This is a genomic window from Aeribacillus sp. FSL M8-0235 (assembly GCF_038000355.1).
Classification (GTDB): Bacteria; Bacillota; Bacilli; order Bacillales; family Aeribacillaceae; genus Aeribacillus; species Aeribacillus composti.
Genome location: NZ_JBBOBW010000001.1, coordinates 2,172,817 through 2,230,487, shown reverse-complemented (window position 1 = coordinate 2,230,487; position 57,671 = coordinate 2,172,817). Strand labels below are relative to the sequence as shown.

Here is a 57,671-nt window from a genome sequence, read left to right as displayed (position 1 = left end):
TCATCAAATATTTCTTGATTTGAAGCTGCATGATATACCAAATACCGTGAAACAAACGATGAAAGGACTTGCCAAGCTCGGAGTCGATTTGATCACTATTCACGCTGCGGGAGGTAGAGACATGATGGAAGCAGCGATAGAAGGGCTGGAGGCGGGAGCTCAGAGCGGAAATAAGCGTCCAGATGTTGTCGCTGTCACCCAGCTGACAAGCACTTCCAGCGAGATGCTAAAACATGAACTTCTCATTGAAAAGCCGTTGCTTGAGACGGTTTTACATTATGCGGAAAATGCAAAAAAAAGCGGGATGAGCGGTGTTGTTTGTTCTGTCCATGAAGTAAGCGAAATAAGAAAAACGTGCGGTCCATCTTTTCTGACTGTTACGCCTGGAATTCGTTTAGCAAAAGATAGAGCACAGGATCAAGTCCGCATTGCGACGCCAAAATTTGCAAAGGAACAAGGCGCATCAGCCATTGTTGTCGGCAGGACAATTACAAAGGCAGAGGATCCTGTTGCAGCCTACAATGAAGTAAAAAAAGAATGGGAGGGTAAGGTGGAATGAAAAAGGAAATCGCCAAACATTTGCTAGAAATTGAAGCAGTTACTCTCAGACCAAATGAACCGTTTACGTGGGCAAGCGGAATAAAATCGCCCATTTATTGCGACAATCGTTTGACTCTATCGTATCCGAAGCTCCGCAAAATCATTTACAAAGGACTAGTTCAACTAATCAGTGAGCATTTTTCCGATGCTGAATTAATTGCTGGAACTGCGACAGCCGGTATTCCCCATGCGGCATTAGTTGCTGAAGAGTTGGGATTGCCGATGTGTTATGTGCGCAGCACACCGAAAAAGCATGGGAAGGGAAACCAAATAGAAGGAAAAGTGAGGGAAGGACAAAAAGCGGTTGTAATCGAAGACTTGATTTCAACAGGGGCAAGCTCCTTAAAAGCTGTTGAAGCACTAAGAAATGCTGGCTGTCAAGTACTAGGTGTCGCCGCCATTTTCACCTACGGTCTTCCTCAAGGAAAGCAAAATTTTGCCAATGCTGGCATTCCTGCGATCGCATTAAGCGATTATGACACTTTAATCCAAGTGGCTTTGGAAGAACAAATGATTTCGAAAGAAGATCTCGACCGCTTGTCATTATGGCGAAAAAATCCTGAAAACGACAGTTGGCTCGAAAAAGTTTAACCTCCCTTTCATAAAATATTTAATTCCAATCAAAAAACTCGGGTTGACTTTTAGGAAAATTATGATAAAATTTGAAAGCATATAGCACGTTCTTGAAAGGAACACTGTGAATCTGCTAACCTAGTTTTTAAGTACAAAATATCATTTGTACAAATGAAAGAAATAAAAAGCTGTCTCAATAAACCGCTGACTAGACGACTAGAGGCGGTTTTCAATCCTTTTATTGAACGAGCTCTATTCCTTTTCTAATAAGGGGGAAAGGCGAATGCTTACGTACGAAACCTGGGCGGAACCTGATCTCGTGTTTGATGAGACATCGGACACAAAAGGTGCCCTAGAGGTGTTGGAATGGGCATATTCAACATATAAAGATGATATTGTGTATTCGTGCAGCTTTGGGATTGAAGGGATTGTACTCATTGATTTAATATCAAAGGTCAATCCGACCGCACGGATTGTCTTTTTGGATACAGGGCTGCATTTTAAAGAAACCTATGATTGCATAGAAAAAGTAAAAAATCGATACCCAGATTTAAATATAGAATTGAAAAAACCAGAGATCACATTAGAAGAGCAAAAAGAGCAATATGGGGATAAGCTTTGGGAGAGAGATCCGAATCTTTGCTGCCACATCCGGAAAGTGATTCCTTTAAGGGAGACACTTGAACCTGTAAAAGCATGGATTTCAGGATTGAGAAGAGAACAATCGCCGACAAGAAAACATATAAACTATATTAATAAAGATGAGAAATTCCAAAAGGTAAAAATTTGCCCTCTCATCCACTGGACATGGAAGGAAGTTTGGCGATATGTTTATAAACATGATTTGCCTTATATCGTCTTACATGATCAAGGTTATCCTTCCATTGGCTGCCAGCCTTGCACTCAGCCAGCCATTAACATGGATGATCTGCGTTCTGGAAGATGGGTCGGCCATCAAAAGCTTGAATGCGGATTACATGAGAGTGTGACAAAATAATGGAAGCCTATAACCATTAGAGGAAGCGGTGCGGCGGCAGCGGGTGCTGCCTGTCGTACAGGAGCGGTAAAAACATATCGCTTTTTCCTCCATTCGGACTGCTGGAAATGTTCTCTGTTCAATGGTCGGTGGAGGTGAAGGTGCCTAAACCGTCTGCTTCGGCTTCATCGATAGTTGATTCAATCATTTTATCTTTGGTGTTTGTTCAATCAAAATATGAATATCACTTACAAGTGAAGTGATAGTTTGATCTACAGCAGGCCTTTTTCCGCATATAATGCTTTATAAAAACTCGTCATAAAAAATAAAGTTTTGAAGACTCGTTTCATGAAATGATTCTTTTTACTCGTTTTTGATGATGGCGTATCGCAACGATTTAGATTTATTTAGCGGCTAAGGCTAAAAATTTTTTCAACAAAAGCCTAGTAAATAAATATGAATATAGGAATATATGGCGTAGCAAGGAGGAGATCAAATGGGGATTGCACCGCACGGAGGAACATTAATCAATCGCTATAATCCAGAATACAATTATTCTCATATTCAAGAAGCAATTGAATTGGATAATATCGGGCTCTCTGACTTAGAGTTAATCGGTATTGGAGCATTTAGTCCATTAACGGGTTTTTTAACTAAAAAAGATTATGATAGTGTTGTCGAAAACATGCGTCTTGCCAATGGTATAGTTTGGAGCATTCCAATTACACTTCCTGTTGAAGAAGAACAAGCTGATCGCATCGACATTGGAGATGAAGTTAAGCTGACATTTAACGGAGAAGTATACGGTGTGATCAAAGTGGAAGATAAATATAAGCCGGATAAACAAAAAGAAGCGGAATATGTTTATCGGACAAAAGATGAAGAGCACCCAGGAGTTGCTAAATTGTATGAGCGTCCTCCTGTCTATCTTGGCGGGGATGTCGTGTTAGTAAAGAAAACGGAAAAGCCGTTTCCAAATGAAACATTTGAGCCAGCAGAATCTCGAGCCGCTTTTGAACGTTTTGGCTGGAATACAGTCGTAGGGTTTCAAACGAGAAATCCTGTTCACCGTGCGCATGAATACATTCAAAAAACAGCTCTTGAAACCGTAGACGGATTATTTCTGCAGCCGCTGGTCGGCGAAACAAAAAAGGATGATATTCCTGCAGATATTCGCATGGAAAGCTATCGAGTCCTGTTAGAAAATTACTATCCAAAAGATCGTGTTCTGTTAGGAATTTTTCCAGCCGCCATGCGCTATGCCGGACCGAGGGAAGCGATATTCCATGCTATCGTCCGAAAAAATTATGGGTGTACGCATTTCATCGTTGGAAGAGACCATGCAGGGGTTGGAAATTACTATGGAACATATGATGCGCAAAAAATCTTTTCCAACTTTACAAAAGAGGAATTAGATATTACGCCGCTGTTTTTTGAACACAGCTTTTATTGCAAAAAATGCGACGGCATGGCCTCCCATAAAACATGTCCGCATTCCGATGACGACCGTGTCATTTTATCAGGCACAAAAGTAAGGGAAAAACTGCGAAACGGCGAGCCGCTGCCAAACACTTTCAGCCGTCCGGAAGTTGTTGAAGTGCTCGTAAAAGGACTGCGCCAAGAAGAATTGCAAAAATGAGGTGGAATAAACGTGACAAGTAAAAATATTGTTTGGCATCACCATTCCGTCACAAAAGAAGAGCGGAGGAAAAAGTTGGGGCATCACAGCTTTGTTCTATGGTTTACCGGATTGTCTGGTTCCGGCAAATCAACGTTAGCCAATGCATTAAACCAAAAACTGTTCAATGAAAATATTTCGTCTTACGTATTAGATGGGGACAACGTTCGCCATGGGTTGAACAAAGATTTAGGCTTTTCGGAATTGGACCGAAAAGAAAACATTCGGCGCATTGGAGAAGTAGCAAAATTATTTGTGGACAGCGGCCAAGTTGTTTTGACAGCCTTTATTTCACCATATAGAGAAGATCGGGAGTTAGTAAGAAATTTGCTCGAGCATGATGAGTTCATTGAAATATATGTTAAATGCTCATTATCAGAATGTGAAAAACGAGATCCGAAAGGGCTGTACAAAAAAGCGAGAAACGGTGAAATTAAACATTTTACAGGCATCGACGATCCATATGAAGAGCCGGAAAATCCTGAAATCATTGTTCATACTGAGGAATGGTCAGTAGAAGAAAGTGTTGAACATATTTTTCAATATTTAAAAAATCGAAAGTTCCTATAATTTTAAACATTGGGGGAGTTGCAATGGCACAAGAAAAAGTATGGGCAAACAATGAGAATTTAAATAAGTTTGAATTAAAAAAGCTTGAAAAAGACGGATTGGACATTTTGGAAGAAATCGACACCTTTGCGAAAAACGGCTTTGCTTCCATTCCGGAAGAAGATTGGGATTTGCTCAAATGGGCCGGGCTGTATCTTCAACGTCCAAAAAAAGACGGTTATTTCATGATGCGGGTGAAAGTGCCGACGGGAATATTAACCTATGATCAAGTCGTTGCGCTCGCAGGGATTTGCAGAGATTTTGGCCGGGATCTATTTGATATTACAACTCGTCAGGCCATTCAGTTCCATTGGCTGGAAATCGAGAACATTCCGGAAATATTTAGACGCTTGGATGAAGTCGGCCTAACAACGGTAGGCGCCTGCGGCGACATCGCCCGCAACGTGATTGGAAATCCTCTTGCTGGCATTGACCCGGAAGAGCTTTTGGACACAGAGCCGATTGTGCGAGAAATTCATCAATTTTTCTATAAAAATAGAGATTTTTCCAATTTGCCAAGAAAATATAAAATTTCGATTAGTGCAAGCTACTACAATTCCGGACATGCAGAAATCAATGATTTAGCTTTCACACCAGCTACAAAAGAGATTGACGGAAAGCTTGTGAAAGGCTTTCATGTAAAGGTCGGCGGCGGACTATCATCAAAACCGCATTTGGCCCAACCATTGAACATTTTCGTAACCCCGGATAAAGTGAAGGATGTTGCCATTGCGGTGACAACCATCTTCCGCGATTACGGCTATCGTGAGAAAAGACACCGCGCCCGTTTAAAATTTTTAGTTGCCGATTGGGGTGTAGAAAAATTCCAAGAAAAACTGCTTGAACTGACAGGTCCGCTTCCGGAAAGAGGAAACGATGAAACAAAAGGCTGGAACGCAGGATATTTTTACGGCGTTCATCCGCAAAAGCAAGAAGGCTTGAATTACATTGGCTTTAATGTTCCGCTCGGAAGACTTTATTCCGAGGAAGTGCTGGAGATCGCCAGAATTTCCAAAAAATATGGAAATGGACAAATCCGGACTTGCAATACACAAAATATTGTGATTCCGAACATTCCGGATGATCAAGTCGAAGCTTTGCTGGCAGAAGAAATTTTTCAAAAAGGCAGAATTACCATCAAGCCGAAATCATTCATTGGTTATGCCGTTTCCTGCACTGGAACGGAATTTTGCAACCTTGCGCTTGTTGAAACGAAACAGCGGATGAAGACAATTGTGGAATATTTGGATCAACAATTAGAATTGGATGTACCTGTTCGGATGCACATTACAGGCTGCCCGAATTCTTGCGGTCAGCGGCAAATCGCGGACATCGGTCTGCAAGGCGTTATGATGAGAACAAAAGATAAAAAAATGGTCGATGCCTACGAAATTCATGTTGGCGGAACGCTTCTTGATGGCGGCCGATTTAATAAAAAATTGAATGGAAAAATTGAGGCAGAGAAGCTTCATTTCGTATTGAAAGATTTTCTGCAATATTTCAAAGAAACGAAGCTGGCCGGTGAAACCTTTTTAGAATATTATGATCGAGTCGGCATTGAACCTTTGCAGGCGAAGCTCGATGAGATTTTGGAACCTCTCGGAGCTTAAATGGGGTGTCAGCATGTATTTATATCGCTTTCTTGTTAAAACGAAGGAGAAGGAAATTCCAGTTATCATCGCGGCCGAAAATGATTTGAAAGCATTCGAGCAAGTAGATGTGGAGCTTGAAAAATTTTATTTAAAGGTTCTTGACATTGAAGATATTACGTTGTACGAAAAGAAAAAAATACGAAAAAGTGCAGGGTTTGTGATTGATGAAAGCGACGTGACGCTCTGTACGTAGTGGGGGAGATCAGCGTGGGAAAAGTTTATATTGTCGGAGCAGGCCCAGGGGATCCAGAGTTAATCACAATAAAAGCGATGAAGGCGATTCAGAAGGCGGATGTGATTTTATATGACAGGCTTGTCAACAAAGAGCTCCTTGCTTATGCAAAAAAAGAAGCGGATCTCATTTATTGCGGCAAATTGCCAAATTACCATACGATGCGCCAAGAGACGATCAATAAGTTTTTAGTGAAGTATGCCCAAGCAGGCAAAATCGTAACTCGGCTTAAAGGAGGCGACCCCTATCTGTTTGGCAGAGGGGGAGAGGAAGCGGAAGTATTGGTTCAAAAACGAATTCCTTTTGAAGTGATCCCCGGGGTTACGGCTGCTTCCGCCGCTTCCGCTTATGCTGGCATCCCGCTTACGCATCGCAGCATCAGCGCTTCTTGTGCGTTTATTACCGGGCATAGAGCAGGGGACCGGAAAACAAAAGAGGAAACGATTCATTTGATGAAGGCGGCGGACACCGTTGCCGTCTATATGGGTGTGAAAAATATTCCGGAAATCCAAGACATGATGGTCCGAAGCGGGAAGGATCCCAATACACCTGTTGCCTTTATTGAATGGGCAACTACGGAAGAACAGCGCACAGTAACGACAAACGTGAAGGAAATGGCGAAATCGGCAAAAGAAAATTGTATTTCTAATCCATGCATGATCATTATCGGCGAAGTCGTTCGTTTTCATGACCAGTTGAACTGGTTTGAGAAGCAGATGAGCAACATCGATTTTACAACAGGTGTTTCGTTATGAAAAAAGGGGTTCTGTATATCTTTCACGGCAGTCGGTTGCGAGATTCTAGAGAAGAGGCGATTCATTTTTTCAATGACGTGAAGGCGAGCCTGCCATACGAGATTCAAGAAATCTCTTTCCTTGAGCTTGCAAAGCCTACCATTGAGGAAGGATTTGCATCCTGTTTCGCAAAAGGAGCTGCTCATATTGCGGTAATCCCAGTGCTGTTATTAGCTGCCGGCCATGCCAAACAAGATATACCAGCTATTCTTTCGACATTGCAGACAAAGTATCCGGAAGCAATGATCTCCTATGGCATGCCTTTTGGCGTTGATGAATTGATGCTACAGGCGGTGGAAGACCGAATTAAACGCGTTTTGAATAGACCGAAAAAGTCTAGAATGATTTTGATCGGTCGAGGAAGCCGCGATGTGGAAATGCAGCAAGATTTTTTAAGGATTGGCCGCATGCTTGAAGAGCGATTGGAAGTACCGGTGACGTGCTGCTTTTTAACCGCAGCTTCTCCTCTTTTTCAAGATGTTGTTCAATCCGTTCCAAAAATGACGGAAGAAGAAATAATTTTTGTGCCTTATTTATTGTTTACAGGTCTATTGTTAAAAGGAGTTCAAAAGGAAATCGAGCAATTGAAAAAGGTAACGAATAAAAATATTATGTTAACTGATCATATCGGAAACCATTCGGCTGTAAAAGAACTGCTTCGCTTCAGAGTTGAAGAAGCGTTTGCAACAAGAGAAGAGAATAAATATTTGAAAAAGGAAACCGTGTTATGAATGGTTTCCTTTTTCTCTGTACTGAAATGAGGCGTACATAATTTTTCAAGATTAGAGCTAGTGAAGGCGACATTCCCGATGATCAACGTTGTTAATGGAGTAAGAGTTTCATAAAAGAAGCTTATAAAAGCAGAAGGAGAAGCAGAAAAAACGTCTATTGTTTTTTCAACTTCAGCACGAGCTCTTCATCAGGCGTCACATAGACCGTTTGCTGATTTTCATATATGACAAACCCAGGCTTGGCGCCATTCGGTTTTTTTACATAGCGCACTTTTGTATAATCGACAGGTACGGAGCTTGACTGACGCGCCTTGCTGAAATAAGCTGCAAGATTCGCTGCTTCTAAAATGGTCTGTTCAGATGGATCCTTTTTTCGGATCACAACATGGGAGCCGGGTATGTCCTTTGTATGAAGCCAAATATCGTCTCTAGCAGCAACCCGGTTTGTCAAGTATTCGTTTTGCTTGTTGTTTTTGCCGACTAATATTTCAACTCCGTCGCTGGACAGATAAGTTTCCAATACTGGTTTTACGTTTTTCTTCTTCGGGTGGTTCGCTCTTTTTTTCAAATATCCCCCTTCGATCAATTCTTCTCGAATTTCCTCTAAGTCTTTAGGGGAAGCCGTTTCAAGCTGTTGGAGAAGCCGGTCAAAATATTCGATTTCTTGTTCTGCTTTTTCGATTTGTGATTTGACAACTAAAACGGAATTTTTGGCTTTTTGATATTTTTGGAAATAACTTTGCGCATTTTCGGAAGGAGTTTTCAAAGGATCAAGCGGAATTTTGATCTTTTGTCCATCCTCGTCATAATAGTTGATCACTTCGACTTCTTTATCCCCTTTTTTCACAGCATGCATGTTCGCTGTCAATAGTTCGCCGTAAAGCTGCAGCGTATTTGCTTTTTCAGCCTCTTTGAGCGTGTGTTTTAACTTTTGGATTTTCGTTTCATTCTTTTTTCGCTCGTTGATGATGAAGCGTTCTAAATCCTGCCCTTGCTGCTTCACTCGATCGCGTTCCGCTTTCGAGTAAAAATATCGGTCTAGCAATTCGCTTATGGTAGAAAATGTTTTCCTTTCTCCTTTTACGTGCTCTAAAGGCAAAATATAAAAATATTCTTTATTTAAAGTTTTTGTCATTTGCGGAACAATGCTTCCGCTTTTTATTTGATTTAAAACGGACATAAGCGTTCTGGCAACCGATTCCTTATTGGCGATTCCAGAGCGGTAGACGATTTCTTTTGCCAACAGAGGCGAGATGCCAGCAAATTGGTCGACAATTTGTTTTTCAAATTTTCCTGAAAACAGATCAATTTTTTTCAAAACCGTTTCTTCTGAAGCATGAAAAGGATTCAATTTGCCTTGGTCTGGAGGAAAAACATATGCGTGTCCGGGCAAAACAGAGCGATGGCGATTGACTGCAGCTGATACATGTTTGATGCTGTCAATGATCATCTTCTTTTCTTGATCGACTAAGATGATGTTGCTATGTTTTCCCATGATCTCGACAAATAATTGTTTCCTGGTGATATCCCCTAATTCATTGCGGGATCTCATTTGCAGCATGACGATTCGATCAAGTCCGACCTGGCTGATTTCCTCAATGATGCTTCCTTCCAAATGCTTTCTTAAAACCATACAGAACATCGGCGGTTCTTGCGGATTATCATAGTTGGAGGCTGTAAGATGAATGCGCGCAAAATTGGGATGATTGGATATAAGCAGACGATAATTTTTACCTTTCTGACGAATTTGCAAGATAAGATCGTGCTTAGAAGGCTGATGAATTTTTGTGATTTTTCCGCCTTCAAGCTCTTGTTTCAATTCTCTTTGAACACAATATGTAAAAATGCCGTCAAAAGACATATTTGCTCACCCTTTTTCCATGAAGTCCAAGAAAAAACTTACTAAATTATAACATGTTTTAGGACAAGGCTGAATATGTTGTTCTTAGAGCGTGTATCAAAAGGTGAAAAGGGGTGAAACAGAAATTCATGAAATGGCATGAATTGACAGAACAAGAAGCAATTCAATCATTGAATGTCGATATAAAAAAAGGATTATCAGAAAAAGAAGCAGAAAACCGCAGAAAAAAATTAGGATACAATGAGCTTGCAGAAGGAAAACGGCAATCAAATCTTTTGTTATTTTTCGGCCAGTTTAAAGATTTCATGGTTCTTGTTTTAATTGCGGCAACCGTCATTTCCGGCCTTTTAGGAGAGTATATTGATGCAGTTGCCATTATTGCGATTGTGATTTTGAACGGAGTTCTTGGATTTATTCAAGAGAAAAAGGCAGAGAAGTCTCTTGCTGCATTAAAAGAACTGTCAAGCCCGCAGACAACTGTATTGCGCAGCGGGAAGTGGGTGAAGATCCCTTCAAGAGAAATTGTCGTAGGGGACTGCATTAAATTTAAAAGCGGCGATCGAATCGGAGCTGATGTGCGTCTCATTCAGGTATCAAGCCTTGAAGTCGAGGAGTCGGCACTAACTGGCGAATCCGTCCCTGTTGGAAAACATACACGCCCATTAAAAGGGAATCAAGGATCCGTTGGCGATATGCAAAATATGGCCTTTATGGGCACGCTTGTAACAAGAGGAAGCGGAGTCGGCGTTGTCGTGGCTACAGGCATGAAAACGGCAATGGGGCAAATTGCAGATTTGCTGCAAACCCAGGAGCAGCAATTGACACCGATGCAGAGAAAATTAGAAGAGCTGGGCAAAGTTTTAATTGTTGTAGCTCTTCTCTTGACGGTATTAGTAGCAGGAATCGGAGTCATGCAAGGACATGCTGTTTATGAAATGTTTTTGGCGGGGGTCTCGCTGGCAGTGGCGGCGATTCCTGAAGGCTTGCCGGCGATTGTTACGGTTGCATTGGCATTGGGCGTCCAGCGGATGATCAAGAAAAATTCAATTGTCCGAAAGCTTCCAGCTGTTGAAACGCTCGGATGTGCAACCGTCATTTGTTCAGATAAAACAGGAACAATGACTCAAAACCAAATGACTGTGACAGACATTTGGATAAGCAATAAATCATGGAAGGTAACAGGTGCGGGCTATCAGCCTGCTGGGGAGTTTTTTGAAAACGGAAAAAAAATTGATCCGGCTGCTCATAAACCGTTGAAGCAAATGTTAATGTTTGGAATGCTTGCTTCAACATCTGATATTATTGAAACAAATGGAGAATATTCCCTTGATGGCGACCCGACGGAAGGTGCGTTGATCGTGGCTGGCATGAAAGCGGGGCTGGCAAAATCAAAATTATTGAAGCAATTTCATATTATGCGAGAATTTCCTTTTGACTCCGACCGAAAAATGATGTCCGTCATTGTTCAAGATAAAGACGGAAAATGCTTTGCAGTTGCAAAAGGAGCTCCAGATGTTATATTAGAACGTTCGACACATGTTCTTTGGCACGATAGAAAAGAACGTTTAACGGAACAGCGAAAAAATGACATTCAAAAGGCGATTTTTCATCAGGCAAACGAAGCATTAAGAACGATAGCAGTTGCATACAAACCGCTTCATACAGGATCTCTACCCCAAGCTGAAGCGGAATCTTCTCTTATTTTCATTGGCATACAAGGAATGATTGACCCGCCAAGACCAGAAGTGAAACAAGCGGTGAAGGAATGCGGTGAAGCAGGCATTAAAACTGTCATGATAACAGGCGATCATGTTATTACCGCACAAGCTATCGCAAAAGAACTAGAAATATTGCCGCCTAACGGTAAAGTAATGGACGGATCATCTTTGTCCAAGCTCACGATTGAAGAATTGGAAGAAGTAGTTGATGATATTTACGTATTTGCCAGAGTTTCTCCGGAGCATAAATTGAAAATTGTGAAAGCATTGCAAAACAAAGGACATATCGTTGCAATGACTGGAGACGGCGTAAATGATGCCCCGGCAATCAAAGCGGCAGACATAGGCATTTCGATGGGAATGAGCGGCACCGATGTGGCAAAAGAAGCTTCCTCTCTTATTCTCGTTGATGATAACTTTGCCACCATTAAAGCAGCGATTCAAGAAGGGCGCAATATTTATGACAATATCAGGAAATTTATTCGCTATTTATTAGCATCAAATGTAGGAGAGATACTAGTTATGTTATTTGCCATGATTTTAGCATTGCCACTGCCGCTTGTTCCGATTCAAATTTTGTGGGTGAATCTTGTAACAGATGGCCTGCCGGCTATGGCGCTTGGCCTTGATCCTGCAGAAGAAGATGTGTTAAAAAGAAAGCCTCGCGATCCGAAAGAAGGGATTTTTTCGAGAGGGCTTGGCTGGAAAATTTTATCTCGCGGGTTTTTAATCGGGCTGTCCACACTACTTGTCTTTTACTTCATTTATGAACGGAATACAGAACAGCTTGCCTACGCGCAAACAGCTGCTTTTGCAACACTTGTTTTGTCCCAATTGATTTTAGTGTTTGATTCAAGAACGGAAAAAACGATTTTTGACCGGAATCCTTTTAGCAACATTTATTTGCTGCTGGCAGTCTTTTCATCCATAATCTTAATGCTTGTTGTCATTTATTATGAGCCGCTTCAACCGATTTTCCATACAACGCCTATCATGGCTCGAGATTGGCTGTTTATTTTCGTCATGTCCGCTCTGCCGACATTTTTGCTGGCAGGATCAATTTTAACAAGAAAAAAACGATAAGTTATGTTATAATTTTTTCAGGTGATAGATGCTATTCTATGACCTTTCTTTTTTTCTTTTGTTTTGAAGGCGACGAAAGAACGGATGTGGTACAATGGTATTAAGCATGACGGGATTTGGCCGCTCGGTAAAAACGGTGCAGCAGATGCAAATAACAGTTGAGATGAGATCGGTCAATCACCGGTTTTGTGAAATCAGCGTGCGGATGCCTAAAAATTTTTTTTCGCTTGAAGAAAAAATAAAGAAAGCCGTACAATCTTATATAAATCGAGGACGTGTGGAATTGTACATCACGGTCAGCGGAGAGGGTCTTTTTTCCAGAACCCTAAACGTTGACTGGTCCCTTGCCGCTCAATACATAGACGCTTTGAACGAAATGAAACGCCGTTTTCATATAGATGATTCCATTCGTTTCATGCACCTTTTGCATGATGAACATATTTTTGAAATTCAAGAGGTTGCGAATGAAAATGAAGAGCTTGAATGTATGATGTTAGAAGCTGTTCATGAAGCGGCCAATCAACTTCTGGAAATGCGGGCTGCAGAAGGAAGCAAGCTAAAAGAAGACTTGCTTGAGCATTTGGAAGCGTTAGAGCAAATCATAGAGCATATTCAATCAAGAGCCAGTATTGTCGCAAGCAACTACAGAGATAAATTGCAAAAGCGTTTATCCGAGTTTATAACAGGGAATATTGATGAGAATAGAATATTGTTGGAAGTGGCAATTTTCGCTGACAAATCGGATATTACGGAAGAATTGACAAGATTAGAAAGCCATTTGAGCCAGTTTCGAAAAACGATCGAAAAAGATGAACCGATAGGGCGGAAGCTTGATTTTATCGTACAAGAGATGAGCCGGGAAGCCAATACGATCGGAGCTAAAGGGAATGATTCGGCCATTTCTGCTTTCGTTGTGGAATTGAAAACTGTTATTGAAAAATTAAAAGAGCAAGTTCAAAATATTGAATAAAGGCTTTTTAGGGGGAAAAATCATGGGAATTAAATTAATTAATATTGGCTTTGGCAACATCGTTTCAGCAAGCCGCATCATTTCCATTGTAAGCCCCGAATCGGCTCCGATAAAGCGGATGATTCAAGATGCAAGAGAACGAGGAATGCTTATTGATGCGACATATGGAAGAAGGACGAGAGCAGTTGTTATAATGGATTCTGACCATATTATATTGTCTGCCGTCCAACCGGAAACAGTTGCTCAAAGGCTTTCCAATAAAGATGAGCTGTCTGATGAAGGGTAGGGTAAATTTGAAATGCAATTAAAGAAAAAAGGTTTGTTAATTGTTTTGTCTGGACCGTCCGGAGTGGGAAAAGGCACTGTTCGCAAAGCGTTGTTTGCACAAAAAGACGTCAATTTTCAATATTCGATCTCAGTGACGACGAGAACCCCACGGGAGGGTGAGAAGGACGGTGTAGATTATTTTTTTAAAACACGCGAACAATTTGAACAGATGATTAAGGAAAACAAACTGCTTGAATGGGCAGAATATGTTGGGAATTATTACGGTACACCCGTTGAATATGTAGAGAAAACACTTGCAGAAGGAAAAGATGTTTTTCTAGAAATTGAAGTTCAAGGGGCTCTTCAAGTTAAAAAGGCATTTCCTGACGGGTTGTTTATATTTTTACTCCCGCCTAGCCTGGAAGAACTGAAAAATCGAATTGTCACGAGAGGAACAGAGTCAGCTGACTTGATCAATAATCGGATGAAAAAAGCAAAAGAAGAAATTGACATGATGGATTATTATGACTATGTTGTTGTTAATGATGAAGTGAATCTTGCCTGTGAAAAAATTAAAGCGATTGTGACTGCTGAACATTGCAGAAGGGAAAGAGTTGCACAAATGTACAAAAAATTTTTGGAGGTTGAGTCTTGATGCTTTATCCATCAATTGATTCCCTATTAAACCGTATCAATTCAAAATATACACTAGTAACTGTAGCAGCAAAAAGAGCGCGGCAAATGCAGCAAAACAATGACCAGCAATTGGAAAACACGGTATCTGTAAAATATGTCGGAAAAGCGCTGGAAGAAATTGATGCAGGGCTGCTTAATTATGAAAAGATTGAGAAATAATAGCTGCTGTCATAACAACCTACTTGATAGGTTGTTATTTTTTTAAAAAGCTGAGAAATAGGAGGAGAACAAAGTGGCACGTCCGAGACGTATTTTATTGTGTGTAACGGGAGGAATAGCGGTTTTCAAGGCTGCAGCTTTGACGAGCAAGCTGACACAGGCGGGTTTTGATGTGAAAGTGATCATGACAGAATCTGCTACGAAATTCGTCACCCCTTTGACGTTTCAAGTACTATCGAGAAATGAAGTGTTTTTAGATACTTTTGATGAAAAAGATGCGAAAGTGATTGCACATATCGATTTAGCCGACTGGGCTGATTTAGTGCTCGTAGCTCCAGCAACTGCCAATATCATTGGGAAACTTGCCTCAGGGATTGCCGATGATATGGTGACAACGACACTGCTGGCGACAACTGCACCGGTTTGGATTGCTCCTGCAATGAATGTACATATGTATGACCATCCGGCTGTAAAACGCAACATTGAAACGCTTTATCGGGACGGCTATCAGTTTATTGAACCGCAAGAAGGACATCTTGCATGCGGTTACGTTGGCAAAGGCCGCCTGGAAGAGCCGGACAAAATCGTTGAACTCATTCAAAACCATTTTTCCGATCAAACGAAGGTACCTTCCGTCTTGAATCAGAAAACAATTATCATTACTGCGGGGCCGACAAGGGAAAAAATAGATCCTGTCCGGTTTTTCTCCAACCATTCAAGCGGAAAAATGGGCTATGCGATCGCCGAGCAGGCGAAGGAGCTTGGAGCGAGCGTAATTTTAATTTCCGGTCCGACTTCTCTTGCGCCGCCGGCCGGGGTGACATTTGTGCCAGTTGAAAGTGCTGAAGAGATGTATCATGAAGTGATGAACCATTTTGACAAAGCCGACATTGTGATTAAATCTGCCGCAGTTTCTGATTATCGGCCGAAACAAACATTTGATCAAAAAATGAAAAAAAAGGACGGCTCATTAGTCATTGAATTGGAACGTACGGAAGACATTTTAAAAAGACTCGGCGAGAAGAAAGGAACAAAATTGCTGGTAGGATTTGCGGCGGAAACGGAAAATGTTGAACAATATGCGCTGCATAAGCTGAATGAAAAGAACTTGGATTTAATTGTCGCCAACAATGTAAATGAACCAGGAGCAGGATTTCAAAAGGATACAAATATAGTGACGATTTTTCATAGAAACGGAGAAAAGAAGGCGTATCCGCTTATGTCTAAAAAAGAAGTGGCAAATGCAATTTTAAGAGAAATTGAAAAGCTTTTGAAAGGTGAATAGATAATGCGGTATGCAAGCGTTGTTGTGGATGTCCCGGCAAAAGGCACGGACAAGCTATTTGACTACGAAATTCCAAATAAATTCGCTGGCGTAATCCAGCCTGGCATGAGGGTCATCGTTCCTTTCGGCTCCCGCAAGCTTACTGGATTTGTCGTTCAGTTAAAAAATGAAACAGATATTGACAGTGTGAAACCGATCCATTCGCTTTTTGATCCGGAACCGGTATTAAATCATGAACTGTTAGAGCTTGGCGCATGGCTTAGTGAAACGACTCTTTGCTATAAAATCACCGCTTTTCAGGCAATGCTTCCGGCTGCGATGAAAACGAGGTACATAAAAGAAATCAAGCCATCGAGCTCCGCTCAATTGGAGGATTTGCCTGAAGAGATCAGGACTGCTTTCGAAAAAGGAGGGCCTCTTTCATGGGAGGATTTACCTTCATCGCTTGTCGCCGTCGTTCAAAAGGAGATTCGGAATGGGAATTTGCAAATCGATTATCGTGTCGAACAAAAGCAAAAAAAACGGCTTGTGAAATATGTAAAGCCACTTTTGCCGGTTCGTGAGCTTGAAGAACAGCTTCAGCATTTGCCAGCTCGCGCCCATAAACAGAAAGAGGTTATTCAATTTTTAATTGATCATCCTAATCCGATTTTATTAACGGAGTTGACGAACAGCATACAAGGAGCTTCAATTGCCGTCAAAGCGTTAATTAAAAAAGGTATTTTGACAGAGGAGCAAGTAGAAATTTACAGAGATCCTTATGAGCATAAACAGTTTCCGAGAACGAAGCCTTTACCGTTAACTGACGAACAAAAACGTGCAATGGAGCCGATTTTAGACAAGCTGAATCGACACGAGCACGAAGTATTTTTAATGTATGGGGTCACGGGAAGCGGCAAAACGGAAATTTATTTGCAAGCGATCGAGAAGGTATTGAATGAAGGAAAAGAAGCGATCGTGCTAGTACCTGAAATATCGTTGACTCCTCAAATGGTTCAGCGGTTTAAAAGCAGATTTGGCAGCCAGGTTGCTGTTCTTCATAGCGGGTTGTCCAGCGGGGAAAAGTTCGATGAATGGCGGAAAATTTACCGGAAAGAAGCGAAGCTTGTCGTCGGGGCGAGATCAGCAATTTTTGCCCCGTTTCAAAATATCGGCATCATTATTATTGATGAAGAGCATGAAACTAGCTATAAACAGGAGGAAAGTCCTCGGTATCATGCAAGGGACGTTGCCATTTACAGAGGGAAATATCATCAATGTCCAGTCATTTTAGGAAGCGCCACTCCGACGCTTGAATCATTTGCGAGAGCACAAAAAGGCGTTTATACGTTGTTAACTTTAAAAGAACGCGTCAACCGCCGTCCTCTGCCGGAAGTCCATATTGTCGACATGCGGGAGGAGCTGAGAAACGGCAACCGATCGATGTTTTCAAGAACGTTGTTTGAAAAGCTGACAGATCGCTTGAAGAAAGGAGAGCAATCTGTACTTTTATTAAACAAGCGCGGCTATTCTTCCTTCGTCATGTGCAGAAATTGCGGACATGTCATAGGATGTCCTCATTGCGATATTTCCCTTACTTATCATCGGCATGGGGAAAAGCTAAAATGCCACTATTGCCAATTCGAAACAGCCATGCCGTCGCGATGCCCAGAATGTGGAAGCGAGCATATCCGCTTTTTCGGAACAGGAACTCAGCGTATCGAGGAAGAGCTCAACAGGCTTATCCCGGAAGCGCGTGTCATACGGATGGATGTCGACACGACCAGCCGTAAAGGAATGCATGAAAAGCTTTTAAACGCATTCGGCGAAAAAAAAGCAGACATCCTGCTTGGAACACAAATGATTGCAAAAGGATTGGACTTCCCTGATGTCACATTGGTCGGAGTGCTTTCGGCTGACACGATGCTCCATCTTCCTGATTTCCGGTCTGGAGAAAAAACGTTTCAATTATTAACGCAAGTAAGCGGAAGAGCAGGCCGGCATGAGCTTCCGGGGGAAGTGGTGATTCAAACTTATACGCCTGAGCATTACTCCATTCAATTGGCAAGCTTGCATGATTTTGAAACATTTTATCGACAGGAAATGAAAATGAGAAAATCTTTTGCCTATCCGCCCTATTATTTTCTCATTCTCATTACCGTTTCCCATCCAAATGCGATAAAAGCAGCTGAAGTAACGGAGAAAATTGGACAATATTTAAAGCTTCATTTATCAAATGAGGCGCAGATCCTCGGTCCTGTCAGTTCGCCAATACCGAAGATGAAAGATAGATATCGATTTCAATGCATGATAAAATACAAACGGGAAAAAAACTTGTATAAAACACTGAAATTATTGTTCGAGCATTATGAAGAGGACATGTCGCAAACGGATTTAAAATTGATGATTGATCTAAATCCGTATACCATTCTATAAATTGGTTATGTAAATTGTTAGCATCATATCTAGTTTTTAGATGTCGATGAGTTGGAAACAATAGAAGGGAGATATGTATGGCGAAAATTATATTTATGGGCACGCCTGACTTTGCTGTACCAGTGCTAAATCGAATCGTAAAAGACGGTCATGACGTTTGTGCGGTTGTCACACAGCCAGACCGCCCGAAAGGAAGAAAAAAACAATTGACGCCTCCGCCTGTAAAAGTGGCTGCAGAACAACATAACATTCCAGTGTTTCAACCTGAAAAAATCCGTCACAAAGAAGAAATAGAAAAAATTTTGGCGTTAAAACCCGACTTAATTGTAACGGCTGCTTTTGGTCAAATTTTGCCAAAAGAGATTTTGGACGCACCGAAATATGGCTGTATAAATGTACATGCTTCTCTTTTGCCTGAGCTGCGAGGCGGAGCACCCATTCATTATGCCATCATGCAAGGCAAAAAGAAGACGGGAGTTACGATCATGTATATGGTGGAAAAACTGGATGCCGGAGATATTTTAACACAAGTCGAAGTTCCAATTGATGAAAGGGATACGGTTGCTACATTGCACGACAAATTGAGCGAAGCAGGCGCCAATCTTTTATCACAAACGATACCGAAAATTTTAGAAAACAGCATAACTCCAATTCCGCAAGATGAAACGAAAGCCACATTTGCCTGGAATATTCAAAGGGAACAGGAAAAAATCGATTGGACGAAAAGCGGTGAAGAGGTGTACAACCACATTCGCGGGTTAAATCCTTGGCCAGTTGCCTACACGGTTTTGAACGGAAAGACGATTAAAATTTGGTGGGGAGAAAAAGTGAAGAAAGAACACCAAGCAGAGCCTGGAACAATTGTTTCCGTCGACAAGGACGGTTTCGTTGTTGCAACAGGAAATGACGTTTCCATTAAAATTATTGAGCTTCAGCCGTCCGGAAAGAAAAAAATGAGCTGCGAGCAATTTTTAAGAGGAACGCAAATTGAAATAGGGATGACATTCGAATGAAAAAACGAAATGCAAGAGAACTAGCAATGGATTTACTAGTGGCCATCGAAGAAAAACAAGCATACAGCAACCTGCTGCTAAATACATGGATTGATAAATATAAATTGGAGCAAAAAGATGCTGCTTTATTGACAGAGCTTGTCTACGGAACCATCCAGCGGAAGCTGACTCTTGATTACTATTTATCGCATTTTCTAGAGAAAAAGAAAAAAATTAGCAATTGGGTGATCCAGCTTTTAAGAATATCGCTTTATCAAATGGTGTATTTAGATCGGATTCCTGACCGCGCGGTTCTTTATGAGGCAGTGGAAATCGCCAAAAAGAGAGGACATAAAGGGATTGCGGCTCTAGTAAACGGTGTTTTGCGAAATATACAACGAAAAGGCCTCCCTACCATTAAAGATATACAAGATCCGATTGAGCGTACAGCGGTAAAGACAAGCGCTCCGAAATGGCTTGTCGAACGGCTTGCGAGTCAATACGGGTTTGAGAATGCGGAAAATATATTATCCTCACAGCTTTTGCATGCTAAACAAACAGCTAGAGTGAACAAGCTGAAAACGACAGTTCCTCAGGCGATCGCTGCTTTGGAAAAAGAAGGAATAAAGGCGGTAAAGGGAAAGCTGGTTGATGAGGCCATCGAAGCTGTAAAAGGAAATTTAGCGAATACGAGCCTCTATCAAAAAGGTTGGTTCACCATTCAAGATGAAAGCTCGATGCTCGTCTCGCTAGCTTTACATGTAAAAGAAGGAGAGCAAATTTTGGATGCATGTGCAGCACCGGGAGGGAAGTCAACTCATATTGCAGAGCTTTTGAATAATACGGGTAAAGTCGTCTCCCTAGATTTGCACGAGCATAAAATCCAGCTCATCGAAAAACAAGCATCAAGGCTTGGGCTCTTGAATGTAAACGCAAAAGTGCTGGACAGCCGCAACGCCTCGGAGCATTTTCCGCCAAACAGCTTCGACAAAATTTTAGTGGATGCACCGTGCAGCGGATTCGGTGTCATAAGAAAAAAACCGGAAATAAAATATACGAAAACAGAAGAAGATATTCTTTCTTTAACATCAGTGCAAAAAAAGATATTAGCTTCCGTAGCTGATTTGGTGAAGCCTGGAGGTTTGCTTGTTTATAGCACTTGCACAATAGATAAACAAGAAAATGAGGAGATGATAAAATATTTTTTAAAGGAGCATGATGACTTTCAATTAGATGAGACGTTAAAAGATCGAATGCCGGAAAAAGTTCGACAATACGTCGAAAACGGCTTTGTGCAAATTTTGCCGCAATATTTCAATACCGACGGATTTTTTATCGCGGCTTTGAGAAGGAAGGTACAATGATGGACAAGATGCAAGTAAAACCATCTATTTATTCGTTAAAATATTCCGATTTAAAAGAATGGCTTGAACAACAAGGAGAAAAAGGCTTTCGAGCAGCACAAATTTTTGATTGGCTGTATAAAAAACGCGCTGCCTCTTTCGATGAAATGACCAATTTGCCAAAGTCATTGAAGGAAGCATTGGCGGAGCATTTCGATTTGACAACATTGAAAACAATTGTTAAGCAAACGTCAAAAGACGGCACGATGAAATTTTTGTTTGAGCTCCATGACGGCTATTCCATTGAAACGGTGTTAATGAGGCATAATTACGGAAACTCAGTATGTGTGACAACACAAGTTGGCTGCCGAATCGGGTGCACCTTTTGCGCTTCCACATTAGGTGGATTAAAACGAAATTTATCTGCGGGGGAAATTGTAGCTCAAGTCATAAAAGTGCAGCAAATTTTAGATGAAATCGGCGAACGAGTCAGCCATGTCGTCATAATGGGGATTGGAGAGCCTTTTGACAACTATGAAGAAATGATGTCATTTTTAAAAATCATCAACGACGAAAAAGGATTGAACATTGGCGCCCGCCACATTACTGTTTCAACGAGCGGAATTATCCCTAAAATTTATCAATTTGCTGATGAAAATTTACAAATCAATTTAGCTATTTCCCTCCATGCACCGAATACAGAACTGCGCACAAAGCTAATGCCGATCAATAAAGCTTTTAAGCTTCCTGATTTAATGAAGGCAGTCAAATATTATATTGACAAAACAGGGCGGCGAATTTCATTTGAATACGGACTGTTTGGAGGCGTAAATGATCAAGTGGAGCACGCACTCGAGCTTGCTGAGCTAATAAAAGATTTAAAATGCCACGTGAATTTAATTCCAGTCAACTATGTTCCGGAGAGGAATTATGTTCGCACGAGCAAAAATCAAATTTTTCGATTTGAACGGACATTAAAGGAACAAGGGATTAATGTCACGATCCGAAGAGAACATGGACACGATATTGATGCAGCTTGCGGACAGTTAAGGGCAAAAGAGCGAAAAATAGAGACGAGGTGAATAAATGAAAACCGCTGTTTTTACTGACAAAGGGAAGGTCAGAACCCATAATGAAGACGCCGCAAGTGCCATTCTTAACCGACACGGGCAAATTTTAGCTGTCGTGGCTGACGGAATGGGTGGCCACCTCGCAGGCGATGTCGCAAGCAGAATGACGATCGAGCATTTTGAAAAAAGCTGGAACGAAGCGGAAAAAATGGAACATCCCGAGCAGGCGGAGCGCTGGATAAACGATCATATTGCCGAAGTCAACGAAGAACTTTTGACATATGCGAATGAACATAAGGAATGTAAAGGAATGGGCACGACGTTTGTCGGCGCCATCTGTACTGAAAGCTTTGCTACAATCGCCCACATTGGCGACAGCCGATGCTATTTGTTAAATAAAGCCGGTTTTGCTCAAATTACCGATGATCATTCATTAGTGAACGAGCTTGTGAAATCGGGACAAATTTCAAAAGAGGATGCGAAAGAGCATCCGCGAAAAAACATTTTATTGAAGGCTCTCGGCACAGAACAATCTGTCGATGCAGATATTAAAACAGTCGGCCTAGAAGTAAACGATTATTTGCTTCTTTGTTCTGACGGTTTATCGAATAAAGTGCAGGAACATGAAATGGAATCAATTTTATCATCCGACCAATCACTGGAAGAAAAAGCGAAGGAATTAATACGGCTAGCAAATGAAAACGGCGGCGATGACAATATTTCTGTCATTATTTATAAACATGTCATCGGCCACGAGAGTGATGGAACATGCTGATCGGCAAGCGGATTAGCGGCCGTTATAAAATTTTGAAAGTGATTGGCGGAGGAGGAATGGCAAACGTTTATTTAGCAAGAGACATTATTTTAGAACGCGACGTTGCCATTAAAATTTTACGATTAGATTTTTCAGATGATGATGAGTTTATACGAAGATTTAGGAGAGAGGCACAATCGGCAACAAGCCTTGCCCATCCGAATATCGTCAGCATTTACGATGTCGGCGAAGAAGATAACATTTACTACATCGTGATGGAGTATGTGGAAGGCAAGACGTTAAAGCAGTACATCCAGCAAAATGCACCTTTGCATCCTAGAGAAGCATTAAATTTAATGGAGCAAATCGTATCAGCCATTGCTCACGCACACGAAAATCAAATTGTCCATAGAGATATAAAGCCGCACAATATACTTATTGACAACCTCGGGAACATTAAAGTGACCGATTTTGGGATTGCTATGGCTCTGACATCAACAACCATTACCCACACTAATTCCGTGCTGGGCTCTGTACATTATTTGTCGCCTGAACAAGCGAGAGGTCAGATTGCAACAAAAAAATCTGACATTTATTCGCTCGGCATCGTCCTGTATGAAATGCTGACAGGCAGGCTCCCTTTTGACGGGGAATCGGCCGTATCAATCGCTTTAAAGCATTTGCAATCAGAAGCTCCGTCTCCAAAGAGATGGAACCCTGAGATCCCCCAAAGCGTCGAAAATATTATTTTAAAGGCGATGGCGAAAGACCCTCTTCACCGTTATTCCTCTGCGGAAGAAATGGGAGAAGATATTCGCACTGCCTTTAATACAGACAGATTAGATGAAAAGAAATTTGAAATACCTGATAACGACGAAAAAACGATCACCCATCCGATTGTTTTACATGATATACCTGAAACTGGGGAACAAACAATCATTCATCATGCAAAGGATCGGCAGCCGTCGGGATTAGAAAAGGAACAAAAGCATGAAAATATTGTAAGCCCTAAGAAAAAAAGAAAATGGCTGAAAATGTTATGGATGGCGACAGCTGTAGTCATCATAGCCATCATTTTAGCACTTCTCGTTCTTCCTAAACTAATCCTTCCAAAAGATGTAGAAGTGCCTGATGTGAGAGGGAAAACATATGAGGAAGCTGTCAACCAATTGCTGAAGGAAGGATTTGATGTCAAAGACACGATTTTGTTGGAAAACGATGAAATTGCAGAAGGATATGTCATAAGGACAGAACCAGAAGCAGGAGAAATGGTAGAAGAAGGTTCTTCTATTATCATTTATGAAAGTGCAGGCAAGAAAAAGGTAACGCTTGATAATTATATCGGGAAGGATATCGAGAGAGTAAGGCAGCTCCTTGAAGTAAAAGGATTTTCCAACATTACAGTATTGGAAGAATATAGCGGTGAAGAGGAAGGAACTGTCATTGACCAATCTCCGAGTGAGGGAGCAGAGCTCATTCCTGATGAAGATGAAATTACATTAACCGTGAGCAAAGGACCGAGAAAAATCACGCTTGCAGATTTAACGGGATACACAGAAGAAGCTGTTAAGGACTATGTGGAAAAAGAAGGTTTATCTTTTTCAAAGAAAGAAGAACATTCCGATGAAGTTCCTGCCGGTCAAGTGATTTCCCAATCACCGAGTGCAGGAAAAAAAGTGCTTCCAGGTGAAAAAATAGAAGTGGTTATTTCCTTAGGTCCGGAAGAAAAGCCGGACAAAAAAGTCGTCCGTGAAGTAGAGATCCCGTTTGATCCCGAAATTCACGGCGAAGAAGCGGAAGTGGGTATTTATATCAATGATGCTGAGCATTCTATCGGTGAACCTTATGAAACATTTAAAATATCAAAGCCTACCAAAAAGAAAATTGAGTTGACGATTCAACCTGGTCAATCCGCTTATTATCAAGTTTTGCTGAATAATGAAGTGGTGAAAACTGAAACAGTTCCTTATCCTGAAAATTAATGAAAAAGGAGGTCATGTATGCCAAAAGGCAAAATTGTTAAAGCGTTAAGCGGATTTTATTACGTATTAGCTGAAAATAAGCTTTATCAATGCAGGGGAAGAGGGGTGTTTCGAAAAAATAAAATTTCCCCTCTAGTAGGAGATGAAGTTATTTTTCAGGCGGAAAATGAAAAAGAAGGCTATATTCTAGAAATTTTGCAAAGAAAGAATGAATTGATCCGTCCGCCCATTTCAAACATTGATCAAGGGATCTTAGTTTTTTCCGCTGTAAGTCCAGATTTTAGCGCCAAGCTGCTGGATCGCTTTTTGGTGTTAATGGAAGCCAAAAACATTCGCCCGATCATTTGTATTACAAAAATGGACTTAATTGCAGATCATGTAATAGATGAAAAGATTCGTCAGTTTGCCAAAGATTATGAAAAAATTGGCTATCCTGTCTTTTTGATGACTACAAAAGAGCCTGAAACAGTTAAACAGGTCATTCCTTATTTAAAAGACAGCATTTCAGTGATTGCCGGGCAATCTGGAGTTGGCAAATCCTCCATGTTGAACTGCCTGGATCACCGTTTGCAATTGAAGACAGGAGAAATTTCCGATCATTTGGGGAGAGGAAAGCATACAACGAGACATGTAGAGCTCATTTCATTGGGAGGGGGACTAGTCGCCGATACGCCCGGATTTAGTTCGCTGGAGTTTACGGGTATAGAAGCTGCTGACTTGCCGAATTGCTTTCCAGAGATAAAAGAATTTAGCATTCAATGTAAATTTCGAGGCTGTCTCCATCAGAAGGAGCCAAAATGCGCCGTTAAAGAAGCGGTTGAAAATGGCGATATTTCCACCTACAGGTACGAACATTATCTTCAGTTTTTAGAAGAGATAAAAGAAAGAAAGCCGAGGTATTAAACATGGTTAAAATTGCACCTTCGATTTTATCCGCAGATTTTTCTAGGTTGGCAGAAGAAATTATTGATGTGGAAAAAGGAGGAGCGGATTACATTCATGTTGACGTGATGGACGGCCACTTTGTGCCGAATATTACGATTGGTCCACTCATTGTGCAAGCGATCCGCCCAGTGACCAAGCTGCCGCTTGATGTTCATTTAATGATTGAACAACCTGATCGTTATATTCCTGCTTTTGTTGAAGCAGGAGCCGACTTGTTGTCCGTTCATGCGGAAGCCTGCCCGCATCTTCATCGAACGATCCATTTAATCAAATCGAATGGAGTGAAAGCAGGTGTTGTTTTAAATCCACATACTCCTGTATCGATGATCGAGCATGTAATAGAAGATGTTGATCTCGTGCTTTTGATGACGGTTAACCCTGGATTTGGCGGACAAGCGTTTATTCCATCAGTCATCAAAAAAATTCAGCAAGTTTCCAGCATCTTGAAAGAAAGAAATTTGCAAGTTGAGATCGAAGTGGACGGCGGCATCAACGCTGAAACAGCCAAATTGTGTGTGGAAGCTGGAGCAAATGTGCTTGTGGCAGGATCAGCCATTTATAATCAAAAAGATCGCAAACAAGCGATCAAATCTATAAGAGGAATGTGAAAGAACCGTTTATATGCGGTTCTTTTCACATTTAAAGGAAAAAATTTTTCATTTTTATGTTGATTCTTCAATAGATGTCAAGTACTTTTTTATTTTTTTCATGCATAAAGATATTGTAAGAAAAGTTGATGAAGACGTTCTAATTAGTATCTAAAATACGGATGATGAATATGCTACTTATAGACGTTTTTTAGATTTCTCATGGGGAGGGTAAATATAAATGAGATTTTATACAATTAAGCTTCCGAGGTTTTTAGGAGGAATTATACGGGCAATGCTCGGTTCATTTAAGAAAGATTAAAGAAGCACCTATCAAGGTGCTTTCTGCTTGTAGACAAAGCCAAATGGTGTGAACTCTACAAGCTTTTTTTATACCAAATTATATTGTGGGGATTTACCATTCTGTTAGAATGTTCATCTTCAACTGGAAAAAATAATAGAGGACCCCGATTAAGTGCATGTTGCCTTCGTTTTTAGCAAACTGTCAACAAATACAGTAAATGGCAGGGATTTTTGTCTTCAATACTAAAAAGCTGCCTCATTTTTCTTCCATCTTTTTTGTGTAAAAAGAATTTTTTTAATTTAAGTAGACTTTATGCGGTTGATTTTGTGTATGCCAAAAGGAACACGGATCGCGCTGAAGAAAGGCAAACTGTTTAAGAAAGTGGAATGTATTCCGATCGTTAATATGTAGTAAATAACCTATGTAGTTTTTTTAGCAGTTTGAAAAAATTTCATGTTAACGTGGATTTTATAGTTGTAGGATTCGCCTAAAAAGAAGAATGTGCTTGAAGAAATGTGACATTGGAAGTGCTTCAAAAGGTGAATAAAGAGTATTGAAACAAAACGGGCAGAAGTTTGTTAAAGCGCCGATTTTTTAAACGCTTATTTTCGAAATACTTTTGATCAGAAGATATCGGGATTCGCCGATTTCTTCTGATCATAATCCAACCTCTTGTCGTCTAACTTTTGTTTTATACACGCTCAACTTTTCCAGATTTAAGAGCACGTGCAGAAACGTATGCACGTTTTGGCTTTCCATTCACAAGAATTCGCACTTTTTGAAGGTTCGCTCCCCATTTGCGTCTTGAAGCGTTCATAGCGTGAGAGCGCGTATTGCCAAAGCTTGTTTTTTTGCCAGTAATTACGCATTTACGAGCCATTTCTATACCTCCTAACTTGCAAGGAAATTGCTATTTTGACAATGTTTCAAGATACTATAATAATGTAACATACACCCTTGATCATTGCAATATAAATTCACCTCACTTTCAAGAATTTACGCTTGACATCATCATGTATTAATGCTCTTATTATGTAGGGAGCCATGACATTTCTTTAAATCCAAATCATCATATAGTAAAATGTTTGTAATGAACGTATGCTAAAGGAGGAACTCGAATGTCCATCGAATTAAAAACGAAATATGGCCAGATCGAAATTTCGAATGATGTAGTCGCACAAGTTGCCGGCGGTGCAGCTGTTGATTGTTACGGAATTGTCGGAATGGCTTCCAAAAATCAAATTAAAGACGGACTCTCAGAAATTTTACGGCGAGAAAATTTCAGCCGTGGAGTGATCGTCCGCCAAGAACAAGAGAGCGTTCATATTGATATGTATATTATTGTCAGCTATGGAACAAAAATATCAGAAGTTGCTCATAATGTTCAAACAAAAGTGAAATATACATTAAATCAAATTCTTGGATTATCTGTCGATTCCATTAACATATATGTGCAAGGGGTTCGTGTTACGAATCCGTAGAGAAGGAGGAAACATTTGTGGCCAATACTTTGCTTGATGGGAAGCGCTTTGCGGAAATGGTGATTCAAGGAGCGAATCATCTATCTAATAATGCGAAAGTGGTGGATGCGTTAAACGTTTTTCCTGTTCCGGATGGGGATACGGGAACAAACATGAATTTATCCATCACAGCTGGAGCAAAAGAAGTACAAAAACATGTTTCATCAAATATCGGTTCTGTAGCTGGAGCATTTGCAAAAGGTCTGTTAATGGGCGCGCGTGGAAATTCTGGGGTTATTTTATCCCAGCTTTTTCGTGGGTTTGCAAAAGCGGTTGAAGGAAAAGAATCGATCAATACGGATGAATTTGCTAAAGCTTTTCAAGCAGGTGTTGATACTGCCTATAAAGCTGTTATGAAGCCTGTTGAAGGGACTATTTTAACGGTTGCAAAAGATGCTGCGAAAAAAGCTGTTAAAACAGCTAAATCAACCGATGATCTGACAATTGTTATGGAAGAAATGGTAAAAGAAGCAAAGGAGTCATTAAAGAGAACGCCTGAGCTTCTGCCTGTCCTAAAAGAAGTGGGCGTTGTGGACAGCGGTGGACAAGGACTTGTATTTATTTACGAGGGATTTTTGGCAGAATTAAAGGGAGAGAAAATTTCCGAATCCCCTAAGCTTCCTTCGATGGACAAACTGGTAAGTGCAGAGCATCATAAAAATGCACAAAGTCATATTAATACAGAAGATATTAAATATGGATATTGTACAGAATTTATGGTTCGGTTTGAAAAAGAAAAAGAGCCGTTTTCTGAAAAGAAATTTCGCGAAGATTTATCCCGGTTCGGAGATTCGCTTTTAGTAATTGCCGATGATGAACTTGTCAAAGTACATATCCATTCTGAACAGCCTGGCGAGGTATTGACATACGGGCAGCGCTACGGCAGCTTATTGAATATGAAAATTGAAAACATGCGCGAGCAGCATAGTACAATTGTCAATAATCAAACGGAAAATGTATTATCTACTGAACCGGCGGCACCCAAAAATGCAAAGTACGGAATTATCGCGGTTGCCATGGGCTCGGGAATTTCCGACCTTTTTACATCAATTGGTGCAACAAAAATTATTGAAGGCGGCCAGACGATGAATCCAAGTACGGAAGATTTTGTAAAGGCTGTCGAACAGTTGAACGCAGAGAATATTATTATTTTGCCGAACAATTCCAATATCATTATGGCAGCCAATCAAGCAGCACAAATAACTGATAAAAATATAAGAGTCATTGAAACGAAAAGCGTTCCTCAAGGATTATCCGCCCTGCTGGCTTTCAATCCTGAACTCGGTTTAGAGGAAAACGTAAAGGCGATGGAGGAAGCAAGCAGGAATGTGAAAACAGGACAAGTCACATATGCTGTAAGGGATACAAGTATTGACGGACTTGCGATAGAAAAAGGAGACTTCATGGGGATTTACGAGAAAACCATCGTCGCAAAAGATAAAAGCAAACTTGAAGCTGCCAAAAAATTGTTGGATCAAATGATCGATGAAGAGGATGAAATATTGACGATTCTCCAAGGAGAAGATGCATCCGAAAACGAAGTAGACCAATTAGTCCAACATGTTGAAAATCATTATGAACATATCGAAATTGAGGTTCATAATGGAAATCAGCCATTATATTCTTATATTTTTTCAGTTGAGTAGAGCAGGAGGGCTTCGGCCTTCCTCTTTTTATTTCACGGTTTAAGTATTTTTGGTAAACTAAATATCGATATTTCAAACGGTTTTAAAGGAGGTTTCCCGCAGCTAAGTTCAAAGCTGCAAACAGAACATGAACCAATTGCTACAACCGGTCACAGCGGTTAAAGGGGTAGGAGAACAAACAGAACGTTTGCTGCATGATATGGGAATACATACTGTTTCTGATTTGCTTTATTATTTTCCTAATCGCTATGAAGACAACCGTTTAAAGGATCTTGCTGAAGTGAAGCATAAAGAAAGAGTGACAGTCGAAGGAAAGGTTTACAGCGAGCCATTGCTGACCTATTACGGAAAGAAGCGGTCGCGTCTTTCCTTTCGCCTGCTTGTCGGCCGTTATGTTGTCACTGCAGTTTGTTTTAATAGACCATATTACAAACAGAAGCTTGCCATTAATCAGGTTGTTACCGTCTCTGGCATTTGGGACCGCAATCGGCAAACTGTCAATGTTCAACAGATTCATTTTGGGCCTCATAAGCAAAATCAAGAAGTAGAACCCGTTTATTCAGTCCGCGGAAAGCTGACTGTTTCAGAGCTAAAACGGATTATCAGGACCGCCATCCAGTCGTATTCCAGTTTTATTCCAGAAAATTTGCCGGAAATGCTCAGGAAGCGATATAAATTGCCGATGAAAGAAGAAGCGGTAAGAGCCATGCACCTTCCCAAAAATGCTGATGAACTGAAACAGGCAAGAAGAAGATTTGTTTATGAAGAATTTTTATTATTTCAATTGAAAATGCAGGCGATTAAACATTTTCGCAGGTCTTCCTCAAGAGGAATTTCTCATCATTTTGATCGAAAAGAATTGCAATCCTTTATCGACACGCTTCCTTTTTCATTAACAAACGCACAAAAGCGTGTCGTTTCGGAAATTTTATCCGATATGTCTTCACCCTACAGGATGAACCGCCTTCTTCAAGGAGATGTTGGATCAGGGAAAACCGCAGTTGCTGCCATTGTGATGTATGCCGCTGTGTTAAGCGGCTATCAAGCGGCATTGATGGTTCCAACGGAAATTTTAGCTGAGCAGCATGCGAAATCATTGTCAAATCTTTTTTCGCATACGTCTGTCCGCATCGCTTTATTAACAAGCTCAATCAAAGGGAAAAAACGAAAAGAACTGCTTCTTCAGTTGAAATCCGGGGACATTAACATGATCATAGGGACGCATTCCCTTATTCAGGAGGAAGTGAATTTTTGCCGTTTAGGGCTTGTGATTACGGATGAACAGCATCGGTTCGGCGTCAATCAGCGAAGAATATTGCGGGAAAAAGGAGAATTCCCAGATGTGTTATTTATGACGGCAACTCCTATTCCAAGAACTCTTGCTATAACTGCATTTGGCGAAATGGATGTTTCCATCATTGATGAAATGCCTTCCGGAAGAAAGAAGGTAAAAACATATTGGGTTCGGCCGGAAATGTTAACCCGAATTCTAATATTTATTGAAAAAGAAGTGAAAAAGGGCCATCAAGCGTATGTGATTTGTCCGTTAATTGAAGAATCGGAAAATTTGGATGTTGAAAATGCTGTGACAGTGCACAGTCAATTAACTCAATTTTATCAGGGCAGAATTCAAATCGGCCTTTTGCATGGGCGCATGTCACAAGAAGAGAAAAATCAGGTGATGATGGATTTTAGCGAAAATAAAGTGCAAGTTCTTGTCTCCACGACAGTAGTGGAAGTGGGCGTAAACGTACCGAATGCCACGGTCATGTTAGTTTACGATGCGGAGCGGTTTGGTCTTGCCCAGCTCCATCAGCTGAGAGGAAGAGTTGGCCGGGGAAACTTGCAATCCTATTGCATACTGCTTTCAGATCCGAAATCAGAAATAGGAAAAGAAAGAATGAGAATTATGACGGAAACAGATGACGGCTTCCGTTTAGCTGAAAAAGATTTGGAGCTTAGAGGTCCAGGAGATTTTTTCGGCAAAAAACAAAGCGGCATACCAGAGTTTAAAATCGCCGACATGGTCCATGATTACAGAGCGCTTGAAACTGCGAGATCTGACGCTGCCCAACTGATTCAGTCTGATGCTTTTTGGAAGGATGAACAATTTGCGCCGCTCCGCGATGATTTAGAGGCTTCCGGAGTGTTGAGCGGAGGGAAGCTGGATTAGCCAAAAAAAAGAATTCATTGTTGCAAACTTATTTCTTTGATTATATACTTGTTATTAGTACCTAGTCTTAATACTAGTCGGACGGTGTAAAAAATGAGACGCAGTAAAAAGGAAAGACAGCGTTTATTGTTGGAAACAATTCAAGAAACGCCTTTTATTACAGATGAAGAATTAGCTGAAAAATTTGGTGTCAGCGTCCAAACCATCCGTTTGGACAGACTAGAACTGTCGATCCCGGAATTAAGAGAACGAATCAAGCATGTCGCTGAACGAAAACTTGAAGATGAAGTCAAATCCCTTCCGATTGATGAAGTGATCGGTGAAATTATTGATCTTGAGCTCGATAAATCAGCTATTTCGATTTTTGATGTTAAAAAAGAGCATGTTTTTAGCCGAAATCAAATTGCACGCGGCCATCATCTATTTGCACAAGCGAACTCTCTTGCCGTCGCTTGCATTGATGATGAATTGGCATTAACGGCTAAAGCGACAATCCGTTTCACACGGCAAGTAAAAGAAAATGAGCGCGTTGTCGCAAAAGCAAAAGTCACTCGCATTGACCGAGATAAAGGCCGCACGTTTGTTGAAGTAAACAGCTATGTCGGCAACGAACTCGTTTTTTCAGGTGAATTTGAAATGTTCAGATCTGCGAATCAATCTAAAAAGGAAGGGGCAAAACATGAAGATAGCCATTGATGCAATGGGGGGAGACAACGCGCCTCAAGCGGTTGTAAAAGGAGCATTAAGAGCGCTTGATGAATTTTCTGATTTGGAAATTGAATTAATCGGAAATGAGTCGCTGATCACTCCATTGTTAGAAGGTAGACATACAAACATTTCTATTTTTCATACAGAAGAAAAAATTGAAAATGACGACGAACCTGTTCGGGCTGTGCGCAGAAAAAAAAATGCGTCGATGGTCATTATGGCTGAAAGAGTTCGCGACAAAAAGGCGGATGCCTGCATTTCAGCTGGGAATACAGGCGCGCTTATGACTGCCGGTCTGTTTATTATCGGCCGTATAAACGGCATCGACCGGCCGGCGCTGGCACCAACACTGCCGACCCTTGATGGAAAAGGCTTTGTGATGCTCGATGTCGGCGCTAATGCAGATGCGAAAATGGAACATCTGCAGCAGTATGCAATCATGGGCTCCGTTTATGCAGAAAAGGTGAGAGGGATCAAATCTCCGAGAGTTGGCTTGCTCAACATTGGAACGGAGGAAAAAAAGGGGAACGAATTAGCTAAACAGGCTTTTCAACTTCTGTCTCAATCGCCGATCAACTTTGTCGGCAATGTAGAAGCGCGCGACCTGCTGAAAGGAGCGGCTGATGTTGTAGTAACGGACGGTTTTTCAGGAAACATTGCTTTGAAAGCCATTGAAGGCACAGCACTTTCGGTATTTGCCATGATGAAAGAGGCGTTGACAAGCTCTTTTACAGCGAAAATTGCTGCAGCTGTTTTGAAGCCGAAATTAAAAGGACTAAAGAAAAAAATGGATTATTCAGAGCATGGCGGGGCTTGCTTATTCGGGCTGAAAGCACCGGTGATCAAAGCCCACGGTTCATCCGATGAGCTGGCTATTTTTCATGCTATTCGCCAGGCTCGGGAAATAGTGGCGAACTCCGTATCTTCAACGATAGAAGAAACGATTCAGAACATGCAATTGAAAGGGGATTGACAATGGGGAAAACTGCTCTTCTGTTTCCGGGACAAGGCTCTCAGCAAGTCGGTATGGGAAAAGATTTTTTTGATCAAGTTCCCATTTCCAAGGAAATTTTTCAAAAAGCAAATGAACGTTTAGACTTTGATTTAACTTCTATTATTTTCAACGGTCCGCAAGAAGAATTGACGTTAACATACAATGCACAGCCTGCACTGCTGACGACAAGCGCTGCGATTTTTGAAGCATTGAAACAGTATGAAGTCGTTTTTGATTATGTTGCCGGACACAGCCTGGGTGAATATACAGCATTAGTGGCGGCAAACGTCATGACAGTTGAAGATGCTGTCTATGTTGTAAGAAAGCGCGGTGAACTGATGGAAAAAGCGGTTCCTGCAGGAGAAGGATCCATGGCTGCCGTTTTAGGTATGGTGCAGGAAGAACTTGAAAACATAACAAAACAAATCTCGAATGAAGGCACACTAGTACAACTGGCAAATTTAAATTGTCCCGGGCAAATCGTTATTTCTGGAACAAAAGAAGGAATACAAAGAGCTGGGGAGCTTGCTAAAGAAAAGGGCGCCAAGCGGGTAATCCCGCTGGAAGTAAGCGGTCCATTTCATTCTGAATTGATGAAGCCGGCTGCCAGCGAGCTGTCCAAAGTGCTTGATGAAGTGACCATTCAAGATGCATCCGTTCCTGTCATCGCAAACGTGACTGCTGCTCCTGTTCAAAATAAAGATGAAATCAAGAGCCTTTTGATTGAACAGCTTTATTCTCCTGTTCGATGGGAAGAAAGTGTACGGTCGATGATTCAAGCAGGGGTGACAACGTTTATTGAAATCGGTGCTGGAAAAGTTCTGACAGGTCTTGTCAAAAAGGTGGATCGCAGCGTTAAAACATACAATATTTTTGATTTGTCATCATTAGAAGCAGTTGTTCATGACATAAAGGAGGTATGATTATGCTTTCAGGGAAAACGGCCCTTGTAACGGGAGGAAGCCGCGGAATCGGCCGAGCGATTGCTATTGATCTTGCCAAAAATGGCGCGGATGTTGCTGTAAATTACTCTGGTAATGAGGAAAAAGCCAATGAAGTGGTAGAAGAAATTGAATCCTTAGGACGGAAAGCTTTTGCCATTCGCGCTAATGTTGCAAATGCTGATGAAGTAAACAGCATGGTCAATGAAGTAATCGAACGATTCGGCCGTCTCGACATTCTTGTAAATAATGCCGGAATCACGAAAGATAATTTGCTTATGCGAATGAAAGAATCAGAATGGGACGACGTGATCAACATAAATTTAAAAGGCGTTTTCAATTGTACAAAAGCGGTCACAAGACAAATGATGAAGCAGCGTTCCGGCAGGATCATCAACATCGCATCGATCGTCGGTATAGCTGGTAATGCTGGCCAGGCAAACTATGTAGCGGCTAAAGCCGGGATTATCGGACTGACGAAGACGACTGCGAAGGAGCTGGCGGGCCGAAATATTACAGTAAATGCTGTAGCGCCAGGTTTTATTTCAACCGATATGACGGATCAGCTTCCTGAACAAATAAGAAATGAAATGCTCAAACAAATTCCGCTCGGACGTTTCGGCGAGCCGAATGATATTGCCAATATGGTAACATTCATTGCTTCTGATAAAAGCTCCTATATGACAGGGCAAACACTTTGTCTCGACGGCGGAATGGTCATGTATTAATTTTGAATTCGTTGTAGTAATATGAAGACAAATCTTCTATAATACTGGAGGGAGGTGAAAGTAATGGCAGATGTATTGGAGCGTGTTACGAAGATCATCGTCGACCGTCTCGGAGTTGATGAATCTGAAGTAAAGCTTGAATCCTCTTTTAAAGACGATCTCGGCGCTGATTCCCTAGACGTTGTTGAACTTGTTATGGAATTAGAAGATGAGTTCGGCATGGAAATTTCCGACGAAGAAGCGGAACAAATTGTGACTGTAGGGGATGCAGTTAATTACATACAGAGTAAACTATAATTGCATGTTTTTAAAAAGTCCCGTATCTTTGCGGGGCTTTCTCCCTTTTCATCCCTTTTTTTGTTAACATAAAGTAGAGGTTGTTTCATTTGTTTAGAAAATGGAGGTAACGTATGCCTAACAAAACAAATTTAAAAAAAAATTTTTTTAAAAAAATAGAAAAGTTTCGTGATTTCCAAGCAAAAATCGGCATTACGTTCACGAATGAAAAGCTCTTATTTCAGGCTTTTACACATTCATCCTATGTGAATGAGCATCGCAAAAAACCGTATGAAGACAATGAACGGCTGGAATATTTAGGTGATGCAGTATTGGAGCTGACGGTTTCGGAGTACTTGTATAAAAAATATCCGACAATGTCTGAAGGCAATTTAACAAAGCTGAGAGCTGCCATTGTTTGCGAGCCATCGCTTGTTACTTTTGCCAACGAGCTTTCTTTTGGCGAACTCGTTTTGCTCGGAAAAGGAGAGGAAATGACTGGGGGGCGCGGTCGTCCAGCTCTTTTAGCTGATGTCTTTGAGGCATTTATCGGCGCTTTGTATTTGGATCAAGGTCTTGAGTCAGTCACTTCTTTTTTAAATAAGGTCGTTTTCCCGAAAATCGACGAAGGTGCTTTTTCTCATGTGATGGATTTTAAAAGCAGATTGCAAGAGCTTATTCAGCGTGACGGAAAAGGTGTTTTGGATTATAAAATTTTGGAAGAAAAAGGCCCCGCTCATAATAAAGAATTTGTTGCAACCGTATCTTTAAACGGAGAGGTGATCGGTTCAGGAGTGGGCCGTTCCAAAAAAGAAGCAGAACAGCATGCAGCTGAACAAGGATTGCAAAAATTAGGCGAATTCCCCCAAAAATAAACGGGGGATTTTTTATTGATATTGCTCCGATCATTTTTTGTTATGGTAAAATAGGAAAGACTTATTTGGAATGAAAGGGGATCACCATGTTCCTCAAACGTTTAGATATCGTAGGATTTAAATCTTTTGCAGATCGGATCAGCGTTGATTTTGCTGGCGGTGTTACCGCTGTTGTCGGCCCAAATGGGAGCGGAAAATCGAATATAACAGAAGCTATTCGATGGGTTCTTGGGGAGCAATCAGCAAAATCATTAAGAGGATCCAAAATGGAGGATATTATTTTTGCTGGAAGCGATACTCGCAAACGTTTAAATATGGCGGAAGTCACTTTAACTCTTGATAACGGCGATCAGTTTTTGCCGATCGATTATCATGAGGTAAGTGTGACAAGAAGAGTTTACCGCTCTGGAGAAAGTGAATTTTTTATAAACAAGCAATCTTGCCGCTTAAAAGATATTATCGACCTGTTCATGGATTCCGGTCTCGGAAAAGAAGCGTTTTCAATTATCAGCCAAGGAAAGGTTGAAGAAATTTTAAGCGCGAAACCGGAAGATCGGCGGACAATTTTTGAAGAAGCGGCTGGTGTGCTAAAATATAAAACCCGAAAAAAGAAAGCTGAAATAAAACTTGCTGAAACTGAAGAAAATTTAAATAGAGTTCAAGACATTTTATATGAACTGAATGCGCAAATTGAGCCCCTTAAAATGCAGGCATCTATTGCAAAGGATTATTTGGATAAAAAGGAAGAACTGAAGCAGCATGAGGTCGCTCTTCTCGCGCATGAAATTGAAGAGCTTCATGATAGATGGGAAGCATTGAAGCGTTCGGTCGAAGAAAATCGCGATCGCGAACTAGAGCTGACATCGCAAATACAAAAAAAAGAAGCGAATCTGGAAGAAATGCGGGATCAAATCAGTGCATTGGATGAATCAATCAATGATTTGCAGCAAGTTCTTCTTTTGGCAAGCGAAGAACTGGAGAAGCTTGAAGGGAAAAAAGAAGTTTTAAAAGAAAGAAAAAAACATGCGGCGCAAAACGAACAGCAGTTGAAAGAGCAAATCGCTGAGCTGACTGAACAAATAAATCAATTATTAAAAGAAAAAGAAGAGCAAAAAAGCGTCTATGAAACATGCGAAAAAGAAGTAAAAGAACTAAAATCCTTCCTGCAAAAAAAAGAAAACGAGCTGCTAAGCCTGGATGGAAACATCGAGGAAAAGCTTGAGCAGCTAAAAAGTGACTATTTTGAAAAATTAAATGAACTGGCAAGCGCTCGAAATGAAATCAATTATATTGAGGAGCAGCTAAGCTTGCGAAAAGTCAAAGCAGACCGCTTAGACGAGGCAAACGAAAAATATATTTCCGAAAGAAAAGAGCTGAAAAAAGAGAAAGGGAAAATAGAAGCACAGCTTTCTAAAATCGGAAAAACATTGCAAAATCAGCTTTCCTCTTATCATACAGGCTTAAAAACGTTGGAAAGCCTAAAACAACAATATGAAAAGAAGGAATCGCTGCTTTATCAAGCATATCAATATTTACAAAAAGCAAAATCAAAAAAAGAAATGCTAGAGGCGATGCAGGAGGATTATACCGGTTTCTTCCAGGGTGTCCGTGAAGTTTTAAAAGCAAAAAACAAGCTAAAAGGCATACATGGTGCTGCTATCGAGCTGTTGACAACGAAACATGAATATGAAACAGCCATTGAAATTGCTCTTGGCGCGGCAAGCCAGCATATAGTCGTTGACGATGAAGAATCGGCAAGACAGGCGATTGCGTTTTTGAAGAAAAATGCATTCGGCAGAGCGACGTTCCTTCCTTTATCTGTCATCAAAGGCCGCTCAATCCCGAAATATCAGCTTTCGATTGCAGAAAGCCATCCTGATTTTATCGGGATAGCGTCTCAACTCGTGGAATATGAATCAGCATATAAGCCGATCATAGAAAATCTGTTAGGAAACGTTATTATTGCAAAAACGTTGGAAGGGGCAAATGCGATTGCCAAACAAATTCAGTACTCGCACCGAATTGTTACGCTTGAAGGCGATGTAGTCAATCCAGGCGGATCGATGACAGGAGGAGCGGTGAAGCAGAAATCACCTTCTTTCCTTACCAAAAACCGAGAGCTTGAGTCGATTCGCGACAAAATTGCGGAAATGGAAGAAAAGACAGCTTTGCTCGAAAAAGAAGTAAAAAATCTGAAGCAATCGATTGCCAAAAAAGAGAAAGAACTTGATGATCTGCGGGAAGAAGGATCTTCTTTGCGAATGGAAGAGCAAGCTTTGAAGGGCAGCTTGAGGGAAATTGAATTAAAAGAGCGAAATATTAATGATCATTTGAAGCTTTACGATGCTGAAAAAATCGCCTATGTAGAAGAACAGGAGAAGCTAGATGAAAGAAAAACAAAATTGCTGTCCTCCATCGAACAAATGGAAGGACAAATACAACAGCTAGATTCAGAGATTCGTCAGCTGGCCGAGAAGAAGGAGAAACAGCAAAAATCAAAGGAAGAATGGATGCAGGAAATAACAGAGCTCAAAATTATTCTTGCAGGAAAAGAGGAATCCTTTAAAAATAGTAAGGAACAATTAGCACGCCTTGAAAAAGAATATCATCTGGCGAATCAAAAAAAGAAAGAGGCGGAAAAAGATTTACAACTATTATTGGATGAAATCGACCGCGACCACTCAGGTGAAATCCAATTGGAAGAAATAAAAAAGGAGAAGCTGGAGGACAAAAATAAAACAATTGAATTGATCGCATCCCGCAGACGCCAGCGAATGAGCATGCAAGAAGAGCTGGAACGAGAAGAAAAAGAATGGAAAGAACTGAAGCGCGCTCATAAACAACTGACGGACGTTCTAAAAGATGAAGAAGTGAAATTAAACAGGCTGGATGTGGAGCTTGATCAGCTCTTGAATTATTTGCAAAATGAGTATAAGCTAACTTTTGAAGCAGCAAAGGCCCGCTTTCCTTTACAGATGGAGAAAGAAGAGGCGAAGAAAAAAGTAAAGCTGATTAAACTGGCATTAGAAGAGCTTGGAACCGTAAACTTAGGGGCAATTGATGAGTACGAGCGGGTGCGTGAACGGCATGAGTTTTTAACAGAACAGAGGGACGATTTATTGAATGCAAAAGAAACTCTTTTTAAAGTCATCGCCGAAATGGATGAAGAAATGAAAAAGCAGTTTTCCCAAATGTTTGCCAAAATACGTTCTCAATTCGATATCGTTTTTAAAGAACTGTTCGGAGGCGGAAAAGCGGATTTAATTTTGACAAATCCCGACGATCTGTTAAACACCGGAGTGGACATTATTGCTCAGCCTCCAGGGAAAAAACTGCAATATTTAAGCCTGCTGTCCGGAGGCGAACGCGCTTTGACTGCAATTGCCCTTCTATTTTCCATATTAAAGGTACGTCCTGTTCCGTTTTGTGTTCTCGATGAAGTAGAGGCGGCATTGGATGAAGCAAACGTTCAAAGATTTTCTAAATTTTTGAAGCGTTTCAGTGAGAATACTCAATTTATTGTCATCACCCACCGGAAAGGGACGATGGAAGAAGCGGATGCTTTATATGGTGTGACAATGCAAGAATCGGGAGTGTCAAAAGTTGTATCCGTCCGCTTGGAAGATACAGTTAGATATGTGAAATCGTCGTGAAAGGAAGAAAAATAAATGAGTTTTTTTAAGAAATTAAAAGAAAAAATTTCAAAGCAGAAGGATTCAGTAACGGCAAAATTTAAAGAAGGGCTTGAAAAAACGAGAAGCTCTTTTACAGAAAGCTTAAATGAACTTGTTTCGCGCTATCGAAAGGTTGATGAAGAATTTTTCGAGGAATTAGAGGAAATTTTGATTACTGCCGATGTCGGCGTTCAAACGGTCATGGACTTCATCGATGAATTGAAAATGGAAGTGAAAAGGCGAAACATTCAAGAACCGAAGGAAGTGCGCGCTGCCATTTCCGAAAAGCTTGTTGAAATTTACCAAGGAGAAGACGGCGCTCCTACCGATTTAAACATTGAAGACGGCCGGTTAAACATCGTATTGTTTGTTGGCGTCAATGGTGTTGGAAAAACGACGACGATCGGAAAGCTTGCACATCGATTAAAAGAAGAAGGAAAATCTGTCCTTCTTGCTGCCGGCGACACGTTCCGAGCAGGCGCCATCGAACAGCTGGAAGTTTGGGGGGATCGGGTTGGCGTAGATGTGATTAAACAATCGGCAGGCTCTGATCCTGCTGCCGTCGTGTATGACGCCATTCAGGCCGCTCGCTCTCGAAAAGTAGACGTCTTATTATGTGATACTGCTGGACGGCTTCAAAATAAGATGAATTTAATGAAAGAGCTTGAGAAAGTAAAGCGGGTTATCGAACGGGAAATTCCAGGTGCTCCGCATGAAGTGCTGCTTGTCCTTGATGCGACAACCGGACAAAATGCAATGAGCCAGGCAAGACAGTTTTCGGAGGCGACAAATGTCACTGGAATTGCCTTGACAAAATTGGACGGCACTGCGAAGGGAGGAATTGTTCTAGCCATTCGAAATGAGCTGAACATTCCTGTAAAACTGGTGGGGCTTGGCGAAAAAATGGACGATCTTGAGAAATTTGATGCAGAGAAATATGTTTATGGGCTGTTTGCCGATTTAGTAGATGAAGCGTAACGTAATTGTGTTAAGAAAAAAACTTGACATCTACAGTTAGAATCGATACACTAAAAACATGTAAAGGCAATTCACTTAACAACAGGGGGTGTTGATGTTGCTTGAAAAAACAACGAGGATGAATTATTTATTTGATTTTTATCAGTCGTTGTTGACGCCAAAGCAAAAAAGTTACATGTCTCTGTACTACTTGGATGATTACTCCCTAGGTGAAATTGCTGAAGAATACAACGTCAGCCGCCAGGCAGTGTACGACAACATAAAACGGACGGAAATGATGCTGGAGGAATACGAGCAGAAGCTTCAGCTGTTCAAGAAATTTCAAGAGCGTAAAAAAATAATTGAAAAGCTGAAAGGTCTGCCTTTCCAATCGGAAATGAAGGAAGAATTTGACCGACTACTTCATCTTTTGGAAAAACTGGATTAGGAGGAGCCGCCATGGCTTTTGAGGGATTAGCCAACCGACTGCAAAACACGATGGCTAAAATCCGCGGCAAAGGAAAGGTTTCTGAAGCGGATGTCAAAGAAATGATGAGGGAAGTTCGTCTTGCTCTTTTGGAAGCGGACGTCAACTATAAAGTCGTCAAAGACTTTATTAAGAAAGTCAGCGAAAGGGCTGTTGGCCAGGAAGTCATGAAAAGCTTGACACCAGGCCAGCAAGTTATCAAAGTAGTGAAAGAAGAGCTGACCGAGCTGATGGGCGGCGAGCAGAGCAAAATTGCCGTAAGCAAACGGCCGCCGACGGTGATTTTGATGGCGGGCCTTCAAGGTGCAGGGAAAACGACTACGACTGGAAAGCTTGCCAACTACTTGCGAAAAAAACATAACCGAAACCCGCTTCTTGTTGCAGCTGATATTTATCGTCCTGCAGCCATTAAACAATTAGAAACATTAGGAAAGCAGCTTGGCATGCCTGTATTTTCACTCGGCGACAAGGTAAGTCCTGTTGAAATAGCCAAACAGGCGCTGGAATATGCCAAAAATGAGCATCATGATTATGTTCTCATTGATACAGCCGGACGCTTGCATATCGATGAAAATCTGATGGATGAATTAAAGCAGGTGAAGGAAGCTGCAAATCCTGATGAGATTTTTCTCGTTGTCGATGCCATGACTGGACAAGATGCCGTCAATGTGGCAAAAAGCTTTCATGATGAGCTTGGCATTACCGGTGTTATTTTGACAAAGCTTGATGGGGATACACGTGGCGGTGCTGCGCTTTCCATTCGTGCGGCAACAGGTGCTCCGATTAAATTTGCCGGGATGGGCGAAAAACTGGATGCGCTCGAACCGTTTCATCCCGAACGAATGGCATCGCGTATATTAGGAATGGGAGATGTCTTGACCCTGATCGAAAAGGCTCAAGAGAACGTCGATCAGGAGAAAGCAAAGCAGCTGGAAGAAAAAATGAGGACGATGTCTTTTACCTTCGATGATTTTTTAGAGCAGCTTGAACAAGTAAGAAACATGGGTCCTCTTGATGAGTTGATTTCCATGCTGCCTGGTGCAGGGAAAATGAAAGGCTTGAAAAACATTCAAGTTGATGAAAAGCAGCTAAGCCACGTTGAAGCGATCATCCGCTCCATGACAAAAGAAGAAAAAGAGAAGCCGGAAATTATTAATGCAAGCAGAAGAAAACGGATTGCTAAAGGGAGCGGTACTTCTGTCCAGGAAGTAAACAGGCTTTTAAAGCAGTTTGAAGAAATGAAAAAAATGATGAAGCAAATGACTTCAATGACAAAAGGCAAGCGAAAAGGATTTAAATTTCCTTTTATGTAATAAAAATTTATTCTGTTAAGAAAAAACACTTTACAAACTTTTTGATCATTGATAATATTCTATTTTGTTGAAAATATTTCGGAGGTGTAAAAAAATATGGCAGTTAAAATTCGTTTAAAACGCATGGGTGCAAAAAAATCTCCATTTTATCGCATTGTTGTAGCTGATTCCCGTTCTCCTAGAGATGGACGTTTCATTGAAACGATCGGTACGTACAATCCAGTAAAGGATCCTGCTGAAGTGAAAATTGACGAAGAATTGGCTCTTAAGTGGCTTCAAAACGGTGCAAAACCGTCTGACACTGTTCGTAACCTGTTTTCGAAACAAGGGATTATGGAAAAATTCCACAATGCGAAATATAGTAAATAATGTGTGATTATTATGGAACAGTTAATAACAACAATTGCCAAAGCTATTGTTGATCATCCGGATGAAGTCAAGGTGAACAGAGAGGAGAAAAAAGGTGAAATTGTATATACTCTTTCTGTTCACCAAGACGATATTGGCAAAGTGATTGGAAAACAAGGCCGTATTGCAAAAGCGATCAGGACGGTCGTTTATGCAGCGGCTAGCGGCAAATCAATGAGAGTAACGCTTAAAATTAATGATTAAAAGGTGAGGGGATTGCTCCTCGCCTTTTTTACAAAAGAAGAAAAGCTGATTTCGCAGGATCAAAAAATCACATTTGAAATTGCGACGATTCCAGACCTCCCTCTTCTGGCCAGAAGGGAAAAGCCGGGAGGGATCTTCCATGAATATACTCCTCGGAGCAATTTTATGACTGGAGGAGAGAGGAATGAAAATCATTTATCCGATCACAGTAAAGCAAATATTGACGGAAAACAGCAAGGAAAAACTGATTCATAAATGGCAGGCAAAAAAAGAAGAAATGAAACGGGAATGCGATCAATTATATTTTCAGCTGAAAAAAGCTGAAAAAACAACAAAAAACCAGTCCATCATTTCCCAGTACCATCAGGAAATCAACAAAAGAAAGGAAAAAATGAAGTTGATGGAATTTAAGCTTCAGCAAATCGATATGCTCCCTCTAGGCAGCGAATTAAAAGAACGGGAAGTGAACGCAGTAATCGAAGTAAAAGAAGGCGACAACTGGGATCAATTGCTGAATGAAAAAACGATTGTGATCGAAGATGGAGTAGTAAAAGAGATTCGCTAGAGGTGATCATATGGCCGAAAAATGGTTTCAAGTCGGAAAAATTGTCAATACGCACGGAATTCGCGGCGAAGTGCGCGTCGTTTCCGTAACTGATTTTCCTGATGAGCGATATAAACGCGGAAACCGTTTATACATTTTTCAAAAAGACAAAGAGCCTGTTGAAGTTATTGTCAAATCTCATCGAATTCATAAAAATTTTGATTTATTGTCTTTTGAAGGGTATGATTCGATCAATGAGGTTGAGCCGTTTAAAGGCTCAGACATAAAGGTTCCAGAAAGCCAGCTTGGCAGCCTGGATGAAGGAGAATATTATTTTCATGAAATCATCGGATGCTCCGTGTATACCGAAGACGGTGATGAGCTGGGGATCATAAATGAAATTTTAACGCCCGGTGCCAACGATGTGTGGGTTGTCAAACAAAAAGGCAAAAAAGATTTGTTGATTCCATATATCGAGGATGTTGTGAAACATATTGATGTGAAAGAGAAGCGAGTCATCATTTTTCCTATGGAAGGGTTATTGGACAAATGATTATTGATGTACTGACTTTATTTCCTGATATGTTCGCTGGAGTTTTTAACCAATCGATTTTAAAAAAAGCTCAGGAGAAGGATGCTGTTTCGATTAACGTTATTAATTTTCGAGATTATTCAACAGACAAGCATCAGTCGGTCGATGATTATCCGTACGGTGGCGGTGCCGGCATGGTATTAAAGCCGGAGCCGATCTTTCATTCTGTTGAGGCTGTAAAAGAAAAGCGAAACGCACAGCATTCGAAAGTCATACTTGTTTGTCCGCAAGGAGAACGCTTTACCCAAAAAAAAGCAGAGCAGCTGGCTCAAGCAGATCATCTAATATTTATTTGCGGCCATTATGAAGGCTACGACGAAAGAATCCGTTTTCTTGCGACAGACGAGATTTCAATTGGAGACTTTGTCCTGACAGGCGGCGAGCTTGCCGCGATGGTCATCATTGACTGTGTTGTGCGTCTTCTACCAGGTGTTCTCGGAAATGAAGAATCGCACCAAAATGATTCTTTTTCAACGGGACTGCTTGAACATCCGCATTACACCCGCCCTGCTGAATTCAGGGGGATGAAGGTGCCTGATGTGTTATTGTCAGGCCATCACGAAAAAATAGCCGAATGGCGGGAAAAAGAATCGCTCCGAAGAACGTGGGAGCGCAGACCTGACTTATTGGACGGCTATTCTTTAACGGAAAAGCAAAAAAAATGGCTGGAAGAAATAAAAAAGGCGAAATGAATGCTTGCAAATGGTTTGTTTCCTATGATAAGATACGTTTTGTGACATAGACAGCCGGTCTTGTCTTTTTAAAACGATGTTCCGCTGCAAGCATCTTGTATGAGCATCTGTTGGAAGGAGATGATTGCGATGCAAAAATTAATTGAAGAAATTACGAAAGAACAACTTCGCACAGATTTGCCTGAATTTAGACCTGGGGATACCGTCCGTGTTCACGTGAAGGTTGTTGAAGGCTCCCGTGAACGGATTCAGGTTTTTGAAGGAGTTGTAATTAAACGCCGCGGCGGCGGTATTAGCGAAACATTTACTGTTCGTAAAGTTTCTTACGGCGTAGGTGTTGAACGTACATTCCCGCTGCACACTCCAAGAATTGCGAAAATCGAAGTTGTTCGCCGAGGCAAAGTGCGTCGTGCAAAACTTTACTATTTGCGCAATCTACATGGTAAAGCAGCTCGCATTAAAGAAAGATAAACATTCGAACATAAAAAGGGCTTGTATTCAATACAGGCCCTTTTGTCATGTGAGCAGTCATTCACTTATGAATTCATTTAATATTTTTGGAAAAAATTATTTAGCGAAAGCATAATCTGTTTAAAAATAGGTGGACATGTTCTTTTGTTAAGCCAATAATTGTATTAAAATAAATAAAAAACCATTTTAAAAACATAAAGGTGTGAAAGAAATGTCACGTAAAAAAAATGAATTTTTTGAGTGGATGAAAGCTCTAGGTGTCGCCGTCTTGTTGGCGGTCGTCATTCGGACGTTTTTCTTTGCTCCGATTGTCGTTGATGGAGTTTCCATGATGCCGACATTACAAGACCAGGACCGAATGATCGTGAATAAAATCGGAACGAAGCTTGGTGAAATAAAACGCTTTGACATTGTCGTCTTCCATGCAACGGAAGAGAAAGACTACATTAAGCGTGTCATCGGTTTGCCTGGCGATCATATAGAATATAAAGATGACACCCTCTACATTAACGGCAAGAAGTATGAAGAGCCATACTTGGAAAAATATAAACAAAACGGCGTGGATGGCCCTTTAACAGAACCATTTAAACTTGAAGACATTATTGGAAGATCAACTGTGCCTGAAGGCGAATTGTTTGTTATGGGTGATAATAGAAGATACAGCAAAGACTCGCGGCATATAGGGACCATTCCGATTGAATCAGTTATGGGGAAAACTAATTTTGTTTATTGGCCGCTTTCTGAATTTGGAGTTGTAAAGTAGGTGAAGTAGATGACGATTCAATGGTTTCCAGGGCATATGGCAAAAGCGAGACGGCAAGTTGTTGAAAAATTGAAACTGATAGATATTGTCTATGAGCTTGTCGATGCCCGAATCCCTCAGTCATCGAGAAATCCGATGATTGATGACATTATTGCCAATAAAAAAAGAATTTTAATTTTAAATAAAAAGGATATGGCAGACGAAAGCATTACGAAAGAATGGATTCAGTACTACAAAGAACAGGGCATTGCATCAATAGCCATCGACTCGCAAACAGGATCAGGACTAAAACAAATCGTGCAGCTTTCAAAAGAACTGCTCGAAAAAGAACGTGAAAAAATGAAAGCAAAAGGGGTAAAACCAAGGGCGATCCGCGCATTAATTGTTGGAATTCCGAATGTCGGCAAATCAACGCTGATCAATCGCCTTGCAGGAAGAAACATTGCCAAAACCGGCGATCGTCCAGGCATAACGAAACAGCAAAGCTGGATCAAGACAGGAAAAGAATTGGAGCTGCTCGATACCCCAGGCATTCTTTGGCCGAAATTTGAAGATGAAGAAGTCGGGCTGAAGCTGGCTGCGACAGGCGCCATTAAGGATGAGATTTTAAATTTGCAGGATGTAGCAGCTTATGCGATGCGATACTTGATCAAGCATTATCCAGATCGTTTAATGGATCGCTATCAAATCGACAATCTATCAAATGAAAATGAAATCGTCGACTTATTTGATCATATTGGAAAAAAAAGAGGCTGTTTATCAGCTGGCGGCCTGATAGACTATGACAAGACGGCGGAAGTGTTCATAAGGGATGTTCGGACATTGAAGCTGGGGAAAATAAGTTTTGACCGGCCAAATGAATAAAGGCACGCATTCCGCGTGTCTATATTTTATTTTTAACAAAACTCGTTCACTTGAGAGAAGCGGTGCAATCGGCGCTTAACCGGTTAATCGGTTTTCCTTTCTTGACGGGTAAAGAGCTTCCAAAGAAGCTTTCGAGAAATAGTAAAAAAGTCTTGAAAGTCATTTGAGCATGTGAAAAATAGACGCTTAATCAAATTGCAGCCGAGGAAGCCGTTCATGTACAAACTATTCGAACGAAATTTACAAATGCAAATATTAAGGGAGAGGTTGAAGAAAGTTGAATTTAACGGCAAAGGAAATTGAAGAAAAGCTCAGTGCCATCCATGATATAAACGACCCTTTTTTTCTTGCCTGCCAAAAAGATGAGCGGAAAACCGTCCAAAAATTAGTAAAAAAATGGCTGAAGCAATATGAAAAAGAGCAGCAATTGAGACAGCAGTTTCAAAACATGTGCAAATACGAAAGAGAATTGAAAGAAAAGGGATTTCGAATGCTGGCAGGCATTGATGAAGTGGGAAGAGGGTGTCTTGCAGGTCCGGTCGTTGCTGCTTGCGTGATTTTGCCTGATGAATTTTATTTGCCGGGGCTGACGGACTCGAAAAAAATTTCGAAGCAAAAACGGGAAGAGTTTTTTCAATACATAATGGATCTGGCAGTAGATGTCGGGATTGGGTTTGTGTCGGCAAAAGAAATTGATGAGCTAAACATTTACAATGCGACAAAAAAAGCAATGCTTTTAGCCATTGATCAGTTAAAGCAGGCAAAGCCGGATCATTTATTGATTGATGCTCTTGAATTACCAATTAATATTCCGCAGCTTTCCATCATTAAGGGTGATGAAAAAAGCATTACGATTGCAGCAAGCTCCTGCATCGCAAAAGTTGTGAGAGACAGGTACATGGAAGAGCTGGGAAAGCAATTTCCGGAATACGGCTTTGAACGTCATGTGGGCTACGGTACAAAGCAGCATTTGGAAGCGATCGAGAAGCACGGTGTGACGGAGCATCATCGGAAAAGCTTTGCTCCGGTACAAGATGCGTTAAACTTTTTTAACGGGTGATAAGAATGAATGAAATATCTGCTCTTCTTAGGAAGATAAGTCTTCAATCTCTTTTTGATCCCGCGGCCAAAACATTTCAAGATCAAGAGATTGTGAAAGGAAAAGTGTTGAAAATTTATCCTAATTCTCATGCATTGCTTGCAATTGGAAAAATGAAATTAACCGCTGCTGTTGAGGCGGATATTCAAGCAATGAAAACTTATTGGTTTCAGACTGAAGTAACGGAAAGCGGAATCAGACTGAAGCTTTTGTTTCCGGAAAAAGATGAAGGTCATACAGGCCGGGCTATTCTTGAACATTTCCGCCTGCCTGCTGACAATGCGGCCTCGCAGCTTATTGATTTGCTGCTGGAAAATGAAATTCCTTTTTCCAAAAAAGACTTGGCTCTTGCCATCAACATTTTGCAGTCCTTTAAGGGAAAAGCTCCTCGTGAAAGTTTATTTCAGGCGCTTCTCATCGCTTTTGAAAAAAAACTGCCAATTGCGGAGCATGTCATCCGTCCTTTGCTGGCTGTTCTAGACGAGAAGAAGCTGTCTCAGCTCCTTTTTCAATTAGACGAAATGTTAAACAATAGCGGAAGAGCCGAGGACATGAAAGATCTAAACCGAAACCTGTTTCAGCTTACAAACCTTCGTTTTCTATATAAAGCCGAAGAAGTGAACCAAATATTGCGGCAAAGAAATGACACCTTTTCCAAGCAATTGTTGAATAAGCTTGAATTTTGGATGAAAGAAAATCCGCTAGCCATTAAGCAGCTTATATTGAATGAAAACAGTGAGCAAGCATTGCTTCAACCATTCACAAAAGACAAGGCGGACGGAAGTAGAATTGGACAAATGCTGAACGCGGAAGAAAAAAATATGCTGAAAGCGATGTTTCAGCAAAGCATCCACAACGTTTCCGCTCAAGAAGTAAAACAATTGTTAAAAACAGCGATAGCCAAAATCGGCTTATTTGAACATGCTGAAAGCAGTAGCGGTCAGAGTGAATGGCCATTAAAGACACTGCTTATAAAATATTTGCAAAATATGGAACATTCAAGTTTAAGAGGGGCGATGGAGCGCGCTTTAGATTACATAAACGGACAGCATTTTATGCGGGAACAAAAAGGACCTGTTGAACAATTTTTTATTCATGTCCCCATTCAGTTAGGAGAGCAATGGACGGATATTACAATCCAAATCAACGGAAAAAAAGACGAAACAGAAAAAATAAATCCTAATTTTTGCCGAATCGTTTTTTCATTGTATTTAAAAGAAATAAAAGAAACAGTAGTGGACGTATTCATTCAAAATCGCGCTGTAAAAGTTACGATTTACAACGACATTCTTGAAGAAAGCGATATTGTTCAGCATTTGGGAAGCCTTCAGGAAAATTTAAAACAAATCAATTATGTTTTAACAGGAGTTTCTATCCAAAAGGGAAAAACGGATGAACAAACTCAAAAGGTCATTTCCGGACAACCTTACCAGAAGGTGGACATCAAAATATGAAAAAAGAAACAAAAGATTTAAAAGCTGTTGCCCTCAGCTATAACGATGAAAAGGACGCCGCGCCAAAAGTATCGGCAAAAGGTAAAGGGTATGTCGCTGAAAAAATCATTGAAAAAGCGAGAGAAAACAATGTTCCGATTCAAGAAGATCCCTCGCTTATTGAACTTTTGTCAGAAGTGGAAATAAATGAGCAAATTCCCGAGGAGCTTTATGAAGTGGTAGCTGAGCTTTTAAGCTTTATATACCGCTTAGACCAGCAAAGATGAAATAAACGACGTCTTTTTATAAAGAATGGTAGACAATGATGAAACATTTTTATACAATGAAAGCGCAGTCTAAAATTGCCTCGAAAAGGCTAAGATACATAAGTTAGGAGGATGGGATATGAATATCCATGAGTACCAGGGGAAAGAAATCCTCAGAAAATACGGCGTCACGGTACCGAACGGCAAAGTTGCGTTTTCCGTTGAGGAAGCGGTTGAAGCGGCAAAAGAGCTGGGTACTGACGTAGTGGTAGTCAAAGCGCAAATTCATGCTGGCGGCCGCGGGAAAGCTGGCGGAGTAAAAGTAGCGAAAAGTTTAGAAGAGGTTCGCGAGTATGCTAGTGAATTGTTAGGAAAAACGCTCGTTACACATCAAACAGGACCAGAAGGAAAAGAAGTCAAACGTCTTTTAATTGAAGAAGGCTGTGACATTAAAAAAGAATATTATGTTGGTTTTGTTGTTGATCGCGCAACCTCCCGCGTTGTTTTGATGGCGTCTGAGGAAGGCGGCACCGAAATTGAAGAAGTGGCAGCGAAAACACCGGAAAAAATCTTCAAAGAATATATTGATCCGGCAGTAGGACTTCAACCTTTCCAAGCTCGCCGAATCGCATTTAACATTAACATTCCGAAAGAATTAGTCGGACAAGCTGTTAAATTTATGTTGGGACTTTATCAAGTATTTGTCGAAAAGGATTGCTCTATTGCGGAAATTAACCCGCTTGTCGTTACAGGCGACGGAAAGGTTATGGCTTTGGATGCTAAACTAAACTTTGACTCCAATGCATTATACCGTCAAAAAGATGTGTTGGAATATCGTGATTTAGATGAGGAAAATCCGAAAGAAATTGAAGCTTCAAAATATGATTTAAGCTACATAGCTCTTGATGGCAATATCGGGTGCATGGTAAACGGAGCAGGTCTTGCCATGGCAACGATGGATATTATTAAATATTACGGCGGTGAGCCAGCAAACTTCCTAGATGTCGGCGGCGGCGCAACGGCAGAAAAGGTTACGGAAGCGTTTAAAATTATTTTGTCGGATGAAAACGTAAAAGGGATTTTCGTCAATATCTTTGGAGGCATTATGAAATGCGATGTCATCGCACAAGGTGTCGTTGAAGCGACAAAACAAGTTGGCTTGACGATCCCGCTAGTCGTTCGTCTTGAGGGAACGAATGTTGAGCTTGGTAAAAAAATACTAGAAGAGTCAGGCCTAAATATTACATCTGCAGAGTCTATGGCAGACGGGGCGCAAAAAATCGTTTCATTAGTGAAATAGGAAAGCGAGGGAGAAGAATGAGCGTATTTATTAATAAAGATACAAAAGTAATCGTTCAGGGGATTACTGGATCTACTGCATTATTCCATACGAAACAAATGCTTGAATACGGAACGAAGATTGTCGGCGGGACATCCCCAGGCAAAGGCGGTCAGGAAGTCGAAGGAGTTCCGGTTTTCAACACGGTTGAAGAAGCGGTGAAACAAACCGGTGCCAATGCTTCCGTTATTTATGTCCCAGCTCCTTTTGCAGCGGATGCCATTATGGAAGCGGTTGATGCGGAGCTTGACCTAGTCATCTGTATTACAGAACATATCCCGGTTTTAGACATGGTCAAAGTAAAAAGATACATGGAAGGAAAGAAAACTCGATTAATCGGACCGAACTGCCCGGGAGTCATCACACCTGGCGAATGTAAAATCGGCATTATGCCTGGATATATCCACACTAAGGGACATGTCGGAGTCGTTTCCCGTTCAGGTACTTTGACATATGAAGCGGTTCATCAGCTATCGCAAGCAGGCATTGGTCAGTCAACGGCTGTTGGAATTGGCGGGGACCCTGTAAACGGCACAAACTTCATTGACGTGCTAAAAGCATTTAACGAAGATCCGGAAACATATGCCGTCATTATGATTGGTGAAATCGGGGGTACAGCGGAAGAAGAAGCAGCTGAGTGGATTAAAGCAAACATGACAAAACCAGTCGTAGGATTTATCGGCGGACAAACAGCACCTCCAGGAAAACGCATGGGACATGCGGGCGCAATTATTTCCGGAGGTAAAGGAACAGCAGCGGAAAAAATTAAGAAAATGAATGAATGTGGTATTAAAGTCGCAGATACTCCTTCCGTTATTGGCGAGACGTTAATCTCAGTTTTAAAAGAAAAAGGTTTATATGAAAAATGCAAAACTCATTAAAACAAAAGGAGTAGCCACAAGGCTATTCCTTCTTTATAGAATTGAGGTGAGGGCTATTAATCCTAGAAATTTATTAATAAAACTCGCTCATTGCAAAGGTGCGGCAAAGAGAAGAATCGTTCAGCTTTTTGAACAGGAAGGCATGTATGAAGAAGCTCTGCATCTAACGCCTCAAACATTAGCCACCCGTCTGTTTATTCCTCCTAAAAACTATTCAACGTTTATAGAAGATTACCAATCCATTTCAACGGAGAGCCTGCTAAACTATTATAAAAACAGGAATATCCACCTGATTACGATCATTGATTCCCATTATCCAACGTATTTAAAGCATATTTTTGATCCGCCTCCCGTTTTATTTTGCCAAGGGGATATTAGTCTATTAAAAAATATCCGAAATTTAAGCGTTGTCGGAACTCGTCATGCATCGAAATATGGCTGCGACCTTGTTCAATATTTTGTTACGCATTTGGCGAAGCAAAAATTTACGATAATCAGCGGGCTTGCCCTCGGTATTGATGCGAAAGCCCATTGGACGGCCATTGAGGAGAATTCGAAAACAATTGCCGTAATCGCTGGCGGATTTGATCATATTTATCCGAAGGAAAACATGGAGCTGGCTAAAATCATCCAAAAGGAGCATCTTCTCCTCTCTGAGCATCCTCCATATAAAAGACCGGAAAAATGGATGTTTCCAATGCGAAATAGAATTATTAGCGGATTAAGCTTAGGAACCTTTGTTGCTCAAGCTTCCAAACGAAGCGGTTCTCTTATCACTGCCCAGCATGCTTTGGAACAAGGGAGAATCGTTTTTTCACCCCCGGTGCCATTATTTGATCCATTATTTCAAGGGAATATACAATTGTTAAAGGAAGGGGCAGCGCTTGCCCTGTCACCTGATGAGATTATAGAAGAATTAAAGCCGATGTATGAAGAAAAATAATTTTTTTGCGTCTAAAGGCGGAAGCTGATGAATACTGTTTGACAAAATGCATTGGAATATTTAATAATAGTGAAGATTATTTTAACAGTTGAATGATCAACAATCATTTTCATAAACTGATGCATAAAAAGAGAGAAAACCTCTTAAGGAGGAAAAATGAATGTCGGACTACTTAGTCATTGTGGAGTCGCCAGCAAAGGCGAAAACAATTGAAAAGTATTTAGGAAAAAAATATACCGTGAAGGCTTCAATGGGCCATGTTCGGGACTTGCCTAAAAGTCAAATGGGAGTTGACATAGAGCACAATTTTCAACCAAAATACATCACGATAAGAGGGAAAGGGCCGGTTCTGAAAGAGCTCAAGAACGCTGCCAAAAAGGCGAAAAAAGTTTTTCTTGCAGCCGACCCGGACAGAGAGGGAGAGGCGATTGCGTGGCATTTAGCGCAAAGCTTAGATATTGATATCCAATCCGATTGCCGCGTTGTGTTCAATGAAATTACAAAAGATGCGATCAAAGATTCTTTTAAATCGCCAAGAGCTATTAACATGGATTTAGTTGATGCCCAGCAGGCAAGAAGGGTATTAGACAGGCTGGTCGGCTACAATATCAGCCCGATCCTTTGGAAAAAGGTAAAGAAGGGTTTAAGTGCCGGGAGAGTTCAATCTGTTGCTGTCCGTCTAATTATCGATCGTGAAAATGAAATTAAACATTTCAAGCCTGAGGAATATTGGACGATTAACGGAGACTTTCTTAAAGGAACGGAGTCGTTTGAAGCTGCTTTTTGGGGTGTTGAAGGCAAAAAAAAGGAGTTGAAAACAGAGGAAGATGTAAAACAGGTGCTCCAAAAAGTTATTGGAAATGAGTTTACTGTAACGAAAGTAACAAAAAAAGAACGGAGAAGAAATCCTGCACCTCCATTTACTACTTCCTCTTTACAGCAGGAAGCTGCAAGGAAACTCAATTTCCGTGCGAAGAAAACGATGATGGTAGCACAACAGCTGTATGAAGGAATAGACCTCGGCAAGGAAGGCACTGTCGGATTGATTACTTATATGCGTACCGATTCCACGCGAATTTCAGACACAGCGAAATCGGAGGCAATCAGTTATATTGAAAAGATGTTTGGCAGTGAATATGTGCAAGCCAAAACGAGAGGAAGTCAGAAATCAGGCAATGTTCAGGATGCTCACGAAGCGATACGGCCGACCAGCGCTTTTCGAAATCCGGATGGAATAAAAGACTTTTTAACAAAAGACCAATATAAATTATACAAACTGATTTGGGAACGATTTATCGCGAGCCAAATGTCGCCGGCTGTCATGGATACGATGAGCGTTGATTTGGAGAACAATGGTGTTATGTTCCGTGCAAACGGTTCAAAAATCAAATTCCATGGTTTTATGAAAGTATATGTAGAAGGGACGGACGATCAAGAAGAAGATAAAAGCAATCGTCTTTTGCCTGATCTTCAGGAAGGGGATAAAATCTTTTCAAAAGATTTAAAACCGGAGCAGCACTTTACACAGCCGCCTCCAAGGTATACGGAAGCGAGGCTTGTCAAAACGCTGGAGGAATTAGGCATAGGACGTCCTTCTACATATGCACCGACGCTCGATACCATTCAAAGAAGAGGGTATGTTGCGCTTGAAAACAAACGATTTGTCCCAACAGAACTTGGCCAAATTGTCCACGAGCTGATGATGGAATTTTTCCCTGAAATTTTGGATGTGGAATTTACTGCGAAAATGGAGCATGATTTAGATGATATTGAAGAAGGAAAAGTAAATTGGGTAAAAATTATTGATGAATTTTATCATGATTTTTCAAAGAATGTTAAAAAAGCCGAAAATGAAATGGAAAAGGTAGAAATAAAAGATGAATATGCCGGTGTAAAGTGTGAAAAATGCGGAAGCGAAATGGTTTACAAAATGGGAAGGTACGGAAAATTTTTGGCTTGCTCCAATTTTCCAGACTGCCGCAATACAAAACCGATTTTAAAAGAAATCGGTTTGAAGTGTCCGAAATGCCATGAGGGAAATATTGTGGAGAGAAAGTCGAAGAGACGCCGCGTATTTTATGGATGTGACCGTTACCCAGAGTGCGATTTTATTTCTTGGGAAAAGCCGGTTGAAAGAAAATGTCCGAAATGTGGAGAAATTTTGGTAGAAAAACGTTTGAAAAAAGGTGTTCAAGTGCAATGTTCTTCTTGCGACTATAAAGAAGAACCGCAGCGTTAACAAATATCTTCTCTTTGGTGAGCAATGTAAAGCTCACCTTCTTCATGGAGATATTTCGGCAGTTTTTTTTCGAAAACACAACAAGAAGAGAGCTTTTAAAAAGACGGAGGAGTGCTAAAATGAACAATCAAGTTGTCAACGTTATCGGTGCTGGGCTAGCTGGAAGCGAAGCGGCATGGCAAATTGCCAAAAGAGGCATTCAAGTTCGCTTGTACGAAATGCGTCCAAAAAAGCAAACTCCGGCCCATCATACTGATAAATTTGCTGAACTGGTCTGCTCTAATTCGTTGAGAGCCAATTCTTTGACAAATGCAGTCGGAGTATTGAAAGAAGAAATGAGAATGTGTGACTCCGTAATTATTTCGGCTGCTGATCAATGTTCCGTTCCGGCTGGGGGTGCACTTGCCGTTGATCGCCACGAATTTGCGGATATCGTCACTAAACGGGTGAAAGAACATCCCAATATTACCGTCTTTCACGAAGAAGTAACGGACATTCCAGAAGGGCCGACGGTAATAGCGACAGGACCTTTAACTTCAGAAGCATTATCGGAAGCATTAAAAAAGCTTACTGGCGAGGAATATTTATATTTTTACGACGCAGCCGCACCGATAATTGAAAAAGACAGCATTGATATGGAAAAAGTATATTTGAAATCAAGATACGACAAAGGGGAGGCTGCATATTTAAACTGTCCGATGACAGAGGAAGAGTTCGACCGCTTTTATGAGGCATTAATCAGCGCGGAAACTGTTCCTCTAAAAGAATTTGAGAAAGAAATCTTTTTTGAAGGATGCATGCCGATTGAAGTCATGGCAAAGAGAGGAAAGAAAACGCTTCTTTTCGGACCGATGAAGCCTGTCGGCTTGGAGCATCCCGAAACAGGAAAGCGTCCTTTTGCCGTCATCCAGCTGCGGCAGGATAATGCGGCAGGGACTTTGTATAATATCGTCGGCTTCCAAACTCATCTAAAATGGGGTCCGCAAAAGGAAATCATTCAGATGATTCCGGGGCTTGAAAAGGCGGAAATTGTCAGATATGGAGTGATGCATCGAAATACGTTTATCAATTCCCCGAAACTGCTTAGACCAACTTATCAATATAAAGGGCGCGAGGATTTGTTTTTCGCCGGACAAATGACTGGCGTAGAAGGCTATGTTGAGTCAGCTGCTTCCGGATTAATAGCAGGCATTAATGCGGCATGCCTCGTTTTGGGAAAGGAATTGATTGAATTTCCTGATGAAACAGCAATGGGAAGCATGGCAAAGTATATTACAACGGTAGATCCGAATAATTTTCAGCCGATGAATGCGAATTTTGGTCTTTTTAAACCGCTTGACACCCACATTAAAGTGAAAAAAGAAAGAAATGAACAATTGGCAAAAAGAGCACTTCAAACTATTCAAAAAATTTCGAAAAAATTATAAAATGGATTGAAAGGGCTACTGCAAATGTGATACGATTTAGTAGCCCTTTGTGAGGTGCTAATAGTGGAAAATGTTAAGAATTTTTTAAATTTATTCATTGAATATTTACAAATTGAAAAAAATTATTCACAATATACAATTGTGAATTATCTGCATGACTTGAATGATTTTTTTTCTTTTATGGAAAAAGAAGGGTTAGAAAGGCTGGATGACGTTCAATATTCAGATATACGTATTTTTTTGACGGATTTAAGCAAAAAGTATTCCAAAACATCCATTTCCCGTAAAATTTCAAGCATTAGAACTTTTTATCATTTTCTTTTGCGGGAAAAATATGTAACGGATAATCCTTTTTCTTTAGTGTCACTTCCGAAGCAAAAAAAAGCGATCCCTAGATTTTTATTTGATGAGGAGCTGGAAATGCTGTTTTCCATTTCCGACCTTAATGATCCGCTCGGGCAGCGGAATCAATTGATTTTGGAATTTTTATATGGAACGGGAATCCGTGTAAGCGAATTATGCGAAATTCGCCTTGAAGACCTGGATTTTTCCATTGAGACCATTTTAGTAAATGGAAAAGGAAACAAACAGCGCTATGTGCCTTTCGGAAGCTATGCACGTCAGGCAGCGGAACGATATATCCATGATGGCAGAAGCAAGCTGATGAAAAATCAGTCCGGACAGGATCATCGCTTTTTGTTTGTAAACCATCGGGGAAAGCCTTTAACAGCAAGGGGAGTTCGGTATATATTAAAACAGCTGATAGATGCTTCAGCAAAAAATCTGCATCTTCATCCGCATATGTTTAGGCATACTTTTGCGACTCACCTCTTAAATGCTGGAGCTGACTTAAGAAGTGTTCAAGAACTTTTGGGCCATGTTCATTTATCATCAACGCAAATTTATACCCATGTGTCAAAAGACCATTTGAAAAATGT

56 protein-coding genes (2 of these 56 only partly in view) are annotated in these 57,671 nt (G+C 40.9%); 54 read left to right on the top strand and 2 right to left on the bottom strand.

The features are described from left to right. From pyrF to NSQ71_RS10675, 9 genes are all read left to right on the top strand, one after another. Positions 1-559 carry the 3' portion of an orotidine-5'-phosphate decarboxylase gene (pyrF, locus tag NSQ71_RS10715; protein ID WP_339209963.1) on the top strand. It extends 158 nt beyond the left edge of the window, so 559 of the gene's 717 nt are visible here — the last part of the coding sequence; its start codon lies beyond the left edge, outside the window; the stop codon is at positions 557-559. Then, the gene (gene pyrE, locus NSQ71_RS10710; protein ID WP_339196621.1) at positions 556-1,191 is read left to right on the top strand and encodes an orotate phosphoribosyltransferase; all 636 of its coding nucleotides are present in this window, start codon (positions 556-558) and stop codon (positions 1,189-1,191) included. The genes pyrF and pyrE overlap by 4 nt, the downstream gene beginning before the upstream one ends. Positions 1,192-1,456: 265 nt before the next feature. Further along, on the top strand, positions 1,457-2,170 hold the full coding sequence (locus NSQ71_RS10705) for a phosphoadenylyl-sulfate reductase (protein WP_339196618.1): 714 nt from the start codon (positions 1,457-1,459) through the stop codon (positions 2,168-2,170). Between the two features lie 475 nt (positions 2,171-2,645). Beyond that, complete coding sequence (gene sat / locus NSQ71_RS10700; RefSeq protein WP_340733939.1) at positions 2,646-3,788, top strand: sulfate adenylyltransferase; 1,143 nt, start codon at positions 2,646-2,648, stop codon at positions 3,786-3,788. 12 nt (positions 3,789-3,800) lie between these two features. Further along, entirely contained in the window at positions 3,801-4,397 is a 597-nt protein-coding gene (cysC, locus tag NSQ71_RS10695) for an adenylyl-sulfate kinase (protein ID WP_340733938.1), read from the top strand. A gap of 23 nt (positions 4,398-4,420) precedes the next feature. Beyond that, a complete protein-coding gene (locus NSQ71_RS10690; RefSeq protein ID WP_340733937.1) occupies positions 4,421-6,046 on the top strand; it encodes a nitrite/sulfite reductase in 1,626 nt (541 codons plus the stop codon). Positions 6,047-6,059: 13 nt separating this feature from the next. Next, the gene (locus tag NSQ71_RS10685) at positions 6,060-6,281 is read left to right on the top strand and encodes a DUF3906 family protein (protein WP_339209959.1); all 222 of its coding nucleotides are present in this window, start codon (positions 6,060-6,062) and stop codon (positions 6,279-6,281) included. Between the two features lie 14 nt (positions 6,282-6,295). Further along, positions 6,296-7,075, top strand: coding sequence for a uroporphyrinogen-III C-methyltransferase (cobA, locus tag NSQ71_RS10680; protein WP_339209957.1), 780 nt, complete (start codon positions 6,296-6,298; stop codon positions 7,073-7,075). Next, positions 7,072-7,845, top strand: a complete 774-nt coding sequence (locus NSQ71_RS10675) for a sirohydrochlorin chelatase (RefSeq protein WP_339196605.1) — start codon at positions 7,072-7,074, stop codon at positions 7,843-7,845. The genes cobA and NSQ71_RS10675 overlap by 4 nt, the downstream gene beginning before the upstream one ends. A 154-nt stretch (positions 7,846-7,999) precedes the next feature. On the opposite strand, the gene NSQ71_RS10670 is transcribed toward NSQ71_RS10675, so the two are convergent. After that, entirely contained in the window at positions 8,000-9,706 is a 1,707-nt protein-coding gene (locus NSQ71_RS10670) for an Rqc2 family fibronectin-binding protein (protein ID WP_340733936.1), read from the bottom strand. A gap of 128 nt (positions 9,707-9,834) precedes the next feature. On the opposite strand from NSQ71_RS10670, the gene NSQ71_RS10665 reads away from it, so the two are divergent. The 15 genes from NSQ71_RS10665 to spoVM all read left to right on the top strand — a co-directional run bounded on the left by NSQ71_RS10665 (position 9,835) and on the right by spoVM (position 26,294). Beyond that, the gene (locus NSQ71_RS10665; protein ID WP_340734426.1) at positions 9,835-12,507 is read left to right on the top strand and encodes a calcium-translocating P-type ATPase, SERCA-type; all 2,673 of its coding nucleotides are present in this window, start codon (positions 9,835-9,837) and stop codon (positions 12,505-12,507) included. Between the two features lie 94 nt (positions 12,508-12,601). Then, a complete protein-coding gene (locus NSQ71_RS10660; protein WP_339192956.1) occupies positions 12,602-13,477 on the top strand; it encodes a YicC/YloC family endoribonuclease in 876 nt (291 codons plus the stop codon). A gap of 22 nt (positions 13,478-13,499) precedes the next feature. After that, positions 13,500-13,763 carry an extracellular matrix/biofilm regulator RemA gene (gene remA, locus NSQ71_RS10655; protein WP_063388456.1) on the top strand — a complete coding sequence of 88 codons (264 nt, stop codon included), beginning with the start codon at positions 13,500-13,502 and terminating at the stop codon, positions 13,761-13,763. 12 nt (positions 13,764-13,775) lie between these two features. Continuing rightward, entirely contained in the window at positions 13,776-14,399 is a 624-nt protein-coding gene (gene gmk, locus NSQ71_RS10650) for a guanylate kinase (protein WP_063388455.1), read from the top strand. After that, positions 14,399-14,599: a DNA-directed RNA polymerase subunit omega gene (rpoZ, locus tag NSQ71_RS10645; RefSeq protein WP_063388646.1), complete on the top strand. Its 201-nt coding sequence runs from the start codon at positions 14,399-14,401 to the stop codon at positions 14,597-14,599. Before gmk ends, rpoZ begins: the two co-directional genes overlap by 1 nt. A 73-nt stretch (positions 14,600-14,672) precedes the next feature. After that, entirely contained in the window at positions 14,673-15,884 is a 1,212-nt protein-coding gene (gene coaBC, locus NSQ71_RS10640) for a bifunctional phosphopantothenoylcysteine decarboxylase/phosphopantothenate--cysteine ligase CoaBC (RefSeq protein WP_066246562.1), read from the top strand. Positions 15,885-15,887: 3 nt separating this feature from the next. Continuing rightward, positions 15,888-18,299 (top strand): primosomal protein N', encoded by a 2,412-nt coding sequence (priA, locus tag NSQ71_RS10635; protein WP_327847733.1) that lies wholly within the window; start codon positions 15,888-15,890, stop codon positions 18,297-18,299. A gap of 77 nt (positions 18,300-18,376) precedes the next feature. Next, complete coding sequence (fmt, locus tag NSQ71_RS10630; RefSeq protein WP_063388452.1) at positions 18,377-19,312, top strand: methionyl-tRNA formyltransferase; 936 nt, start codon at positions 18,377-18,379, stop codon at positions 19,310-19,312. Beyond that, complete coding sequence (gene rsmB / locus NSQ71_RS10625) at positions 19,309-20,655, top strand: 16S rRNA (cytosine(967)-C(5))-methyltransferase RsmB (RefSeq protein ID WP_144597707.1); 1,347 nt, start codon at positions 19,309-19,311, stop codon at positions 20,653-20,655. The genes fmt and rsmB overlap by 4 nt, the downstream gene beginning before the upstream one ends. Continuing rightward, entirely contained in the window at positions 20,652-21,716 is a 1,065-nt protein-coding gene (gene rlmN / locus NSQ71_RS10620; RefSeq protein ID WP_144597706.1) for a 23S rRNA (adenine(2503)-C(2))-methyltransferase RlmN, read from the top strand. The genes rsmB and rlmN overlap by 4 nt, the downstream gene beginning before the upstream one ends. Before the next feature lie 4 nt (positions 21,717-21,720). Beyond that, a complete protein-coding gene (locus tag NSQ71_RS10615; RefSeq protein WP_063388449.1) occupies positions 21,721-22,479 on the top strand; it encodes a Stp1/IreP family PP2C-type Ser/Thr phosphatase in 759 nt (252 codons plus the stop codon). Continuing rightward, positions 22,473-24,440, top strand: coding sequence for a Stk1 family PASTA domain-containing Ser/Thr kinase (pknB, locus tag NSQ71_RS10610; protein WP_340733935.1), 1,968 nt, complete (start codon positions 22,473-22,475; stop codon positions 24,438-24,440). Before NSQ71_RS10615 ends, pknB begins: the two co-directional genes overlap by 7 nt. 18 nt (positions 24,441-24,458) lie before the next feature. Further along, positions 24,459-25,343, top strand: coding sequence for a ribosome small subunit-dependent GTPase A (rsgA, locus tag NSQ71_RS10605; protein ID WP_327873781.1), 885 nt, complete (start codon positions 24,459-24,461; stop codon positions 25,341-25,343). A gap of 2 nt (positions 25,344-25,345) precedes the next feature. Further along, on the top strand, positions 25,346-25,993 hold the full coding sequence (gene rpe, locus NSQ71_RS10600) for a ribulose-phosphate 3-epimerase (RefSeq protein WP_327847729.1): 648 nt from the start codon (positions 25,346-25,348) through the stop codon (positions 25,991-25,993). Positions 25,994-26,213: 220 nt separating this feature from the next. Beyond that, positions 26,214-26,294: a stage V sporulation protein SpoVM gene (gene spoVM, locus NSQ71_RS10595; RefSeq protein WP_063388445.1), complete on the top strand. Its 81-nt coding sequence runs from the start codon at positions 26,214-26,216 to the stop codon at positions 26,292-26,294. Between the two features lie 673 nt (positions 26,295-26,967). On the opposite strand, the gene rpmB is transcribed toward spoVM, so the two are convergent. Then, positions 26,968-27,156 carry a 50S ribosomal protein L28 gene (gene rpmB / locus NSQ71_RS10590; protein ID WP_340733934.1) on the bottom strand — a complete coding sequence of 63 codons (189 nt, stop codon included), beginning with the start codon at positions 27,154-27,156 and terminating at the stop codon, positions 26,968-26,970. Positions 27,157-27,394: 238 nt separating this feature from the next. Between rpmB and NSQ71_RS10585 the strand changes: the two genes are divergently transcribed. The 30 genes from NSQ71_RS10585 to xerC all read left to right on the top strand — a co-directional run. Beyond that, positions 27,395-27,757 carry an Asp23/Gls24 family envelope stress response protein gene (locus tag NSQ71_RS10585; protein ID WP_063388443.1) on the top strand — a complete coding sequence of 121 codons (363 nt, stop codon included), beginning with the start codon at positions 27,395-27,397 and terminating at the stop codon, positions 27,755-27,757. 17 nt (positions 27,758-27,774) lie between these two features. Further along, complete coding sequence (locus tag NSQ71_RS10580) at positions 27,775-29,442, top strand: DAK2 domain-containing protein (protein WP_340733933.1); 1,668 nt, start codon at positions 27,775-27,777, stop codon at positions 29,440-29,442. Positions 29,443-29,569: 127 nt separating this feature from the next. Next, positions 29,570-31,615 (top strand): ATP-dependent DNA helicase RecG, encoded by a 2,046-nt coding sequence (recG, locus tag NSQ71_RS10575; protein WP_340733932.1) that lies wholly within the window; start codon positions 29,570-29,572, stop codon positions 31,613-31,615. Between the two features lie 93 nt (positions 31,616-31,708). Further along, positions 31,709-32,311, top strand: a complete 603-nt coding sequence (fapR, locus tag NSQ71_RS10570) for a transcription factor FapR (RefSeq protein ID WP_063388440.1) — start codon at positions 31,709-31,711, stop codon at positions 32,309-32,311. Further along, complete coding sequence (gene plsX, locus NSQ71_RS10565) at positions 32,295-33,296, top strand: phosphate acyltransferase PlsX (RefSeq protein ID WP_339192948.1); 1,002 nt, start codon at positions 32,295-32,297, stop codon at positions 33,294-33,296. The genes fapR and plsX overlap by 17 nt, the downstream gene beginning before the upstream one ends. Positions 33,297-33,298: 2 nt before the next feature. After that, a complete protein-coding gene (fabD, locus tag NSQ71_RS10560) occupies positions 33,299-34,240 on the top strand; it encodes an ACP S-malonyltransferase (protein WP_340733931.1) in 942 nt (313 codons plus the stop codon). A 2-nt stretch (positions 34,241-34,242) separates the two neighbouring features. Further along, positions 34,243-34,986 carry a 3-oxoacyl-[acyl-carrier-protein] reductase gene (gene fabG, locus NSQ71_RS10555; RefSeq protein WP_339209938.1) on the top strand — a complete coding sequence of 248 codons (744 nt, stop codon included), beginning with the start codon at positions 34,243-34,245 and terminating at the stop codon, positions 34,984-34,986. Between the two features lie 63 nt (positions 34,987-35,049). Further along, a complete protein-coding gene (locus tag NSQ71_RS10550) occupies positions 35,050-35,283 on the top strand; it encodes an acyl carrier protein (protein WP_063388436.1) in 234 nt (77 codons plus the stop codon). 113 nt (positions 35,284-35,396) lie between these two features. Beyond that, positions 35,397-36,137: a ribonuclease III gene (gene rnc, locus NSQ71_RS10545; protein WP_063388435.1), complete on the top strand. Its 741-nt coding sequence runs from the start codon at positions 35,397-35,399 to the stop codon at positions 36,135-36,137. An 86-nt stretch (positions 36,138-36,223) separates the two neighbouring features. After that, positions 36,224-39,790, top strand: coding sequence for a chromosome segregation protein SMC (smc, locus tag NSQ71_RS10540; RefSeq protein ID WP_340733930.1), 3,567 nt, complete (start codon positions 36,224-36,226; stop codon positions 39,788-39,790). Positions 39,791-39,805: 15 nt separating this feature from the next. Beyond that, positions 39,806-40,789, top strand: coding sequence for a signal recognition particle-docking protein FtsY (gene ftsY / locus NSQ71_RS10535; RefSeq protein ID WP_340733929.1), 984 nt, complete (start codon positions 39,806-39,808; stop codon positions 40,787-40,789). A 94-nt stretch (positions 40,790-40,883) separates the two neighbouring features. Next, positions 40,884-41,216 (top strand): putative DNA-binding protein, encoded by a 333-nt coding sequence (locus NSQ71_RS10530; RefSeq protein ID WP_063388432.1) that lies wholly within the window; start codon positions 40,884-40,886, stop codon positions 41,214-41,216. 11 nt (positions 41,217-41,227) lie between these two features. Then, positions 41,228-42,568, top strand: a complete 1,341-nt coding sequence (ffh, locus tag NSQ71_RS10525; RefSeq protein ID WP_066246533.1) for a signal recognition particle protein — start codon at positions 41,228-41,230, stop codon at positions 42,566-42,568. 96 nt (positions 42,569-42,664) lie between these two features. Beyond that, a complete protein-coding gene (gene rpsP, locus NSQ71_RS10520; RefSeq protein ID WP_063388430.1) occupies positions 42,665-42,937 on the top strand; it encodes a 30S ribosomal protein S16 in 273 nt (90 codons plus the stop codon). Between the two features lie 12 nt (positions 42,938-42,949). Further along, positions 42,950-43,180 (top strand): KH domain-containing protein, encoded by a 231-nt coding sequence (locus NSQ71_RS10515; protein ID WP_063388429.1) that lies wholly within the window; start codon positions 42,950-42,952, stop codon positions 43,178-43,180. Positions 43,181-43,364: 184 nt separating this feature from the next. After that, a complete protein-coding gene (locus NSQ71_RS10510; protein ID WP_063388427.1) occupies positions 43,365-43,745 on the top strand; it encodes a YlqD family protein in 381 nt (126 codons plus the stop codon). 10 nt (positions 43,746-43,755) lie between these two features. After that, the gene (gene rimM / locus NSQ71_RS10505) at positions 43,756-44,277 is read left to right on the top strand and encodes a ribosome maturation factor RimM (RefSeq protein WP_339209932.1); all 522 of its coding nucleotides are present in this window, start codon (positions 43,756-43,758) and stop codon (positions 44,275-44,277) included. After that, on the top strand, positions 44,274-45,008 hold the full coding sequence (trmD, locus tag NSQ71_RS10500) for a tRNA (guanosine(37)-N1)-methyltransferase TrmD (RefSeq protein WP_063388425.1): 735 nt from the start codon (positions 44,274-44,276) through the stop codon (positions 45,006-45,008). The genes rimM and trmD overlap by 4 nt, the downstream gene beginning before the upstream one ends. A 129-nt stretch (positions 45,009-45,137) precedes the next feature. Next, positions 45,138-45,479, top strand: coding sequence for a 50S ribosomal protein L19 (rplS, locus tag NSQ71_RS10495; protein WP_063388424.1), 342 nt, complete (start codon positions 45,138-45,140; stop codon positions 45,477-45,479). Between the two features lie 211 nt (positions 45,480-45,690). Beyond that, complete coding sequence (gene lepB / locus NSQ71_RS10490; RefSeq protein WP_063388423.1) at positions 45,691-46,242, top strand: signal peptidase I; 552 nt, start codon at positions 45,691-45,693, stop codon at positions 46,240-46,242. 9 nt (positions 46,243-46,251) lie between these two features. Then, a complete protein-coding gene (ylqF, locus tag NSQ71_RS10485) occupies positions 46,252-47,106 on the top strand; it encodes a ribosome biogenesis GTPase YlqF (protein WP_063388422.1) in 855 nt (284 codons plus the stop codon). 277 nt (positions 47,107-47,383) lie between these two features. Further along, positions 47,384-48,166 (top strand): ribonuclease HII, encoded by a 783-nt coding sequence (locus tag NSQ71_RS10480; RefSeq protein WP_445206674.1) that lies wholly within the window; start codon positions 47,384-47,386, stop codon positions 48,164-48,166. 5 nt (positions 48,167-48,171) lie between these two features. Beyond that, the gene (locus tag NSQ71_RS10475) at positions 48,172-49,659 is read left to right on the top strand and encodes a hypothetical protein (RefSeq protein ID WP_339209931.1); all 1,488 of its coding nucleotides are present in this window, start codon (positions 48,172-48,174) and stop codon (positions 49,657-49,659) included. Further along, a complete protein-coding gene (locus tag NSQ71_RS10470; protein WP_063388419.1) occupies positions 49,656-49,925 on the top strand; it encodes an EscU/YscU/HrcU family type III secretion system export apparatus switch protein in 270 nt (89 codons plus the stop codon). Before NSQ71_RS10475 ends, NSQ71_RS10470 begins: the two co-directional genes overlap by 4 nt. A gap of 118 nt (positions 49,926-50,043) precedes the next feature. Next, a complete protein-coding gene (sucC, locus tag NSQ71_RS10465) occupies positions 50,044-51,204 on the top strand; it encodes an ADP-forming succinate--CoA ligase subunit beta (protein WP_063388418.1) in 1,161 nt (386 codons plus the stop codon). Positions 51,205-51,221: 17 nt separating this feature from the next. Continuing rightward, entirely contained in the window at positions 51,222-52,124 is a 903-nt protein-coding gene (gene sucD / locus NSQ71_RS10460; protein WP_066246522.1) for a succinate--CoA ligase subunit alpha, read from the top strand. After that, positions 52,102-53,067 (top strand): DNA-processing protein DprA, encoded by a 966-nt coding sequence (dprA, locus tag NSQ71_RS10455; protein ID WP_082830336.1) that lies wholly within the window; start codon positions 52,102-52,104, stop codon positions 53,065-53,067. Before sucD ends, dprA begins: the two co-directional genes overlap by 23 nt. Positions 53,068-53,227: 160 nt before the next feature. Beyond that, positions 53,228-55,306: a type I DNA topoisomerase gene (gene topA, locus NSQ71_RS10450; protein WP_340733928.1), complete on the top strand. Its 2,079-nt coding sequence runs from the start codon at positions 53,228-53,230 to the stop codon at positions 55,304-55,306. Positions 55,307-55,425: 119 nt separating this feature from the next. After that, entirely contained in the window at positions 55,426-56,733 is a 1,308-nt protein-coding gene (trmFO, locus tag NSQ71_RS10445) for an FADH(2)-oxidizing methylenetetrahydrofolate--tRNA-(uracil(54)-C(5))-methyltransferase TrmFO (RefSeq protein ID WP_340733927.1), read from the top strand. 63 nt (positions 56,734-56,796) lie between these two features. Further along, positions 56,797-57,671, top strand: partial view of a tyrosine recombinase XerC gene (xerC, locus tag NSQ71_RS10440; RefSeq protein WP_339196564.1) — the 5' portion only. Its footprint extends 37 nt past the window's final position; 875 of the gene's 912 nt are visible here — the first part of the coding sequence; its start codon is at positions 56,797-56,799; the stop codon falls past the right edge of the window.

Coding starts and splice junctions, on each gene's coding strand:
- pyrE (WP_339196621.1), top strand. CDS start 556: ATGAAAAAGGAAATCGCCAAACATTTGCTAGAAATTGAAGCAGTTACT.
- NSQ71_RS10705 (WP_339196618.1), top strand. CDS start 1,457: ATGCTTACGTACGAAACCTGGGCGGAACCTGATCTCGTGTTTGATGAG.
- sat (WP_340733939.1), top strand. CDS start 2,646: ATGGGGATTGCACCGCACGGAGGAACATTAATCAATCGCTATAATCCA.
- NSQ71_RS10690 (WP_340733937.1), top strand. CDS start 4,421: ATGGCACAAGAAAAAGTATGGGCAAACAATGAGAATTTAAATAAGTTT.
- NSQ71_RS10685 (WP_339209959.1), top strand. CDS start 6,060: ATGTATTTATATCGCTTTCTTGTTAAAACGAAGGAGAAGGAAATTCCA.
- NSQ71_RS10675 (WP_339196605.1), top strand. CDS start 7,072: ATGAAAAAAGGGGTTCTGTATATCTTTCACGGCAGTCGGTTGCGAGAT.
- NSQ71_RS10670 (WP_340733936.1), bottom strand. CDS start 9,706: ATGTCTTTTGACGGCATTTTTACATATTGTGTTCAAAGAGAATTGAAA.
- NSQ71_RS10665 (WP_340734426.1), top strand. CDS start 9,835: ATGAAATGGCATGAATTGACAGAACAAGAAGCAATTCAATCATTGAAT.
- NSQ71_RS10660 (WP_339192956.1), top strand. CDS start 12,602: ATGGTATTAAGCATGACGGGATTTGGCCGCTCGGTAAAAACGGTGCAG.
- remA (WP_063388456.1), top strand. CDS start 13,500: ATGGGAATTAAATTAATTAATATTGGCTTTGGCAACATCGTTTCAGCA.
- gmk (WP_063388455.1), top strand. CDS start 13,776: ATGCAATTAAAGAAAAAAGGTTTGTTAATTGTTTTGTCTGGACCGTCC.
- rpoZ (WP_063388646.1), top strand. CDS start 14,399: ATGCTTTATCCATCAATTGATTCCCTATTAAACCGTATCAATTCAAAA.
- priA (WP_327847733.1), top strand. CDS start 15,888: ATGCGGTATGCAAGCGTTGTTGTGGATGTCCCGGCAAAAGGCACGGAC.
- fmt (WP_063388452.1), top strand. CDS start 18,377: ATGGCGAAAATTATATTTATGGGCACGCCTGACTTTGCTGTACCAGTG.
- rsmB (WP_144597707.1), top strand. CDS start 19,309: ATGAAAAAACGAAATGCAAGAGAACTAGCAATGGATTTACTAGTGGCC.
- rlmN (WP_144597706.1), top strand. CDS start 20,652: ATGATGGACAAGATGCAAGTAAAACCATCTATTTATTCGTTAAAATAT.
- NSQ71_RS10615 (WP_063388449.1), top strand. CDS start 21,721: ATGAAAACCGCTGTTTTTACTGACAAAGGGAAGGTCAGAACCCATAAT.
- pknB (WP_340733935.1), top strand. CDS start 22,473: ATGCTGATCGGCAAGCGGATTAGCGGCCGTTATAAAATTTTGAAAGTG.
- rsgA (WP_327873781.1), top strand. CDS start 24,459: ATGCCAAAAGGCAAAATTGTTAAAGCGTTAAGCGGATTTTATTACGTA.
- rpe (WP_327847729.1), top strand. CDS start 25,346: ATGGTTAAAATTGCACCTTCGATTTTATCCGCAGATTTTTCTAGGTTG.
- spoVM (WP_063388445.1), top strand. CDS start 26,214: ATGAGATTTTATACAATTAAGCTTCCGAGGTTTTTAGGAGGAATTATA.
- rpmB (WP_340733934.1), bottom strand. CDS start 27,156: ATGGCTCGTAAATGCGTAATTACTGGCAAAAAAACAAGCTTTGGCAAT.
- NSQ71_RS10585 (WP_063388443.1), top strand. CDS start 27,395: ATGTCCATCGAATTAAAAACGAAATATGGCCAGATCGAAATTTCGAAT.
- recG (WP_340733932.1), top strand. CDS start 29,570: ATGAACCAATTGCTACAACCGGTCACAGCGGTTAAAGGGGTAGGAGAA.
- fapR (WP_063388440.1), top strand. CDS start 31,709: ATGAGACGCAGTAAAAAGGAAAGACAGCGTTTATTGTTGGAAACAATT.
- plsX (WP_339192948.1), top strand. CDS start 32,295: ATGAAGATAGCCATTGATGCAATGGGGGGAGACAACGCGCCTCAAGCG.
- fabD (WP_340733931.1), top strand. CDS start 33,299: ATGGGGAAAACTGCTCTTCTGTTTCCGGGACAAGGCTCTCAGCAAGTC.
- fabG (WP_339209938.1), top strand. CDS start 34,243: ATGCTTTCAGGGAAAACGGCCCTTGTAACGGGAGGAAGCCGCGGAATC.
- NSQ71_RS10550 (WP_063388436.1), top strand. CDS start 35,050: ATGGCAGATGTATTGGAGCGTGTTACGAAGATCATCGTCGACCGTCTC.
- rnc (WP_063388435.1), top strand. CDS start 35,397: ATGCCTAACAAAACAAATTTAAAAAAAAATTTTTTTAAAAAAATAGAA.
- smc (WP_340733930.1), top strand. CDS start 36,224: ATGTTCCTCAAACGTTTAGATATCGTAGGATTTAAATCTTTTGCAGAT.
- ftsY (WP_340733929.1), top strand. CDS start 39,806: ATGAGTTTTTTTAAGAAATTAAAAGAAAAAATTTCAAAGCAGAAGGAT.
- NSQ71_RS10530 (WP_063388432.1), top strand. CDS start 40,884: ATGTTGCTTGAAAAAACAACGAGGATGAATTATTTATTTGATTTTTAT.
- ffh (WP_066246533.1), top strand. CDS start 41,228: ATGGCTTTTGAGGGATTAGCCAACCGACTGCAAAACACGATGGCTAAA.
- rpsP (WP_063388430.1), top strand. CDS start 42,665: ATGGCAGTTAAAATTCGTTTAAAACGCATGGGTGCAAAAAAATCTCCA.
- NSQ71_RS10515 (WP_063388429.1), top strand. CDS start 42,950: ATGGAACAGTTAATAACAACAATTGCCAAAGCTATTGTTGATCATCCG.
- NSQ71_RS10510 (WP_063388427.1), top strand. CDS start 43,365: ATGAAAATCATTTATCCGATCACAGTAAAGCAAATATTGACGGAAAAC.
- rimM (WP_339209932.1), top strand. CDS start 43,756: ATGGCCGAAAAATGGTTTCAAGTCGGAAAAATTGTCAATACGCACGGA.
- trmD (WP_063388425.1), top strand. CDS start 44,274: ATGATTATTGATGTACTGACTTTATTTCCTGATATGTTCGCTGGAGTT.
- rplS (WP_063388424.1), top strand. CDS start 45,138: ATGCAAAAATTAATTGAAGAAATTACGAAAGAACAACTTCGCACAGAT.
- lepB (WP_063388423.1), top strand. CDS start 45,691: ATGTCACGTAAAAAAAATGAATTTTTTGAGTGGATGAAAGCTCTAGGT.
- ylqF (WP_063388422.1), top strand. CDS start 46,252: ATGACGATTCAATGGTTTCCAGGGCATATGGCAAAAGCGAGACGGCAA.
- NSQ71_RS10475 (WP_339209931.1), top strand. CDS start 48,172: ATGAATGAAATATCTGCTCTTCTTAGGAAGATAAGTCTTCAATCTCTT.
- NSQ71_RS10470 (WP_063388419.1), top strand. CDS start 49,656: ATGAAAAAAGAAACAAAAGATTTAAAAGCTGTTGCCCTCAGCTATAAC.
- sucC (WP_063388418.1), top strand. CDS start 50,044: ATGAATATCCATGAGTACCAGGGGAAAGAAATCCTCAGAAAATACGGC.
- sucD (WP_066246522.1), top strand. CDS start 51,222: ATGAGCGTATTTATTAATAAAGATACAAAAGTAATCGTTCAGGGGATT.
- dprA (WP_082830336.1), top strand. CDS start 52,102: ATGAAAAATGCAAAACTCATTAAAACAAAAGGAGTAGCCACAAGGCTA.
- topA (WP_340733928.1), top strand. CDS start 53,228: ATGTCGGACTACTTAGTCATTGTGGAGTCGCCAGCAAAGGCGAAAACA.
- trmFO (WP_340733927.1), top strand. CDS start 55,426: ATGAACAATCAAGTTGTCAACGTTATCGGTGCTGGGCTAGCTGGAAGC.